Source organism: Ensifer sp. LC384, assembly GCF_001695865.1.
Lineage (GTDB): Bacteria > Pseudomonadota > Alphaproteobacteria > Rhizobiales > Rhizobiaceae > Ensifer.
In genome coordinates this window covers 1-57,671 of the sequence record NZ_MBST01000020.1, presented here as the reverse complement: position 1 = coordinate 57,671, position 57,671 = coordinate 1, and the positions used below count along the sequence as shown (strand labels likewise).

49 protein-coding genes and 4 pseudogenes (1 of these 53 running past the window's edge) are annotated in these 57,671 nt (G+C 60.8%); 8 read left to right on the top strand and 45 right to left on the bottom strand.

All coding sequences use genetic code 11. From position 1 onward, the window contains the following. From BC363_RS16605 to BC363_RS16590, 4 genes are all read left to right on the top strand, one after another. A protein-coding gene (locus BC363_RS16605) for a proline/glycine betaine ABC transporter permease (protein ID WP_065784686.1) crosses the window boundary here: on the top strand, positions 1-102 show its final stretch. The gene continues 747 nt to the left of window position 1, outside the view; 102 of the gene's 849 nt are visible here — the last part of the coding sequence; the start codon falls outside the window, past its left edge; the stop codon is at positions 100-102. Then, positions 99-959 carry an ABC transporter permease subunit gene (locus BC363_RS16600; protein WP_065784685.1) on the top strand — a complete coding sequence of 287 codons (861 nt, stop codon included), beginning with the start codon at positions 99-101 and terminating at the stop codon, positions 957-959. The genes BC363_RS16605 and BC363_RS16600 overlap by 4 nt, the downstream gene beginning before the upstream one ends. 12 nt (positions 960-971) lie before the next feature. Then, positions 972-1,970: a 4-hydroxyproline epimerase gene (locus BC363_RS16595; protein WP_065784684.1), complete on the top strand. Its 999-nt coding sequence runs from the start codon at positions 972-974 to the stop codon at positions 1,968-1,970. Positions 1,971-2,103: 133 nt separating this feature from the next. After that, positions 2,104-3,102 (top strand): GlxA family transcriptional regulator, encoded by a 999-nt coding sequence (locus BC363_RS16590; protein ID WP_065784683.1) that lies wholly within the window; start codon positions 2,104-2,106, stop codon positions 3,100-3,102. Positions 3,103-3,270: 168 nt separating this feature from the next. On the opposite strand, the gene BC363_RS16585 is transcribed toward BC363_RS16590, so the two are convergent. The 11 genes and pseudogenes from BC363_RS16585 to BC363_RS16535 all read right to left on the bottom strand — a co-directional run bounded on the left by BC363_RS16585 (position 3,271) and on the right by BC363_RS16535 (position 14,314). Then, on the bottom strand, positions 3,271-3,735 hold the full coding sequence (locus tag BC363_RS16585; protein WP_280137949.1) for a thioesterase family protein: 465 nt from the start codon (positions 3,733-3,735) through the stop codon (positions 3,271-3,273). Positions 3,736-3,797: 62 nt separating this feature from the next. Next, the gene (locus tag BC363_RS16580; RefSeq protein ID WP_065784681.1) at positions 3,798-4,118 is read right to left on the bottom strand and encodes a 2Fe-2S iron-sulfur cluster-binding protein; all 321 of its coding nucleotides are present in this window, start codon (positions 4,116-4,118) and stop codon (positions 3,798-3,800) included. A gap of 12 nt (positions 4,119-4,130) precedes the next feature. Then, the gene (locus tag BC363_RS16575; RefSeq protein WP_065784680.1) at positions 4,131-5,363 is read right to left on the bottom strand and encodes an FAD-dependent oxidoreductase; all 1,233 of its coding nucleotides are present in this window, start codon (positions 5,361-5,363) and stop codon (positions 4,131-4,133) included. Between the two features lie 19 nt (positions 5,364-5,382). Beyond that, entirely contained in the window at positions 5,383-6,318 is a 936-nt protein-coding gene (locus BC363_RS16570) for a 3-hydroxyacyl-CoA dehydrogenase NAD-binding domain-containing protein (RefSeq protein WP_065784679.1), read from the bottom strand. Next, a pseudogene (locus tag BC363_RS36360) lies at positions 6,318-7,072 on the bottom strand (SDR family oxidoreductase). The gene BC363_RS16570 and the pseudogene BC363_RS36360 overlap by 1 nt, the downstream one beginning before the upstream one ends. Next, positions 7,065-8,486: an aminobutyraldehyde dehydrogenase gene (locus BC363_RS16560; RefSeq protein ID WP_065784678.1), complete on the bottom strand. Its 1,422-nt coding sequence runs from the start codon at positions 8,484-8,486 to the stop codon at positions 7,065-7,067. The pseudogene BC363_RS36360 and the gene BC363_RS16560 overlap by 8 nt, the downstream one beginning before the upstream one ends. 2 nt (positions 8,487-8,488) lie before the next feature. Then, complete coding sequence (locus BC363_RS16555) at positions 8,489-9,418, bottom strand: 3-keto-5-aminohexanoate cleavage protein (RefSeq protein WP_065784677.1); 930 nt, start codon at positions 9,416-9,418, stop codon at positions 8,489-8,491. 2 nt (positions 9,419-9,420) lie between these two features. After that, positions 9,421-10,332, bottom strand: a complete 912-nt coding sequence (locus BC363_RS16550; protein ID WP_244519890.1) for an SDR family oxidoreductase — start codon at positions 10,330-10,332, stop codon at positions 9,421-9,423. 20 nt (positions 10,333-10,352) lie between these two features. Further along, positions 10,353-11,492 (bottom strand): ring-hydroxylating oxygenase subunit alpha, encoded by a 1,140-nt coding sequence (locus BC363_RS16545; protein ID WP_065784676.1) that lies wholly within the window; start codon positions 11,490-11,492, stop codon positions 10,353-10,355. A gap of 488 nt (positions 11,493-11,980) precedes the next feature. Then, positions 11,981-13,114, bottom strand: a complete 1,134-nt coding sequence (locus BC363_RS16540; protein ID WP_065784675.1) for an aminotransferase class V-fold PLP-dependent enzyme — start codon at positions 13,112-13,114, stop codon at positions 11,981-11,983. 177 nt (positions 13,115-13,291) lie between these two features. Further along, positions 13,292-14,314: a GlxA family transcriptional regulator gene (locus BC363_RS16535; protein ID WP_065784737.1), complete on the bottom strand. Its 1,023-nt coding sequence runs from the start codon at positions 14,312-14,314 to the stop codon at positions 13,292-13,294. Between the two features lie 98 nt (positions 14,315-14,412). Here BC363_RS16535 and BC363_RS16530 point away from each other — a divergent pair, with 98 nt between their 5' ends. The 4 genes from BC363_RS16530 to BC363_RS16515 are packed head-to-tail and all read left to right on the top strand — an operon-like array spanning position 14,413 to position 19,619. Then, positions 14,413-15,375, top strand: a complete 963-nt coding sequence (locus BC363_RS16530) for an ABC transporter substrate-binding protein (RefSeq protein ID WP_065784674.1) — start codon at positions 14,413-14,415, stop codon at positions 15,373-15,375. 11 nt (positions 15,376-15,386) lie between these two features. Then, positions 15,387-16,448 (top strand): betaine/proline/choline family ABC transporter ATP-binding protein, encoded by a 1,062-nt coding sequence (locus BC363_RS16525; RefSeq protein WP_065784673.1) that lies wholly within the window; start codon positions 15,387-15,389, stop codon positions 16,446-16,448. Then, the gene (locus BC363_RS16520; protein WP_244519889.1) at positions 16,420-18,555 is read left to right on the top strand and encodes an ABC transporter permease subunit; all 2,136 of its coding nucleotides are present in this window, start codon (positions 16,420-16,422) and stop codon (positions 18,553-18,555) included. The genes BC363_RS16525 and BC363_RS16520 overlap by 29 nt, the downstream gene beginning before the upstream one ends. Before the next feature lie 41 nt (positions 18,556-18,596). Further along, positions 18,597-19,619, top strand: a complete 1,023-nt coding sequence (locus BC363_RS16515; protein WP_065784671.1) for a GlxA family transcriptional regulator — start codon at positions 18,597-18,599, stop codon at positions 19,617-19,619. A 436-nt stretch (positions 19,620-20,055) separates the two neighbouring features. Here BC363_RS16515 and fghA read toward each other — a convergent pair whose 3' ends face one another. The 34 genes and pseudogenes from fghA to BC363_RS33525 form a co-directional block, all read right to left on the bottom strand. Further along, positions 20,056-20,892, bottom strand: coding sequence for an S-formylglutathione hydrolase (gene fghA / locus BC363_RS16510; protein ID WP_065784670.1), 837 nt, complete (start codon positions 20,890-20,892; stop codon positions 20,056-20,058). Positions 20,893-21,065: 173 nt separating this feature from the next. After that, positions 21,066-22,193: an S-(hydroxymethyl)glutathione dehydrogenase/class III alcohol dehydrogenase gene (locus BC363_RS16505; protein WP_065793310.1), complete on the bottom strand. Its 1,128-nt coding sequence runs from the start codon at positions 22,191-22,193 to the stop codon at positions 21,066-21,068. A 65-nt stretch (positions 22,194-22,258) separates the two neighbouring features. Next, positions 22,259-22,906, bottom strand: coding sequence for a glutathione S-transferase (locus BC363_RS16500; RefSeq protein WP_065785465.1), 648 nt, complete (start codon positions 22,904-22,906; stop codon positions 22,259-22,261). A 12-nt stretch (positions 22,907-22,918) separates the two neighbouring features. After that, positions 22,919-24,685, bottom strand: coding sequence for a Rieske 2Fe-2S domain-containing protein (locus BC363_RS16495; RefSeq protein WP_065785466.1), 1,767 nt, complete (start codon positions 24,683-24,685; stop codon positions 22,919-22,921). A gap of 42 nt (positions 24,686-24,727) precedes the next feature. Then, positions 24,728-25,630 (bottom strand): aromatic ring-hydroxylating dioxygenase subunit alpha, encoded by a 903-nt coding sequence (locus BC363_RS16490; RefSeq protein ID WP_065785493.1) that lies wholly within the window; start codon positions 25,628-25,630, stop codon positions 24,728-24,730. 38 nt (positions 25,631-25,668) lie between these two features. Then, positions 25,669-26,532: an aromatic ring-hydroxylating dioxygenase subunit alpha gene (locus BC363_RS16485; RefSeq protein ID WP_065785467.1), complete on the bottom strand. Its 864-nt coding sequence runs from the start codon at positions 26,530-26,532 to the stop codon at positions 25,669-25,671. 406 nt (positions 26,533-26,938) lie between these two features. After that, positions 26,939-27,871, bottom strand: coding sequence for an ABC transporter permease (locus BC363_RS16480; RefSeq protein ID WP_065785468.1), 933 nt, complete (start codon positions 27,869-27,871; stop codon positions 26,939-26,941). Next, entirely contained in the window at positions 27,864-28,823 is a 960-nt protein-coding gene (locus tag BC363_RS16475; RefSeq protein WP_244519888.1) for an ABC transporter permease, read from the bottom strand. The genes BC363_RS16480 and BC363_RS16475 overlap by 8 nt, the downstream gene beginning before the upstream one ends. Positions 28,824-28,911: 88 nt before the next feature. Further along, positions 28,912-30,462, bottom strand: a complete 1,551-nt coding sequence (locus BC363_RS16470; protein WP_065785470.1) for an ABC transporter ATP-binding protein — start codon at positions 30,460-30,462, stop codon at positions 28,912-28,914. A gap of 32 nt (positions 30,463-30,494) precedes the next feature. Continuing rightward, positions 30,495-31,514 carry a BMP family protein gene (locus BC363_RS16465; RefSeq protein WP_065785471.1) on the bottom strand — a complete coding sequence of 340 codons (1,020 nt, stop codon included), beginning with the start codon at positions 31,512-31,514 and terminating at the stop codon, positions 30,495-30,497. Positions 31,515-31,773: 259 nt separating this feature from the next. Next, positions 31,774-32,670, bottom strand: coding sequence for an aromatic ring-hydroxylating dioxygenase subunit alpha (locus BC363_RS16460; protein WP_065785472.1), 897 nt, complete (start codon positions 32,668-32,670; stop codon positions 31,774-31,776). 175 nt (positions 32,671-32,845) lie between these two features. Then, a complete protein-coding gene (locus BC363_RS16455) occupies positions 32,846-33,637 on the bottom strand; it encodes an AraC family transcriptional regulator (RefSeq protein WP_065785473.1) in 792 nt (263 codons plus the stop codon). Between the two features lie 139 nt (positions 33,638-33,776). After that, positions 33,777-35,045 carry a serine hydroxymethyltransferase gene (glyA, locus tag BC363_RS16450; protein WP_065785474.1) on the bottom strand — a complete coding sequence of 423 codons (1,269 nt, stop codon included), beginning with the start codon at positions 35,043-35,045 and terminating at the stop codon, positions 33,777-33,779. 75 nt (positions 35,046-35,120) lie between these two features. Next, positions 35,121-36,095 (bottom strand): D-glycerate dehydrogenase, encoded by a 975-nt coding sequence (locus tag BC363_RS16445; protein WP_065785475.1) that lies wholly within the window; start codon positions 36,093-36,095, stop codon positions 35,121-35,123. Continuing rightward, positions 36,092-37,297 (bottom strand): aminotransferase class V-fold PLP-dependent enzyme, encoded by a 1,206-nt coding sequence (locus BC363_RS16440; protein ID WP_065785476.1) that lies wholly within the window; start codon positions 37,295-37,297, stop codon positions 36,092-36,094. The genes BC363_RS16445 and BC363_RS16440 overlap by 4 nt, the downstream gene beginning before the upstream one ends. A 97-nt stretch (positions 37,298-37,394) precedes the next feature. Then, complete coding sequence (gene purU, locus BC363_RS16435) at positions 37,395-38,255, bottom strand: formyltetrahydrofolate deformylase (RefSeq protein WP_065785477.1); 861 nt, start codon at positions 38,253-38,255, stop codon at positions 37,395-37,397. Next, positions 38,252-39,145 (bottom strand): methylenetetrahydrofolate reductase, encoded by an 894-nt coding sequence (locus tag BC363_RS16430; protein WP_065785478.1) that lies wholly within the window; start codon positions 39,143-39,145, stop codon positions 38,252-38,254. The genes purU and BC363_RS16430 overlap by 4 nt, the downstream gene beginning before the upstream one ends. A 119-nt stretch (positions 39,146-39,264) precedes the next feature. Next, positions 39,265-40,521 carry an aminomethyltransferase family protein gene (locus tag BC363_RS16425; protein ID WP_065785479.1) on the bottom strand — a complete coding sequence of 419 codons (1,257 nt, stop codon included), beginning with the start codon at positions 40,519-40,521 and terminating at the stop codon, positions 39,265-39,267. A gap of 291 nt (positions 40,522-40,812) precedes the next feature. Next, positions 40,813-41,703, bottom strand: a complete 891-nt coding sequence (locus tag BC363_RS16420; protein WP_065785480.1) for a LysR family transcriptional regulator — start codon at positions 41,701-41,703, stop codon at positions 40,813-40,815. A gap of 596 nt (positions 41,704-42,299) precedes the next feature. After that, positions 42,300-42,477 (bottom strand): annotated as a pseudogene (locus tag BC363_RS35975) (DNA polymerase-like protein); the annotation flags it as partial. Between the two features lie 83 nt (positions 42,478-42,560). After that, complete coding sequence (gene argE / locus BC363_RS16410) at positions 42,561-43,733, bottom strand: acetylornithine deacetylase (protein WP_065785482.1); 1,173 nt, start codon at positions 43,731-43,733, stop codon at positions 42,561-42,563. A 40-nt stretch (positions 43,734-43,773) separates the two neighbouring features. Next, on the bottom strand, positions 43,774-44,451 hold the full coding sequence (locus BC363_RS16405) for a DUF1028 domain-containing protein (protein WP_065785483.1): 678 nt from the start codon (positions 44,449-44,451) through the stop codon (positions 43,774-43,776). 11 nt (positions 44,452-44,462) lie between these two features. Continuing rightward, positions 44,463-44,885 (bottom strand): RidA family protein, encoded by a 423-nt coding sequence (locus BC363_RS16400; protein ID WP_065785484.1) that lies wholly within the window; start codon positions 44,883-44,885, stop codon positions 44,463-44,465. Positions 44,886-45,002: 117 nt separating this feature from the next. After that, positions 45,003-45,242: pseudogene (locus BC363_RS16395) on the bottom strand (GMC oxidoreductase); the annotation flags it as partial. A gap of 32 nt (positions 45,243-45,274) precedes the next feature. Beyond that, positions 45,275-46,846, bottom strand: a pseudogene (locus tag BC363_RS16390) (amidohydrolase); the annotation flags it as partial. A 55-nt stretch (positions 46,847-46,901) separates the two neighbouring features. Next, the gene (locus BC363_RS16385; protein ID WP_065785487.1) at positions 46,902-47,918 is read right to left on the bottom strand and encodes an extracellular solute-binding protein; all 1,017 of its coding nucleotides are present in this window, start codon (positions 47,916-47,918) and stop codon (positions 46,902-46,904) included. A gap of 29 nt (positions 47,919-47,947) precedes the next feature. Continuing rightward, positions 47,948-48,751 carry an ABC transporter permease gene (locus BC363_RS16380; protein WP_065785488.1) on the bottom strand — a complete coding sequence of 268 codons (804 nt, stop codon included), beginning with the start codon at positions 48,749-48,751 and terminating at the stop codon, positions 47,948-47,950. Beyond that, entirely contained in the window at positions 48,748-49,677 is a 930-nt protein-coding gene (locus tag BC363_RS16375) for an ABC transporter permease (RefSeq protein ID WP_202618574.1), read from the bottom strand. Before BC363_RS16375 ends, BC363_RS16380 begins: the two co-directional genes overlap by 4 nt. Beyond that, positions 49,674-50,747 carry an ABC transporter ATP-binding protein gene (locus tag BC363_RS16370; protein WP_065785489.1) on the bottom strand — a complete coding sequence of 358 codons (1,074 nt, stop codon included), beginning with the start codon at positions 50,745-50,747 and terminating at the stop codon, positions 49,674-49,676. The genes BC363_RS16375 and BC363_RS16370 overlap by 4 nt, the downstream gene beginning before the upstream one ends. A gap of 10 nt (positions 50,748-50,757) precedes the next feature. After that, positions 50,758-52,839, bottom strand: coding sequence for an FAD-dependent oxidoreductase (locus tag BC363_RS16365; protein WP_065785490.1), 2,082 nt, complete (start codon positions 52,837-52,839; stop codon positions 50,758-50,760). 317 nt (positions 52,840-53,156) lie between these two features. Continuing rightward, positions 53,157-54,638, bottom strand: a complete 1,482-nt coding sequence (locus BC363_RS16360) for an aldehyde dehydrogenase (RefSeq protein ID WP_065785491.1) — start codon at positions 54,636-54,638, stop codon at positions 53,157-53,159. Continuing rightward, positions 54,635-55,594: a LysR family transcriptional regulator gene (locus BC363_RS16355; RefSeq protein ID WP_065785495.1), complete on the bottom strand. Its 960-nt coding sequence runs from the start codon at positions 55,592-55,594 to the stop codon at positions 54,635-54,637. The genes BC363_RS16360 and BC363_RS16355 overlap by 4 nt, the downstream gene beginning before the upstream one ends. Before the next feature lie 151 nt (positions 55,595-55,745). Continuing rightward, entirely contained in the window at positions 55,746-57,002 is a 1,257-nt protein-coding gene (locus BC363_RS16350) for an NAD(P)/FAD-dependent oxidoreductase (RefSeq protein WP_065785492.1), read from the bottom strand. A 510-nt stretch (positions 57,003-57,512) separates the two neighbouring features. After that, on the bottom strand, positions 57,513-57,671 hold a 159-nt coding region (locus tag BC363_RS33525; RefSeq protein ID WP_141690345.1), incomplete at its 5' end, for a 4Fe-4S dicluster domain-containing protein.

Sequence of the window (57,671 nt, the reverse complement as noted above, 5' to 3'; positions counted from 1 at the left end):
GCAACTTCCATCAATGCGGCAATCGCGATCGTCATCCTCACCATGGTGCTCGACAGATTGACACAAAGTGCTGCCCATCGCGCAAAGGCAGGTGCAAGATGAATGCCGACCTCATTCGTTTTTCGCCGGGTGCCTATCTCGCCCCGGCGGTGGATTGGCTGAACGCGAACTTCCACCCGTTCTTTGACGCGGTCACCAAGCTGATCGAGGCGGTACTGGGCGGCATCGAAGCCGTCTTGCTGTACCCGTCGCCCTATGTGGTGATCCTGGTGGCGGTGCTGCTGGCCGCATTCTTCATCAATTTCAAGGTTGCCGTGATCGCGGCAGTCGGCCTTGCATTTTGCTTCCTCGCGGGCCTCTGGACCGCGTCGATGCAGACGCTCGCGCTCGTGACCGTCGCCGTCTTCATTTCCGTGTCGGTCGCATTCCCCCTCGGGATTTTGGCATCGCGCTACAAGAGCCTCGAGGCCGGCCTTCGGCCCGTGCTCGACATCATGCAAACCGTACCGCCATGGGTCTATCTGATCCCGGCCGTGATGATTTTCAGCCTGGGCCGCGTTCCAGCAATTATCGCAACGATCGTCTACGGCATACCGCCCATGCTGCGTCTGACGACGCTCGCCTTCAACCAGGTCCCGAAGGATCTTCTGGAACTTGGCCAGGCGACGGGCGCACCACCCCGCGCGATTCTCCTCAAGATCGAAATTCCGTCTGCCACGCCCACGCTTCTTGTCGGCCTCAACCAGTGCATTCTGCTCTCGCTCGCGATGGTGGTGCTCGCCGGTCTGGTCGGCGCCGGCGGACTGGGTGCCGAAGTCACACGAGGGCTGACGCGCATGGAAATGGGGCTCGGTCTTCGGGCCGGACTGGCAATCGTCGCCATCGCAATCCTCCTCGACCGTTTGTCCAAGGGTGCCCTGCAGGGCCGCGGCCGCGGTCCGACAAGGGCGACACACTAGGGATATCAGACCATGCGCCGCAGCTTCTTCTGCATCGATTCTCACACCTGCGGAAACCCCGTTCGGCTCGTGGCGGCCGGTGCCCCATTGCTCCCCCATCTACCGATCGCCGAGCGTCGCGAAATCTTCGTTCGCGACCATGACTGGGTTCGCCAGTCGTTGATGTTCGAACCACGTGGGCACGACATCATGTCTGGCGCGATCATCTACCCCGCGTACCGAGAAGATTGTGATTTCGCGGTCATTTTCATCGAGGTAAGCGGCTGCCTGCCGATGTGTGGAGCGGGCACGATGGGGCTTGTTACCGCAGCGCTCGAAGAGGGCCTTGTGACACCGCGCACGCCGGGGAAGGTGTCGATCGAGACGCCCGCTGGCAGGGTCGACGTGGATTACTCAAAACCCGGTGAGTTCGTCGAATCCGTCCGCATGTTCAACGTCGCGAGCTATCTGCATGAAGCCGACGTCAGCGTAGATGTTCCAGGCCTCGGTCCGCTTGTCGTCGACGTATCCTACGGCGGCAACTACTATGCCGTCGTCGAACCGCAGAAGAACTGGCCTGGACTTGACGGTATGTCGGCAAGCGATATCGTGGAGGTCAGCCGAAGTCTTCGCGACGCCCTTGCACCTGTCTGCGACCCGATCCACCCGGAGGACGATCGGATAAGCGGCGTGCGTCACGCGCTGTGGTGCGACGGACCGACTTCCAAAGAGGCCGATGGCCGCGGCGCCGTGTTCTATGGCGACAAGGCGATCGACCGGTCGCCGGGCGGTACCGGGACATCCGCACGGATGGCTCAGCTCCACGCAAAGGGGCGTCTGAAAATCGGCGAGACGTTCCGCCAGGAAAGCCTGATCGGCACGGTTTTCGAAGGGCGCGTCGAGGCCGAACAGAACGTCGGTGACTTCAGGGGCATCAGGCCAAGCGTGGGTGGGTGGGCCCGGATCATCGGTCACAACACCATCTTCGTGGATGATCGAGATCCCCTGGCACACGGATTTCAGATAAAATAGCCGGTCGGCTTCGGGCCTCGGATCATGACTGATCGAGCATCGCAAGACCTAAGACCTGAGCCACGATTTCATACGTTTCGACCTCGGCAAGTGGCGCGCGAGCCAACCAGTTCGCTAGTTAGGAAACTCCTCGATGACGACGAACCTGAAACCCATAACCCCTGCCGCGACGGTCCGCCTCAAGATCGGCTTCGTGCTCGCACGTTCATTCACACTCTCGGCCTTCGCCCTCTTCATCGATACGCTTAGGCTGGCAAGCGACGAGCTCGATAAATCGGGCCGCGTGCGTGCCGATTGGCAGGTCCTCGGCAACACACGCCACCTGATCGCATCCAGCTGCGGGGTTCAGGTGGCGCCAACGTCCGGCCTCGTCGATCCCGGGCAGTTCGACTACATCGTCATAGTCGGCGGCCTTCTCAAGAACGAGCACCCGATCGATGATGAGACGGTCGCCTTCCTGAAAAAGGCAGCCGCCAAGAAAGTGCCTTTGATCGGCCTGTGCACCGGGACCTTCATCCTGGCGGAGGCGGGGCTCATGGCGGGGCACGTCGTCTGTGTCAGCTGGCTCCACTATCAGGCATTCCGCGAGCGCTTCCCGGATCTGAAGGTGCGCTCGGATCGCCTCTTCAACCTCGACCGCACCCGTGGGTCCTGCGCCGGCGGCAGCAGTGCGGCCGACATGGCAGCCCATATCGTTCGCCTCCATATCAGCAGGGAGGCGGAACGCAATGCGCTCGAGGTCCTGCAGATCGACAGGGCCCGTTCGCATCTTCATGTCCAGCCAAGAAAACCGCTCGCGATCGAGAGCAACGACCCCCGCCTGAACGCTGCCCTTATCATCATGGAGCAGAATACCGAGAACACGATCTCGATCCCTGAACTAGCGGCCTCCGTCGGCCTGTCACGGCGTCAGCTCGAGCGCCTGTTCATGGAAAAGGCGAAGATGTCGCCGGCGCACGTCTACAGAAAATTCCGGCTGGAACGCGCCAAGCGCCTTCTCACCCAGACCGATGCTTCACTCATTGAAATCGCCCTCGACGTCGGCTTCGAAAGCGCTGGGCATTTCTCCAGGATGTTCGCCAAGACCTTCGGCCAGTCGCCGCGCGAGTTGCGAGCGACGCTGTCGAAGTGAGCCTTCACGCTGCTTGCGGGTTGCGCGGAAACGGGCTTTTGGTAAGGGGACCCCACCGACATTCCTCCGTGGTCAATCCAGGAAAAAGGTCCGCAAGCAATGATAGCCGGTTCGGTGGCTGTGGGCCCACTCTGTTTCATTGAAGCTCGCTAAAGGGGTGCGGATAAATCATCGCAGTCTTGTATGTCGCAAAGGCTGGCGAAGGACACTGCCTACCCGTTCCGCTACTGGCAGTTCGTTCTGATTAGCGAAAATGGATGCCACTTTAGTGAGCATGTCACCGCTTGCCGCACAGCTTTTGGAATGGGCGACATGCAATGCCAGATGCTCCGCTGTCGCTAGCAGTTTCCCTCCGGATTCAAAGAGGCGACGAAATAGATGTAGGCGCTTTTCATCGTATCCGAGAATTTCGGTCTCGGTCCAGAGACTGCCTCCGACATGTGTCTCTGCCAAATGCCTCAGATGAGTCTCCATTGTATAATAAGACCCTTCGGCAGCTTTTTCGAAGACCACCCCGAGCTTCGCATAAAGGGCATCCGAGCTATCGCTGAAGATGTGAAGGTATCTGTGCTCCGTCATGTGCCCGTTGTAGTCGAGCCACTCGGGAAGGACGGAACCCTCCCAAAGATACATAGCCGCTGGGGTCATTACGTTCGATTCCATTTGATCGTGCGCTAATCTGCGACAACGCGAGCTTACGACTGTCGTTCTGGGATTCTTACGCTCAGTCCGTCGATTGCCTCCGACAGCCTGATTTGACACGACAAGCGCGAGCTCTCGCGAACGTCGTGTGCGAAATCGAGCATATCCTTTTCGATATTGTTGGGCGGCCCGACCCGCTCTCTCCATTCCTCGTCCACGTAGACATGGCAGGTGGCGCAGGCACACGCGCCACCACATTCCGCCTCTATGCCGGGGACAGAATTCCGAACCGCATTCTCCATCAGTGTCGTTCCGGTGGCCGCATCTAATTCGAATGGCGTTCCGTCGAAGGTGGATATGGACAACTTCACCATTGTACGGTCCCCCTATAGCAATGACTTGAGATCGACCGTCGTATCGGCGACCACGACCGGTGCCGGTGACTTGCCCGCTTCGATCATCCGCTTGGCGGCCATGTAGACCCTCGGGTCGTTCATGGCGTCGACGGCCAGAAGCTCGTCACCGCGGTAGTACCAATAGGAGACTGCATTGCCGGCTCCATGGCGGGTCGCCACCCTGTCGTATCCCGTGGAGAGGCCAGCGATCTGCAGTTTGACGTCAAACTGGTCTGACCAGAACCAGGGCTTCGCCAGGTATCCGGCGGAATCCCCGAGCATCGCCTTGGCTGCTGCTTCTCCCTGATCGATTGCATTGCCTACGCTTTCCAGGCGGATTCGGCCTGCCCTCCACGGAAATGAAGCGCAATCCCCCGCCGCGAAGACGTGCGGGTCCGAGGTCCGGCAGTTCGCGTCCACCACGATGCCATTGTCGACGTCGATGCCTGCATCGCGCGCAAGCTCGACATTGGGATGAACTCCGATCCCGACAATGACGAAGTCAACCCGGAGAACAGAGCCATCGGAGAGTTCGGCCGCCCGAACATGACCGTCTTCGCCGGTAAGGCGCCTGATCCCCGTTCCCTCGAGCACGGTGACATCGTGAGACCCATGCAGCTCTCTGAAGAACCGTGAAGTCTCAGGGCTAGCGACGCGCTGCAGGATGCGGTCTGAAGCCTCGATGAGAGTGACCTGGAGTCCAAGCTTGGACGAAACGGCAGCCGCTTCCAGGCCGATGTAGCCGCCGCCGATGATCAGGACACGCTGCCCCTCGCGGAAACAGTGCGCCATCGAGTTGATGTCGGCGAGATTTCGGACGTAGAAGACGTCGCCCAAGTCCCCGCCGATCTCGGCAGGCAGCAACCTCGGGCGTGCACCTGTCGCCAGAAGCAGACGGTCGTAGGCGACTTCTGATCCGTCCGCCATCGCCACCTTTTGCGTGGACCTGTCTATGGCCTCGACCGTCGATGACAGCCTCAACTCGATGCCCTTTTCCTCGTAAAAGCTCAGGGGCCTGAAATAGAGTCTCTCCTCGGTCGTTTCGCCGAGGAGGAACCCCTTCGAGAGCGGCGGCCTTTGGTAAGGCGGATGGTTTTCGTCGCCGATCAAGGTGATCGACCCCATATGTCCGAGCGCGCGGAGTTTGGCACATGCGGAAAATCCCGCCTGACCTGCACCGATCACCACAATCCGGGAGGTCTGATCAACCCGACCGTCTTCCATGTTGCCGTCCTTCTAATGTTTAGTTGGCTCGGAGCGGAGCCATTGCCTTCTGGATGCTGGCGATGAGAGCGTCGCGCTGCTCGGAGAGATCGGCTGGCGACTGCCCGTTGGCCTCCTGCTTGACGCCAGAGACGAGAGTCTCCGCCAACGTGGGGTCTAGGTGCAGCACGCCAAGGTCATCCCACCAGCGATTGAAGCTATCGGTGTAGCGTTCGCAGAAGGCCGCAAGACCGCCCTCGCCGGCACCGAGGTGGAAGAGCATCGTCGGCCCCATTGCGGCCCAGCGCAGACCCGGACCGGCCCACATAGCCTTGTCGACGTCCTCGACGGAGGCCACGCCCGTTTTGACGAGATGAATGGCCTCGCGCCAGACGGCAGCCTGCAGTCGATTGGCGACGTGGCCCGGGACTTCGTGGTTGACGCGGATCGTCACCTTGCCGACCGCTGCGTAGAAGCCTTCCGCGGCTTCCACAACGCCATCGGCGGTCTGTTCATTGCCCATGACCTCGACGAGCGGAATCAGGTGGGGCGGATTGAACGGATGGCCAAGGACGAAGCGCGACGGATCACGCCAACCGCCCTGCATTTCGGAAAGCGTCAGGCCCGAGGCCGACGTGGCGACGACAGCGTCGGCCTCGAGATGTTTTTCGATTTCACCGTAGAGAGCATGCTTGATAGCGAGCCGCTCCGGAACGTTCTCCTGCACGAAAGTCGCGCCTTCAACCGCTTCGACGGCAGATTTGCAGAAGCGAACTCGGTCGGGACTACCTCCCTTGACCAGACCAATCTGCTCAAGGGTTGGCCACGCGCGCTCGACGTAATCACGAACGCTCTTTTCCGTGTTCGGGGAGATATCGTGAACCGCGACGTCCCGGCCGGAGGCGAGAAACAAGGCGGTCCAGCTGGCACCAATTACCCCAGCGCCGAGCACGGCAGTATTTTTGAATTCAGTCATCAGAGTAACCCAGGTTGGAGTGGAGAGGCGGCTGTCAGTCCACCGTCGATGGTGACCAATTGGCCGGTTACGAATAACGCCTGATCGGAGACGAGCCAGGCTACGGTGTTTGCGATATCGGACGGCGTTCCAAACCTGCGAGCGGGATGGCGGGCAATCGCGTCCGCTTTCGCTTTCTCGGGGTCCTCAGCCAAAGCAAAGCCGCTTTCGGCCATGGCAGTCATGATCCAGCCCGGACAAACAGCATTGCAGCGTACAGCCGGGCCGTGATCGACGGCGATCGAGCGGGTGAGACTGTGAACGAAGCCTTTCGAGGCGTTGTAGATCGCCATGGACGGATCGGCCACGTGTCCGGAAATCGAGCCGAGGTTTACGATAGACCCGCCGGATTTCTCCATTATTGGCAACACGGCGCGGGACATATTGAAGACGCCCCGGCAGTTGATGTCGATAACGTTCGACCAGGTTCGTCGGTCGTGTCGCGCACGGTCTTTTCGACCTGCACCCCGGCATTGTTTACCAGGATGGATACGGGTCCGTATTTGCTGGCAGTTTCGACGGCCCTGTTTGCATCGCCGCTCCAGGAGACGTCGGCGCGAACCCAAACGACGTCATCGTCCAACCCTTCCGGTCTCGCGCTGCGCCCGCACGCGACCACCAAGGCACCGTCCTCCCGCAGTCGACGGACGATGGCCGCGCCAATTCCGCGCCCGCCGCCAGTAACAATCGCAACCTTCTGGAAATCGTTATCCATGGGACACCATCACGTGACGGACCGAGGTATAGGCGTCGAGCGCGTGGATCGACATGTCCGATCCCGTTCCCGATCCTTTCATGGCCGCCCAAGGCATCTCGGGGGTCGCCACGCCGTGGGTATTGACCCAGGTGAAGCCGTATCGAAGACGGCTGGACACATCCATCGCCCGGCCGACGTTCCGAGTCCACACGGACGACGCTAGTCCGTATCGTCCGGCGTTAGCGATTGAGACCGCCTCCTCCGCGTCTGAGAAACGGGAGATCGTCACCACCGGCCCGAAGATTTCGGAGCAGGCAACCTCGGCGTTGTGATCGACGTTTGCGATTACGGTCGGCTGATAGAAGAAGCCCTTCCCCTCGCCTCGTTTGCCACCTGTCACGATGTCGCAACTGGAGCGAGCCCGCTCGACGAAGCCTTCAACGCGTTCCAACTGCATGGCGGAGACGACCGGCCCCATCTGCGTGCCTTCGGCCTTCTGGGGTCCAATCTTGATCTCGGAGACTTCCGTCGCGGCCGCTGCCACCAGTTTGTCGTAAATGCCGTCCTGGACGAACAACCTGCATGGCTGGGCGCAGTCCTGGCCCGCGTTGAAGAAGCTGCCGTATCGGATGACCTGGACAACGGCATCGATATCAGCGTCGTCAAAGACGATTACCGGTGCTTTGCCTCCGAGTTCGAGATGAACGTGCCTGATCTGATGCGAGGCGGCCCTCATCGCCGCCATGCCCGTCGCAGGCGAACCTGTAACGGCGATTGCTTCGACTTGCGGCGCATTGATTAGCCTGTCGCCGATCGTCGCCCCACGACCATGGACGATGTTGAAGACGCCCTTCGGGAGGACGTCGGCGAGTAGCTCGCCTAGCTTGAGCGTCGAAAGAGGCGTGATTTCCGAAGGTTTGAGGACGGTGGTGCACCCGGCGGCAACGGCGGCTGCGAGTTTCCACGACAGCATCATCAACGGATAGTTCCAAGGGGTGATCGCCGCCACCGGACCGACGGCTTCGCGTCGGATCATGCTAGTGTGTCCGGCGACGTACTCACCAGCGGCAGGTCCTGTCATCGTACGGGCACCGCCGGCGAAGAAGCGGAAGGTGTCGATCGTCAGCGGCATCTCATCGTCGTGTGCTGATGGCAAGGGCTTGCCGACGTCGAGACTTTCAAGCTCCGCCAACTCGGTGCTGTTGGACTCGATGACGTCTGCGATCTTCAGCAGGAGGTTTGCGCGTTCCTTCGGCGTCGTCCGCGAAAACTTGTCAAAGGCCTTGGCTGCGGCGTCGACGGCCGTGTCGACCTGCTCTGGGCTGGCCTCCTGGACGCTTGCAATCTCCCCGGCCGTGGCCGGGTCGACAATCGACAGTGCTTCGCCACTGCCTCGAACGAGTTCGCCGTTTATGAGGAGTTTGGTTTGCATGGTCAGAACGCCACCTGATCGCCACCCTTGAGTCCCAGTCGCTGACGCGCCTCTTCCGGCGTCGCGACCGTTCTTCCAAGGTTCTCGACGATGGACCTGATCTTGCGCACCTGTTCGGCGCTGGATTTCGCCTTCTGGCCAGGTCCGATGTAGAGGCTGTCCTCCATGCCGACCCGCAGGTTCCCACCGAGGAGGGCAGCCTGCGTCGTAAACGGAATCTGATGCCTGCCCGCGGCCAGCACCGACCACTCGTAGTCGTCACCAAAGAGCTTGTTGGCGATCGTGTGCATGTGCACGAGGTTGTCGAGATCAGGACCGACGCCGCCGAGAATGCCGAAAACCATCTGGACGAAGAACGGAGGTTTTATCCAACCCTGATCGATGATCCAGGCGAGATTGTAGAGGTGACCGAGATCGTAGCACTCGAACTCGAACTTGGTGCCGTGGCCCTCGCCCAGTTCCTTGATCGTGTATTCGATGTCCGCAAAGGTGTTCCGGAAGATGAAGTCCCTGGTGGATTCGAGGAAGGTGGGTTCCCACGAATGCTTCCAGTCCTTGTACTTCTGCATCATCGGGAAAATGCCGAAGTTCATCGAACCGACGTTGAGCGATGCCATTTCCGGGCTCGTCCGGGTGGCGGCGCGCAGGCGTTCTTCGCGAGTCATGCCGAGCCCGCCGCCGGTGGAAACGTTGAGCACCGCGTTAGAAGCCTGCTTGATGCGCGGCAGGAACTCCATGAAGAGGTCCGGATTTGGATCGGGCTTTCCGTTTTCGGGATTGCGCGCGTGGAGGTGTATGATCGCCGCGCCCGCTTCCGCTGCCTCGATACTCGCCTCAGCGATTTGAGACGGCGTGATCGGCAGGTACTCAGACATGGTCGGGGTGTGGATACCGCCCGTCGGCGCGCAGGTGATGATTACTGACTTAGACATATTTAGAGCCTCATTTGCTGAACTTGCGCCGACAGACCACCGTCGAGCACCCACAGTTGTCCGCTGGCGTATCTGGCCTCGTCGCTCGCCAGCCAGTTCACCAGGTTTGCGATATCTTCCGGCGTGCCGTAGTTCCGGATCGGGTGAACGTTGCGGACGGCTTCCTTGAGGGTGTCGATCGTGCCACCCTTCCCGCCCGAGCCTGCCCCGGCGAAAAAGCTCTGGAGCATCGGTGTGTCGATGTAGCCGGGGCAGATCGCATTGACGCGTATGCCTTCCGGGCCGTGATCGCAGGCCATCGCACGTGTCAGCGCGTGAACCGCGCCCTTCGTCGCGCAGTAGGCGGCTAGACCTGGATCGGCAATGAAACCGTCGTAGCTGCCGAAGTTGATTACGGACGCGGTAACGCCGCCCTTCGTGGCATTCCTGAGAAGCGGCAGCGCGTGCTTCGAAGCCAGGAACGTTCCGGTCACGTTGACAGCGAAGCTTCGATTCCACTCCTCCAACGTTGTATGCTCGATCGTCTTCTCGATCTCGATGCCAGCCGCGTTGACGAGGACGTCGAGCTTGCCTGCCTCGTTCATGACCGTAGCCATGACCGAGACCGCGTTCTCTTCCGACGTGACGTCGAGCTTTATGAACTTGGCGCCATCATCAGCGACCGAAGTCATGCTGCCGGCGTCCGACAGGTCAGCCGCATAAACGACCGCCCCTTCCTTGATGAATCTATCGCAGATCGCGCGGCCGATACCGCCACGTCCCCCGGTGACGAGCGCCACCTTTCCTTCTAGTTTTCCTGTCATCGACGGCTTCTTTTCTTCTGGCGTAGAGCGCATCGGTGGGCAGCGTGAGTTCTCGCTTTCCACCGATAGGTTTTGGACAACCTCCCGCTGGCCAATTGGCTGCTCGGCCATTGGGAGGCGAAGCCGGGTGCTTACGGAGCACTCTTCGCGTACGCTTCGAGAACGAGCCCGTGGAAATGATGCACGGCATGCTCGGACTGGCCGGAGCCGTCAGGGTCGTTGACGATGCGGCCCTGGCTGAAGGCCGGCGTGTTCATGCCCTTCTGGACGCTCTCCACGATCTTGATGTCTTCGACCTGCAGAACCTCGTCGAGGTACTTGATCGTCTGGAGTTCCATCTCGTTCGGGTTGGTGTCCTCCAGGAAGAAGTCGTAGGTCTCCAGCGTCCGGTCGGGGCCGGCCGGGATGATGTTCAGAATGATCATCGAGGAGCGACCCGGATATCGCATGATGCAGGTGTTCGGCCACAGCCACCACACGGCGTGCGTCGTCACCGTGGCGTTCGAGACGTCGTAGGCGCTGTTCGCGTTCTTGCCGGCATCGGCCATATGGCTGGAGTAGATGCCCTGCGTCGTCACCTTGTAGGTGTCCATATCGACCAAGGTGCAGAAGTCCTTGTGGGCCGTCGGGCAATGATAGCACTCGAGGAAGTTGTCGACGACGTTCTTCCAGTTCGACTTGATGTCATAGGTAAGGCGCTTGGCGAACGTCAGTTTATCGATGTCGGGGGCCCAGTGCCTGATCTCCGTTTCGAGGTCACCCGTCTGCGAACGAAGCGAAGCAGCGTTGGGGTCGAGATTGACGTAGATAAAGCCGCAGAATTCCTCCACCTGAACCTGGTCGAGGCAGATTTCCTTAGTATCAAAATCCTCAAGCGTTTCGGTATGAGGCGCACGGACGAGCTGTCCATCGAGCTTGTATGTCCAAGCGTGATAGGGACACATAATTCGGCTCGTGTTGCCCTCGCCGCTCAACAGCTTATGGGCACGGTGTTTGCAGACGTTGTAAAACGCTCGCAGCACGCCTTCACGGTCGCGTACGACCGCGATTGGCTGCCCGGCAATTTCGACGGTGACGTAAGACCCCGGAGTACGAACTTTCTGGACATGACAGACCCACTGCCACGTCTTGGCGATGATCTCCTTGAGATCGACGGCGTGCCAACGCGGATCAACATAGGCGTCCTTGTGCAACGAAAGGGAACGGGACGCGTTCGGCGAATAGCCCTTTTGGATGGCGGCAAATTCTTCCTTTGATGGCAGGACGGTCATGGCTGCTCCTCTCTCGTTTCCCGCATTCGCTTGGTGCGGAATGTCTGTTTTGATGCCCAAGCTTCGCGCTGACCTCCTCCACCGTCTGTGCGCGAACCGCCATGAATTTGATATTTTTCGCCGCCGTGTTCGGCGAACTAGGATCGTTGCCGCAATCTATCGAAACGGCATACGGGCCGCGGGATCGGACGTGATCTTCATCGTGCGGTGTGGCTGAAGCAGCTAAGTGCGGCGGCTAATGAGAGAAAGCAGGGCGATATGGCCGATGCCTTGTCGTAGGGTGAATACAAGTCATCCAGCTCCGGATCGGTGCTATGCCGATGCCGGACGCGGCTCGAAATTAGGCCAATAGAAATTTCGGCTCTTGGCGTGTGAAGTCCGCCGTGGATTCAAACCACGATTTGGTCGAGGTAGTAGTTATGTCCGGCATCGGAAATGCACGGAAGTCTAAAATGGTCAAATAACAGCCGCACGCTAGACATCTCTCGTCACGAACCGGACATCACGGCGATGATCTGCTCAATTTCATCGGAGGTATTGTAGTAGTGTGGCGACACCCGAACTGCTTCATTGCGAACGCTAGCGTAGATTCCGTTGGCCGTTAGCGTCGAGTGCAACTCCGAGGTGGGCACCCCAGGCTTTTTGAGGATGTTGATGCCTGATCGGAATTTGTCGTCGAACTGATAGACCGGCTGAAGGCCCTTGCTCAGGGCTTGCTCGCGAAGCAAATCGCTCAACGACAAAATCCTCTCCTCAATCCAGTCGATCCCCAGTTCATCGATCTGGGCAAGTCTCTCAGCCAGACCAAGGATGCCCGACCCATTGGCCGTACCCGGCTCAAACCGACGCGCATCCGGCAGAAAGTCGAGTTTTCGGTTGAAGGCAAAGGGATCGTTCACGCTGAGCCAGCCGACAATCCGTGGTGTTATCGAGTTCAAAGCCCGGTCGGAGAAGCTGGCGAAGCCGATCCCGCGAGGTCCCATCATCCATTTATGAGCGCTGGCAACGAGAACATCAACACCGGACGCTCCTACATCAAGTTTTATGGCCCCGGTGGACTGAGTGCCATCCACCACGAGGAGAGCACCGGCTGCGGTACAGATTTCCCCAAAAGCAGCAACGTCAACGCGGAAACCGCTATAGAACTGGACGTGGCTTACAGCGACAACTCGGGTACGGCTATCGGTAACCGCACGGACTTGGCTGGGCTCAATCCTACCTCCCGTCGAAGTTACCTGCCGAACCTCGACGCCCATGTCGGTCAATTGAACCCAGCACAGATAGTTGGACGGGAACTCATCGGCGCAAACTACGATGTTATCACCCGGTAGCCAATCGACGCCCAGGGCAACGAGAGACAGACCGTGCGCCGTATTCTGAACGTAAGCGATGCTCTGCGGAGTTGATCCAACAAGTTTTGCCGCAAGAGCGCGACCTTTGTCGAAATACGGCAGAGAAGCAGCACGGTACTCCCTAAGGTTTTCTGAGAAAATCTTGTTGTATTGCTCGCTCGCCAACTGAACCCGAATGGGTATTGGGGCAACAGAAGCGTTATCAACATAGATTTTGTCGTGAATGTACGGGATATCGCTCCGCAGCTGCTGAATTTTTTCGTTATTCATTGGGAGTCCTCACCTGCTCATTCACCAGCGCAACACTAAGCGGCTGACAGGGAGCAAACAAGCATCCCGCCATCTAAGTTCGCCGAGTCGACGATCAGTCTTCGCAAATAACCCTCGATGACCGGGCCGAAAACGGTACCAGATAACCTGGCTTGATCCCGCCGGCCGCCCCAGTCATCAGACCGCCCCCGACTGCTTTCTGTGCATCGGCCATGCTCGGAACTCAAACGGTATTCGCCCGTCGATTCTGTCGGTTCGCGGGGATAGCCCGAATCGCTCCCGGTAGGCTCTACTGAAGTGCACCTGGCTGGCGAACCCCGAGGCGATGGCAATTTCCGACATCGGCATGTCGGTCTGCGTTACGAGTCCGCGAGCGCGGTCCAGACGGATGTCGCGGTAATAGATCGCAGGGGACTTGCCGACATATTTCAAGAAAAGTCGGTTGAGCTGACGATGGGAAATCCGGACCCGGTCGGCAATGTCGGGTATGGCGAGCGCGTCCTCGAGGTGCTGCTCCATGACAACAATTGCCTGCCTGATCGAGGCTGGAACGTGGCTTCCCAGGGGCTCGACGTTGGCGGGGTTCTGCGGGGTTCCCGCTGGCCTCAACAGGGGATGGAAAATGTACCGGGCTGCGGCGTTGGCCAGCGCGTCACCCGAGATAGCCTGGATGACGTGAAGCGCGATGTCAGCCGACGCGATCCCGCCCGAACATGTGAACTGTTTTTCGTCACGGACAAAGATGTCTTCCGAAACCTCGATGTCTTCATGCAGTTCCTTGAGCGCGTCGATATGCTCATAATGGACGGTCGCGCGCTTGCCGCTGAGAAGACCGGCATCGGCGAGAATGAAGGCCCCTGTGTCGAGACCGCCCATGATGCTTCCTGCCCTCGCCCACTTTCGTAATGTGGCCAGCAGTTGCGGTGTGGCAGCTGCTTCCGGTGTCCAGCTCGCGGACATAACGACGATGTCGAACTGATCGTTCTGGATATCGCTCAGGCGCTGAGTGTCGACGGCGAAGCCGTTGCTTGCCATGCATGGCCCACCCTTTACAGACACCAGTTGCCATCGAAACCGGGTATCCCCCTCGAGATAGTTCGCCGCGCGAAAAGGGTCGATGAAGGCAGCCGTAGCCGCGACGTTAAAGTTCGGCGTGACGAGGACCAGTATCTGGACGGTAGAGTTGTATTTCTCTGACATGGCCGAAAATGTAAAACCAGTGTCGTGAAATGTTAAAACACGCCCCCGCTTTATGCAACAATTTTGGAAGGGAACAAATACAAACTGGGAGATCAATAATGAACAAGGTTTCAAAACTTGTCTCGACGTGCGCTGTCCTGACGCTGCTTTCCGGAGCCGCTTATGCCGCCGAACTGGGCGCTGTCGACGAGCCGATCAAGCTTGCCATCAACGAATGGACAGGCCAGCAGATCACCACCCGCATCGCCGGGCAAATGCTGCAAGCTGCCGGATACAAGGTCGAATACGTAACCGCGGGCTACCAGAATATGTGGCAGGCCGTTTCCGAGGGCCAGATTGACGCGGCCCTCGAAGTTTGGGGTTCCAACGTCACCGAGCAATACAAACAGCTCAACAAAGAGGGTAAGGTCGAGGACCTCGGTGAACTGGGTCTCGTGGCGCGCGAAGGTTTCGCTTATCCAGCCCATGTTGCAGAGCTGTGTCCCGGCCTCCCCAAGTGGGAAGCTCTGAAGGACTGCGCCAACGTCTTCGCGACTGCCGAGACGCTTCCTGAAGGTCGTCTTGTCGACTACCCGGGTGAATGGGGCACGCCAGGAGCGGACCGTATCAAAGCCCTCGGCCTCCCCTTCAAGGCAATCCCCGCGGGTTCAGAGGGAGCGCTCGCCGCCGAGTTCAAGGCGTCTGTCGAACGCAAGACGCCGCTGGTTGCCGTATTCTGGCAGCCGCACTGGGCGATCGCGGCATACGATCTCAAGTTCGTCGACCTTCCCGAAGGCAAGCAAGAATGTTTCGATGATCCGGCTTACGGCCCGAACAAGGACGCGACCGGTGACTGCGACTTTATCCCGACGCGTGTCTTCAAGGCGGCATGGCCGGGTCTCAAGGAAAAGTGGCCGGCCGCATATGAAATCCTGAAGGGATTGAAGCTGTCCACGGAGGAGCAGCAGCCTCTCATGGGTGCGGTCGACGTTGATGGAAAATCAGCCGAAGACGTCACGAAAACCTGGATCGAAGCGAATTCGGCGGCCTGGAAGCCCGTCGTTGAGGCGGCGACCAAGTGAGGTCAGGGCCGATGTTGCAACAACTCCCGCCTCCGGCGATTTCATGCAAAGGTGTTTGGCAGGTCTACGGTGCAAACCCAGAGCAAGGACTTAAACAAGCTCTGTCGAATGCTGGCGGAAACGCCGACGAGGCGGCCCGACTGCTTCGCCAACGCGGGCTGGTTCCAGCGGTACAAGACGTCACCTTCGATGTCCTCGAGGGCGAAGTCTTCGTTATCATGGGCCTTTCGGGTTCGGGGAAATCCACCCTCATCAGGACGATCTCCCGCCTCGTACAAGGCACGGCTGGATCGATTCTGATCAGTGGAGAGGACATCCTCACCGCGAGCAAGCAGCGGCTGATCGAGTTGCGCCGAAACAAGCTGGGCATGGTGTTCCAGCATTTCGGGCTCTTTCCCCACATGACCGTCTGCGAAAACGTCGGGTTCCCGCTGAAAATGCAGGGGGCGGACAAAACCTCACGTCGGAAACGCGCCCTCGAAGTGCTGGAACTTGTAGGGCTTTCCGGCCGAGAGGACGCCTATCCCCGTGAGTTGTCAGGCGGACAACGGCAGCGCGTCGGAATCGCCCGCGCTCTGGCCGTCAATCCAGACCTCTGGTTCCTCGACGAGCCCTATTCGGCCCTCGATCCGCTGATCCGTCGCCAGCTCCAGGATGAATTTCTGAGGATTCAGGCGGGCCTGCAGAAGACCTCCGTGTTCATCACCCATGATATCACGGAGGCGCTTAAACTAGCCGACCGGATCGCGATCATGCGCGATGGCAAGATCGTACAGATCGGGACCCCGGACGAGATCATCGTCAATCCAGTCGATGACTATGTGCGCGAGTTTAGTCGGGACGTCCCCAAGGGCAGGTATTCACATGTCAGCTCGATGATGAGCCTGCCGGATCGCCTCCCGAATATGCCGGACGATCCCAAGATCGGCGCGGAGATGACAGTCGATGACGCCTTGGCCTCGTGCATGGCTCTCTACCAGCCTGTTCCCGTCTGGGGAGCCGACGGGAAGATGGCGGGGATAGTCCATCCGAGCCAATTGGCGAGTGCGCTCCAATCCGAGCGACCTGCGTGAAACCGACTGCATTATGAACGGTCCGCCCCAGCGGACCGTCCTGAACAATAAATCGGGAACCGGAGAAATCTCCATGAAACGCCCCACCCCAGCGGTTTGGGCGGCGCTGACTGCTGTCCTTGTCGGAGCTGCCTGCATCACGTTGTCGCCCTATTTCCACTGGGTCACTTCCTGGCCGGCAGGGGCGACCCTTCCCGTCACGTCATGGATCGGAACCGGCCTTACGGCCGCATTCGAATTGCTCAAGCCTCTCGCACGCACGATTTCGACACTGCTTTCGTATCCGATGATGTTTGCAAACACGGTGCTGGTGAACTCGCCGTACTCCCTCACCATCGGGATTCTTACTGCACTTGGTTGGTACCTCGGGGGCATCCGCCTGACGCTTCTGGTCGTTTCCGGTCTGGGCTTCGTCCTCTTCAGCGGCTACTGGATCGCCAGCATGAACACCTTGGCGCTCGTGTTCGTCTCGGTGCCCTTCGCCCTCCTGGTCGGATTCGCCGTTGGCCTGCTAGCGAACGAATTCAAATCGATTAACCGCGTCGTCGAAACCACGCTCGACGTCATGCAGACAGTACCGACGTTCGCATATCTCACGCCGCTCCTGCTCCTTTTCGGCTTCGGCCCGGTAGTCGGCCTCATAGCCTCGATTATCTATGCCGCCCCTCCGATGGCCCGGAACGTTATGCTTGGTCTTCAGAGGGTCGAACCGGAGATCAAGGAAGCGGCGATCATGAACGGCGCGACGCGGGTCCAGCAGCTATTCTTGATCGAAGTACCTTCGGCCGCCAGGCAGATCATGGTCGGCGTCAACCAGACCATCATGGCGGCTCTGTCCATGGTCATCATCGCAGCGGTGATCGGCGGATTCAACGACATCGGTTGGGAAGTCCTGCTGACCATGCGCAAGGCGGCTTTCGGGCAGAGCTTGGTTGCGGGCCTCGTCATCGTCATTTTCGCGATCTTGGCGGACCGAATGAGCGGCGCGTTGGCGCAATCGGAGGTGCGGTACTCGTGGAGAATCGCGCTCGCCGTGGTCCTGGTTTCGGTTGCCTTGGCGACGGTGGAGCGCAGCCTCCTACCTGGGCCCGACTCCTATTCCGCCTTCAAAGGTCTTGCCGCCGCGGCCGACAGTTATCTCAACGCTTTCACGGCTGCCAACGGCCTCGTGTTGGACGCGGTCAAGAACGGCGCAATGTTCTTTGTCCTGCTGCCCTTGAAGATCGGTCTCGACCAGGCAGTGCTCCCGTTCACCTGGGGCTTCATGTGGACGAAATGGATGAGTGCCACCGTCTATGCAGTCTTCGGCGTTATCGCAGTCGTAATGGCACTTCGTGGCCGGGCGGTCCTCGGCCTGTCGCTTCTCATCGCTTCTGGCGTCATGATTGTCGGCATCGCGAACCTACCATGGCCGTTCATGCTGGTTTCTCTCGGCGCGCTGGGCTGGGTTGCCGGCGGACCCAAACTCGCTGCGTTCGCCGTCACCATGATAATGGCGATCCTGTTGATGGGATTGTGGGAGCCCGCGCTCCTGTCATTGTACCTGTGCACGGCGGCGGTATCGGTGTGCGTGGTGCTTGGCGGTCTGATTGGGCTGGTGTCATCCGTCAGTCCGGCGACCTGGAGCGTCGTACGGCCGGTCTGCGACTTCTTCCAGACCATTCCGCTCTTTGTCTTCCTTATTCCCGTCCTGATGTTCTTTCAGATCGGTGAGTTCTCGGCGTTCCTGGCGATATGCGCCTACGCGATCGTGCCAATGGTTCGCTACACGTATCATGGCCTGACATCGACCCCGGAAGAACTCCTCGAGGCGGCAGTCGCGTCCGGCGCGAGCGACTGGCAGGTAATGCGGGAGGTGCGTATTCCCTACTCGCTGCCCACCATTCTCCTCGGGCTGAACCAGACGGTTCTGTATGCCTTTTCGATGCTTGTGATCGCCGCACTGATCGGAACGACCGACCTCGGCCAGCAGATATATCTCGCTCTAGGCCAGGGCGATGTCGGCCTCGGCGTGGCGGCCGGAGCGGCGATGGCAATTCTGGCTCTAGTTGCGGATCGTTTGGTTCAAGCCTTTGCCATGAAGCAACGCCAGGCGCTTGGGCTTTAGAGATTAGTTTCAAACCAGCTATCTTCGACTTGGAGGCACCGATGACAACGACATCGGACACGAGAAAATTGTTCCTTTTTTACCTTGCGCCGGAATTCACTCTGCTCGCCTTTACCTCTGCTCTCGAAACTTTGAGGTTGGCGAACCAAGTGATCGGGGACGAGGTCTATGAATGGCGCATTGTCACAAGCGACGGCAAGGCTGTCCGGGCAAGCTGTGGTCTCTCGATAACCCCGGACCTTGCCCTGGTCGAGGCACGAAAGCTAAGGGCGAGCGGCGTAAAGCTCGGCATGGCGATCGTCTGCGCAGGTCGGAATGTCCAGAAACATCTCGACAGGTCGCTCGACCAATGGCTTCGCGAATGCCGCTCGCAACGAATCCCGTTAGGGGCAATCTGCACTGGTCCCCATTTGCTCGCGAAAGCTGGGTTGCTTGTAGATAAGCGCTGCACGATCCATTGGGAAAACTATCCGTCTTTCGCGGAAGCCTTCTCCGACGCCCAGGCGCGGCCACAGTTGTATGAAGTCGACGACGGCATCTACACATGCGCCGGCGGCACTTCTTCACTCGACATGATGTTGCACATCGTTTCCGAACATCACGGCTCTGAGGCAGCGCGGAAAATCTGCCAACAGGCTATCGTCGGAACTGTCAGGCATCGGTCGGAACGCCAGCGGCTTCCGTTTTCGCTCTCTCAAGATATTAAGCACCGCACGCTTCAGGCCGCAATTGAACTGATGGCAGAGAACGTAGCACAAACGCTTCCGCTAGCGTTCCTCGCAAAAAAGGTCGGCATTTCGCGTCGGCAACTGGAACGCCAGTTCCAGACAAGCACCGGCTGCAGTCCAAGTCGCTTCTACGTGAAGCTGCGGGTTGAACGCGCCAGAGCACTGTTGGAACAAACAGCGATGCCTGTTGTAGAAGTCGCTATCGCCTGCGGTTTCACTTCGGGTTCCCACTTTGCGAAGGTGTACCGCACAAGTGAGGGCGAGTCGCCCATACAAACCAGAAAGCCCCAACGCTCGAAAGACCGAATGGCGTCTAGCGCCGTGATGTCAGGATAGGTGGCATATCACCGCGACGCGCTCGGAGACATATGTACGTCTGTCTTACTTACGCGCTGACTATGTGGGCTCAAGCGGATATCTCGGCGTGAGCTATAGGTCTGGTGTGCAGTGTTTTCGAGCTGTTCGTCGAGCCGAGGAGCCGACGAAAAACGCCATCGAGTCTGTCGGGGGGACGCAATCCCAGATGATCGGTCAGTTCCCAACGATACATTATGCGATTTTTCGAGCTCGGAACGGGAACATCGGTCAGGAGATCGCGACGACGAGGCTATATCGGCTTTCACTGCATCCCAAAAGCGCTCAAGGGGGCGAAACTCGCCATCTGATCGCGGCGCCATGGAACGCTTGCCGCGGGAGTTAAGGTGATTGCTAAATTGCGGACTTTCGCGCAGCCACTACAGCTCGGCACGGAACTTAGCATGGCGCCGGGTGGCTATCCGGTAAGCCGCTCCGCGTGCCACCGCAGATGATCCTCCATGAATGTCGAGATGAAATAATAGGAGTGATCATACCCAGCTTGATGGCGCATTGTGAGCGCCATGTTCGCTTTTCTGCAGACCTCCTCGAGGCACCAGGGCCGAAGTCCGTCCGTCAGGAATGGGTCATTCTTTCCCTGATCGACCAGTAACTCCTTGAACCGATGGCCATCCTCGATAAGAGAAACGGCATCGTAACCGCGCCAAGTTGCCTCGTCGGCTCCTAGGTATTTCCGCAGGGCTGGTTTTGACCACTCGGCTTCGGTAGGGCGAACGATCGGCGCAAGGGCTGAGCAGCTCCTGAACCAGTCGGGCTGCCGCAACGCCATGACCAGCGCCCCGTGGCCGCCCATCGAGTGACCGAATATCCCCTGACGCTCCATATCGGCGTTAAAATTTGCGCCGACAACTGCCGGAAGCTCGTCCGTCAAGTAGCTGTACATCCGATAGTGCTTGGCGAAAGGGGGTTGTGTTGCGTCGAGGTAAAAGCCAGCACCACAACCAAATTGCCAATTGTCCGGCTCGTCTGGCACATTCTCTCCACGCGGGCTGGTGTCCGGGCAGACTATGATCAGTCCCAGTTTGGCTGCGAGCCGCCGGTACTCCCCCTTCTCGACAACATTTGCCGGGGTGCATGTCAGCCCCGATAGATACCAGAGAACCGGCCGCGGTGAATGCTCGGCCTGCGGGGGAACAAATACGGCGAAGGTCATTTCGCAGGCACAGGTGGTTGAGGCATGTGAATACACGCCCTGGACACCTCCATGGGATCTCGCGGTAGAAACGATCTTCATGCTGTTGTCCTTCTCTCAGCGGATCAGGGAAGTCGCGGCGGCGCAATCGGTGTTTGGAGAAGCAATTGCGCCGCCACTGGCGCCGGTGGCTGGAGGAACCGTATCCCGGCGCGTCCGAGACATGCTGGTAGCGATTGGACCTCCTATCGCGCCCCGAGGCCTCGTCCTCGTGTCTAGTATAGAACGACCGTGCGGATGCTTTCTCCTTGGCGCATCAGCTCGAAGCCCCTGTTGATGTCTTCGAGCGCCATGGTGTGGGTGATCATCGGGTCGATCTCGATCTTGCCCTCCATGTACCAGTCGACGATAGCAGGCACGTCGGTGCGACCGCGGGCGCCGCCGAAGGCGGTGCCCATCCAGCTGCGGCCGGTGACGAGCTGGAACGGCCGGGTGGAGATTTCCTGGCCGGCGCCGGCAACGCCGATGACCACCGACTTGCCCCAGCCGCGATGCGAGGCCTCGAGCGCCTGACGCATCACCTTGGTGTTGCCGGTGCAGTCGAAGGTGTAGTCGGCGCCGCCGATCTGGTCGGCCCCGCGCTTCGTCATGTTGACGAGGTAGGGCACGATGTCGTCGCCGATCTCCTTGGGGTTGACGAAGTGGGTCATGCCGAAGCGTGTCCCCCATTCCTTCTTGTCGTTGTTGAGGTCGACGCCGATGATCATGTCGGCACCGGCAAGCCTGAGCCCCTGGATGACGTTGAGGCCGATGCCGCCGAGGCCGAAGACGATCGCGGTTGCACCCATCTCGACCTTGGCGGTGTTGATCACCGCGCCGATGCCGGTGGTGACGCCGCAGCCGATGTAGCAGATCTTGTCGAAGGGCGCGTCGGGGTTGACCTTGGCGACGGCGATCTCCGGCAGCACGGTGTAGTTGGCGAAGGTGGAGCAGCCCATGTAGTGATGGATCTTGTCCTTGCCGATCGAAAAGCGTGAGGTGCCGTCCGGCATCAGGCCCTGGCCCTGGGTCGAGCGGATCGCCGTGCACAGATTGGTCTTGCGCGACAGGCATGACGGGCAGGCGCGGCATTCCGGTGTGTAGAGCGGGATGACATGATCGCCCTTCCTGACCGAGGTGACGCCGGGGCCGATATCGACGACGACGCCGGCACCCTCATGGCCGAGGATCGCCGGGAACAGACCTTCGGGGTCGGCGCCCGACAGCGTGAAATCGTCGGTGTGGCAGATGCCGGTGGCCTTGACCTCGATCAGCACCTCGCCGGCCCGCGGGCCTTCGAGCTGAACCGTCATGACCTCGAGCGGCTTGCCTGCCTGAACGGCAACGGCGGCGCGTACATCCATCTATTTTCTCCCTGCAATTTGTTTCGTTGGCAGAACGCGAGTTGGACCGTCTCCAATCCCAATGCCTATGCCGCCTTAGCGGGGCCGGCGGGAAACACGCCCGACATGACAATGAACCCCTTGAGCCGCTTGACCCGTTCGCACCAGCGACGGATCGCCGGATAGTCCTGCCTGGAAATGCCCCCCTCCTCCGAAAGCATGATGTAGGGGAAGCACGCGATGTCGGCGATCGTTGGTTGGCTTGTGGAACAGATCCATTCGCGCCCTTGCCGCTCACCGAACCAAAGATGTTCATCGAGGATCCGGAACAGCCGATGGGCGCCGGCGCGCGCAGCGTTGATGTCGAAGTCGTAGAACAAGGCATCGTGCAGACGGGCAGCCGAGGCGGTGCCCGTAATGCCATCCGCAAATGCAAGCCATTGGGTGATCTCGCCCAGGAGTTCAGGATTGTCGCGCGGGTACCAGGTTCCGGCAGTGTCGTATTTGGCGGCGAGGTAGACGAGGATCGCCTGAGCGTCGCGCAGCACCAAACCGTCATCATCGATGACGGGCAGTTGACCGAGCGGATTGAGTTTCAGGAACCAGCCGGCCTTGTGTTCGCGGCCCGGATAGAAGTCGACGGGAACGGTGCTGTATTCGACCCCCAGGATGCTCATCAGCAGCCGGAGCTTGTAGCAATTGCCCGATAATTCATAATCGTAAAGCTTGATCATGTTTTGATTTCCTTACACGTCGAGGACGAGACGGGCTGACTTGCTGCGGGAAACGCAGGTCATGATCTTCGTGCCGGATTCTCGCTCGGATGGGCTGAGATAGACGTCCTGGTGATCCGGTTCGCCTTCAATGACGGTCGCAAGACAGGTCCCGCAGGCGCCCTGCTCGCAAGATGACGGCAAATCGACACCCGCTTCGCGCATCGCTTCGAGGATGGACTGCCCGGCCGGCACCTTGATGGTCAAACACGACCGGGCCAGAGCAACTTCGAAGCTCGAACTGTCGTCGATCACGTTGGTGTTCTTGAAGTACTCGAAATGCACCGCAGTCTCGGGCCAACCAACCTCGGCCGCCAGGGCGCGCGTCACTTCCAGCATCGGTCCGGGGCCACAAACATAAAGCTGCGTGTCCGGGCGATAGGGCGACAGAAGTCGGCGCAATTCGCTGGCAGTGTCGTCAGGTGATAGCCCGAGATGGGGCTTCACGGCATCACCGAGCGCCTGCCTGCTCTCGACGAATGCGAGTTGCTGTTCGTTCTGAGCAAAGTAGTGCAGTTCGTAGGCGAGGCTCTGGTTGTTCAGCGCCTTTGCCATCGCCAGCAACGGCGTCACGCCAATGCCGCCGGCAACGAAGATGGTCTTCAGGGCGTCGCGTCGCAGCGGAAAATTGTTCCTTGGCTCGGAGATCGCCAGCACATCTCCTTCACGGACGCTGTCGTGAAGGCACTGGGATCCACCCCTCGATGCCGGATCGAGCTTCACTCCGATGGTGAAGCAGTCCGTTTCACCAGGTCCATTGGTAATCGAATATTGACGGATAAGACCGTTCGGAAGATGTACATCGATATGAGCACCGGGCTGGAACGTCGGCAGAAGACCTTTGATGGGTCGGAGTTCGAAGGCCATGATGGCATCGGCAGTCTGCCACTTTCGCGCAACTTGAACACGGATCGCCGCTTTGCGTCCACGGCTGTCCAGCTCAGGCAGACTGGCAAGCTCTTCGGAGACCCGCTCGAAGATCGGTTCGATCGGCGCAGGTATCGGCAGTGAGGCGGCTTCCTTCTCAATGTGTATACGCAATGCCGAGAGCGCCTCGTTGTGATGACGCAACACCGTCATCGCGTGGACAGTATCCGGCCTGCCATTAAGAACGCCTCGGATTATCGAACGGCCGGAATCCACCGGCTGAACGAAAAAGACACCAAGCGTTTCAGCCATGCCGTGGCGGCTCCTCAGAGCCACGACCGCTTCCGTCACTACCGCCAGTTCAACGCTGGCGTCCGTCCCATCGATCTCATCATTCGGTTGGAAGCGATAGGATCGCAACGTCTTAACAACCAGTTCTGCCGATGCATTGACAGGTATGGCGCGCAGCACGAGCAGGTCGTCTCCACTAAGCCCCTCGAACACGGGAAGATCGCCGTACGGCCCTTCGGACGACCACACCAAACCGTAGCGTTCGACAGCGGGGAACGACCGGTTGGTAATGGTCCGGGCAGGTGCGTCGGCGGGGTGGGCCGGAATATAGGTGCATCCGGCCGTGCGGTTCGAATAGCGCCAGCCGTGATATTGACATTTCAGCTCTCGGCCGTCGTTGATGCCAATCGATAGCCTGACACCGCGATGCAGACAGCGGTTTTCCCAGATATTGACGTATCCATCGTCTGCGCGCCACACAGCAAACTCCCGGCCAAGCAGTTGGCCGTGGAAGACATGGCGTAGCCGCAGGTCATCGGTTGCTGCGATCGGATGCCACCGGGTCCTCGCTTCTTCAAGCATCGTCGTCTCCAATTCATCGTCAGTGTTTCGTGTTGGCTGGGTTCAAATCGGAGCCGGAATGACCCCGTATTTGACACCCTTCCGGTTCAGCCAGCGGCGATAGGCGATGGCGGATTTATCTGCTCGGATCGGGGTCTCGGCTCTCGGATCGAGCGGCAGACGTTTGGGAAACTGGTTTTCCAGAATCGGCTTGTCCTGGCCGAAAATCGTCTGCTGAAACCGCTTGATCACCTTGTCTTCATTGTCCTCGTCGAGGATGCAAAGCATCATGTGCGCACGGACAGTCTCCTGGCTGAGAGGCTGCATGAACACGGCGATGACATCGTACCGGGCGCCGTCGACCGGGCTCGATTTATAGAGTACGGAGCAATAGGGGTGAGGCACGCGGTAGATGTACTCGACCTCGGCGCCGGTTTGGGAAGCGCTCGACGCCAAAGGCTGAAAGAAACGGCAGCGGGTTGCCAGGATTTCGTCCCTCTCGACCGAGATGTCGACATCGTATTCCTTGACCTCGGTGTGCGGTTCAACGCCCAGGATGTCGGTGTGGACATAGGGAAAATGACCCATGTCGAGGAAATTCTCGATCGCGCGCGGCGCTGACACATTGACCCCGAAGGTCGCTGCATTCAGGCGACGCCGATCGGTTTCGTCATACTCCGGGATGGGGAAGAGCTCGTCGGGAGGGCAACCGAGGGAGGCCCAGAGATAACCATAGGCGACCTTTGCCGGCAGCGAATTGCACACGGATGCCGCGTCGATTTTGTCGCCGGCGGCAAACTCGGCGCAAGACCGCCAAACGGCAACCGTACCGTCTGGCCCGACGGCGAGACTGAGCCGCTCCTCCAGAAGAACGGTATCGACAACCGTATCGACGGGGAGCTCCGCCAGCGCGCCCAGCGGGTGCCATAGGTTCAGGACGACGGAATCCGAACATCTAGTTGTCATCGCCATAAGAAATTCCCTTCAAGGTGGACCGTCGCCGATCAGACAGGGTACGTGATCGCGCCATAGGTGACCGAGCGATCACGAAGCCACCGCCGATAGTGGACGGAGACGGCATCGGCTCTGATCGGGGTTTCCGCCCTTGGATCGAGCGGCAGGCGTCGTGGGCGCTGGTTTTCGAGGATCGGTTTGTCCTGCGCGAATATCAGTTGCATGAAACTGCGCACTGCCGCCGCCTCCAAGCCCTGCTTGAGGTAGCAGAGATAGGAGTGAACGACGCAGTTCTCCTCATCGACCGGCTGGATGAACAGCACGATCAGATCCTTTCGGTCGGGATCAAGAGGATTGCTCTTGTAGAGTGCGACCGTATAGGGCCGGAAGACCTTGTAGACATAGTCGACCAGCATCGCCGTCTGTGCCGTAGGAGAGGCAAGCGGCTGGTGGAACTTGCAATCGGTTGCCAGCACTTCGTCTCCCGCGGTAATCGTCACATTGTAGGGCAGCACTTCGGTGTGCGGCTCATCGCCCAGCCAGCCGGTGTGCACGAAGGGAAAGTGCCCCATATCGAGAAAATTCTCGACGGCTCGTAGGCCCGATGCCTTGACGGCGAAGGAGCCGCCGCTCAATAGGTGGCGGTCGGCCTCGTTCGTCTCCGGCAGGTACAGGATGTCTCGTTCCGGCCTACCGAGGCACGCCCAGATGAATCCGTATCGAGCGTCCGAACAGACTTCTTCACCTGTCCCCGAAAGGACCACTCTCTGGCTGTAGCGGCCATCGAGTGTGACCTGAAGATCATGTCCCATCAGCTTGGTGGCGAAGGCCGAATTCGACGACAGGGCAGCCCGCTCCGCGACAACGTGCCAGTCGTTGAGAAGCGTACGATCGGCGCAGCGAAACTCTCCCATTGGCCACCTCCGGTGCGGTCATGCATCACTGCGGAAAAACCGTAGCGATGCCTGTTAACTGCCCGCAGAGTTTCATTTTCGGGACCGCGACGGAATGTCTTCCGTTGCCCCGCGCATACCTTCAATTAACGTTTTTCGAGATACGGGTCGGCAACGTCCCCGTCGGCAATCCCACACATCAACAGGGCAGTCATTCCTGCCCTATGTTTGCCGCTCGCCGCAAGGAACCGTCCGGCGGTCGGATTAGAGCTGCATTTAATCAATAGCTTAATTTGGCCCTGTTGCCTTCTTGGCCGGTCCCTTTTCGCCTCATCGCCTAGGCAGGATGACGCGCCGAGCCCAGCCGTGAGAATTCACACGGCTGGGCGCTGAAGCAAAAGTCGGATGTCGTCAGTTCATCTATCCCTCATTCCCGGCGATAGGGAATTCCAAGTGCGACCGGCTGATGCGTTCGCGACCTCAGGCCAGCCAGAAGCACGAGTGAGGCCACATATGGCAACACCAGGAAGACGTGATGCGGAATTGAAACCCCGACGACCTGGGCGTGAATTCCGATGGCTTCGAGCAATGCGAATATGAAGATCGCTCCAACCACACGGAAAGGCATCCAGTTGCCGGCGATAATGGCAACAACGACGAGCCAACCGCGACCGGCGATAAGGTCCGGCACAAACCGGTCGGAATAGCCCAGCATCAGGAATGCGCCACCGAAGCCCGACATCAGGCTGCCGAACATGATTGCCAGGCATTGGCGGCGACCAACGTTCAGCCCTTTGACGTCGAGTGCTTTCGGATTTTCCCCGACGCAGCGAATTTCGAGCCCATACCGGGTGCGGTAGAGAAAAAACCAGACCGCGATCGGAAGCAGGAAGCTGACATAGGTCAGAAGGCGCTGGGAAAACAGCACCGTTCCAAGGATCGGAATATCCGACAGATACGGTATCTCGACAGCTTCAAAACCCGCGAATTTGGGCGGATCGCGACCGATGATGTAGGTCTGGAACCAGAACAGGGTGAGACCCGAGGCAAGCAAGTTGAGGGCAAGGCCGGCGATGAATTGCTCTGATTTGAGAACGATCGTAACGAACGAGAGGATCAGGCTCAATGCCGCGCAAGCCAGTACCGCGACGAGCAGGGCAAGCCACGGCGAGCCCGTCGTTGACGCGATTACATAGGCGACGACCGCGCCAAGCAACATCGTCCCCTCGACGGAAATGTTCCAGATACCGGAACGTTGGGTGACGAGTTCGCCCATGGCAGAGAACAACAGCGGCGTGGCGATCCGAACCATTGCGGCCAGAATACTGATGAACAGTGGACCCTGAAAAAGCTCAAGCATGCACTTCACTCCTGACAGTAACCTGGATCCTGGTGGCCACGGCTGCACACAGGAAGAAGAGCAGGACGAGCCCTTCCATGGCCGAGACCAGCCCGGCCGGGGTTCCACTCTGCAATCGCATGTAAATGGCTCCGCTTTTCAGCGCACCGAAGAAGAGGGCCGCAAGCATGGCGCCGCTTGGCCGCAACCCTCCGACCATCGCAACGACGATGCCGGAACTGCCGATACCGAGCAGTGTTTCGGCGCGAAGACGATGGGACGTGCCGAAAAGTTCGCCAGCGCCAGCGAGACCCGCAAGGGCGCCGGATACCAGCATCACGACCAGCAGGAGGCGGCTGATATCAGTTCCGCGGAACCGAAGCGCAGTCGGGTTGGAGCCGAAAGCGCGGATTTCGTAGCCGAGCGGCGTTCGCTCCAGCAAGACGGCCGATAACGCCGTGGCACCGAGCGCAAGCAAGAAACCGACATGCAGCTTGGCGGAGCCTTGGCCGAACAGCGTCGGCCACTCCAACATTGTATTGACCGGGGGAGACTGATGATAGGCGACGGTCACGCCGGACTCCATCCACGGTCCACCATCAAGCAGATAGGCGAGCAGGAAGATCACGATGTAGTTCAACATGACTGTCGAGATGATCTCGCTGGTGCCAAAACGGGTCTTGAGAATTCCGGCCAGGAGACCAAGGACGCCGCCGCCTGCCAGGCCCGCAAGGACAAGGATCGCGAAAGCCATCCAGTAAGGCAGCGGGCCGATCCACAGGCTGGCCCAATAGGCGCACATGGCGCCGGCCAGAACCTGCCCTTCCTGTCCGATATTCCAGATCTTCGCCCTGAAAGCGATCACCGTTCCAAGACCCACAAGCAGCAGGGGAGTCGCCTTGGCCAGCGAGCCAAGCAGCGCCTTCTGGCTGCCGAAGGCCCCGATAACGAGCGACGAGAAGGCCTTTGCCACGTCACCTCCGGACAAATGGAGTAAGGCGGCGGCGGAAAAAAGAGCACACAGCATTGCCGCCGAATAGCAGGCAACGTTCCAGCCCAGGCTATTGCCTGAGCGCCTTTGAACTAAGATCATTGAGGTGTCCATCAAGGTTGCTGGCGTCACCCGCCATCATCATTCCAAGCTCGAGGAGTGTTGTTTCCTCGGGCCGCACAATGCCCACGATCCTGCCTTTGAAGATAACGGCTATGCGGTCACACAGACGCAGAAGGTCGTCGAGCTCCTCGGAGGCCAGAAGGATGGCAAAGCCATCGGCGCGCTTTTCGAGGATCTTCTCGTAGACAAATTCGGATGCCGCCACATCGAGCCCACGCGTCGGCTGATTGGCAAGTAGCAGGCTCCCGGCGTGAAGGAATTCGCGCGCAAGAATGACGCGCTGGGCATTGCCGCCGGACAGGCGCTCGACGGGCAGGTCCGCGGATGCAGCGACGATCCTGAACTCCTCGATCTTGCGCTCGGCCAAAGCATTGAGCTTGCGGCGGTCGAGAAACGGTCCGCGCCGGTACTCCGGCTTGCGCTGCCATCCAAGCACCAGGTTCTCGGCCGTTCCGAACTCCGGAATCAACCCCTCGCGAAAGCGATCGTCAGGCACGAGTCCAACGCCCCTGTCGAGCATTTCGCGCGAGGTCGGCACCGCGACAGCATCTCCGTCGAGAAGAAAACCTCCCGAGCTCAACGTCCTCACGCCCATCAAGACTTCGAACAACTCCTTCTGGCCGTTGCCTGCAACACCTGCCAGGCCGAGGATCTCGTTGCTGGCGATGCTGAAGGTGACATCACGAAGCACGTCCTCGCCCCACTCGCCGAGCGCACAGGCGCGATCGACGACAAGGACATCACGACCCGGTTCGATAGACCTGTCGCTGACATGCTTGGTGACCTTGTGGCCAACCATGAGTGCAGTAATGGCTTCTGCCGTCGTGCCGGATGTCTGGACGGTGGCGACGACCTTGCCTTTGCGCAGGATTGTGACCCGATCGGACTGCATCACCTCACGCAGTTTATGGCTGATCAGTATGATGGACAGGCCCTGGCGCCGCATTCCGTCGAGAATTGCGAATAGCTGATCGGACTGTTGTGGGGTCAAAACGGCCGTCGGCTCGTCGAGGATCAGCAGTTCCGCCCCGAAATACAATGCCTTGAGGATTTCGACCCATTGCTGTTCGCCCACCGAGAGCTCCCAGATTTCCCGATCGAGATCGATCTGGATGCCGCAACGGCGACAGAGATCCTCGACCTTTCGTCGCGCCGCTGATTTTGACAGGAACATCCCGACTTCGGGGCTTCCCACGATAATGTTCTCAAGGACGGTGAAATTGGTAACGAGGACGAAGTGCTGGTGCACCATGCCAATGCCAAGCCGAAGCGCATCGGCCGGCGAGTTCAGCTCGGCAATCTCACCCTTGAAACGAATGACACCACTATCTGCGCGATAGTATCCGTACAGGCAGGCCGACAGCGTCGACTTGCCCGCACCATTCTCACCGAAGAGACAGTGAATTTCGCCCTTGCGAACGTCGAGGTCGACGTTGTCGTTTGCGGTAACGGCTCCAAACCGCTTGGTCAGGTTCTGTACGCTGAGAAGGTTTTCCATTGAGTGACACCAGCCCTGTTCTGTCGTCGGTCCTACTTCACCTCCGCCGTGTTGAGGGGAACGACAAACTCGCCGGACATGATCTTCTGTCTCGTCGCCGCAAGCTCTTCCTTGACGGTCGCCGGTAGCTTTGCATCAAAGTCGTGATAGGGCGCGATATCGACGCCGCCCTGCCCCATGGAGAACCATTTCGGCTCGGTGTTTCCGTTGTACTGGCCTCCCGGCTTGTGCTTGAGCCATTCGGAAACGATCCATTTGATATCCGGCTGCCAGTTGATGATCGCACTGGAGGCGATCGCGTCTGGCGCAAGCTTACTTTGGTCGATGATGTTGGCAAAGCACATGATCTTGTGCTCCTGACAGGGCTTGAAGTTGTCCGTGAGCATGAACACGACATCCGCACCTGAGGCGATCTGCACGTTTGCGTGTTCTGCCGCCAGCGCGTTGTCGGACCACGATCCGATGAACGACACGCGGTGCTTCACGTCAGGCCTGACGGCTCTCGCGCCGTCGAGGAACGCATTGATCTGGTCGTTGACATCGTCTGCGGCAAACGTCCCGACCAATCCGATGACGCCCGATCTGGTCGTGCGACCGGCCAGCATGCCGAGCAGGTAGGAGGGTTCGTGAAGTCGCTTGTAGAGCCAATATTGGTTGGTTCCGAGCGGCAGGTTGCCCGACCCGGTTACGACGAACATGATGTCGGGGAATTCGGCGCTAAGCTTCTTTACCTGGTCAGAGTATCGGCCGTGGGCCCAGATAATGTCGTATTCTCCGCCTTCGGCGTAGAAGCGCATGGCGTTCTCGGCATCATCGTTCCACAGCGGGTCCGTGTAATCCCACGATATGTCGAGCCCGTCGGGGCGTGCCTGCTTCACCTGTTCCAACGAATCCAGCAACGTGCGGGTCCAGCCGACATCGGTCCGGCTTTCGAGAATGAGCGCGATCCTGAGTGCACTGGGTTGAGCTGCGAAAGACTGATCGAGCGCGGATACCAGCAACGCTCCCATCGAACCCAGGATCGCGGTGCGCCGTGTGATATTGATAGGCATATGAAAATTCCTCCCTGTTTCAACCTTGGACCTTGTTCGGTCGCTCGCAGGCGATGCGCCTTTCCGCACTTGGTTGCGGGCATCGATGCGAAACTGTCCGGGCCAACGGCTTCCCCTTTTGGTTTTTTGTCGCCGTCGACGTTGGTTCTTTCACATTGCTGTACCAGGCTTTCATGAAACAGCCTGGGCAACAATGACTGCTATTTTGGCCCCGCATATCTCCAGTTAAGCTTGCCCAGATTGTTGTTGGCACCCGTCATCAGCGGCTGCCCGCGACGACGCCGTAGCGAAGACCTCTTTCGCGAAGCCAGCGGCGATAAGCTGCGGAGGCGGCGTCTGCGCGGATCGGAACCTCCGAGCGCGAGTCGAGCGGCAAGCGCTTGGGCACCTGATTTTCCAGTATGGGCTTGTCTTGCCCAAGGATGGTCTGGTGAAAACTGCGCATGGCCGCCAAATCCGTGACTTCATCAATCAGACAGATAACGATATGCACGAGCACCCGGTCCTCATCGACGGGTTGCCCGAAAAGCGCGATAACGTCGCGCCTGTCCGGACGTGTTGATCCGGTCTTGTAAAGGACAGCGCAAAACGGATGGGGTATTCGGTACACGTACTCGGTGTCAGCACCGGTATCCGATCCGGCATTGGCTTGTGGTTGGTAGAACTCGCAATCGGTGACCAGGATTTCTGGCGGGTCTGAGTAGACGGCGACCTTGTAGGGTTTGACCTCAGTGTGGGGTTCTTCCCCCAGGATCCCTGTGTGAACGAATGGAAAATGTCCCATATCCAGAAAGTTCTCGACCGCGCGCGGCGCCGATACGCCAACCCGGGTCACGCCCTGAACGATGCGGCTGCGATCCGGCTCGTCAAATTCCGGTATTTCGAACAGATCGCGCGTTGGGCTGCCCAAGGTGGTCCAGAGATAGCCGAACCGCTGAATGGTCGGAAGCTCGGCGGCGAGCGTCTGGGCATCGATCGGCTCTATGCCGTCTTGCGGCTCGCGCCAGACCCCCAGCCGGTCGCCCTGCCGGCCGATCAGCAACCTTTCGCCGAGAAGAACGGTTGCGAACATACCGCTCGATGGGAGCTCCTCGAGCGAGGCAATGACGTGCCATTCGTCGCGTGCAATCGGGTCGATGTGAGAGAGGTTTTCCATATCGCAGTCCCATGGATGTTTGCTGTGCGCACCGTGCGCCCGCACCTGGAGATGGAGGCGCCTTGGAAAGGTGTATGAAGCCGAGGAGGACGACCATGCCTGCGCTTGGCGTTTCAATATCGCCAATTCGCCTGTCTTAGTTGTGGAGTGTCGGGCATTGAAAACGCTGGAAAACTCAGCCGTTCAGCATTTTCTCGCGCAGCTCGGTCGGGGAGCAATCAAAGGCGAGCTTGATCTGACGCGAAAAGTGGTAGGGATTTTTGTAGCCGACCTGGTAGGCAATCTCGCTCACGGACAAGCCGCTGCGCTGCAGAAGATGCGCGCCATAGTCCAGCCGACACCGCCAGAGATACCGCGCCGGCGTCATGCCCAAGTGTTTCTTGAAGGCAGACACAAGATACTGCGGGCTGACGCGAACCTGTTGTGCAACGCGCTCAATAGAGACGTCTGCAGCGAAGTTTTCATCGAGAAAGCGACGGGCCTGAAGAATCGTCTGCGGGATCGGCCTTTCCTCGGCGACGACTTCCGCCTCATAGATATAGGCGTTGAGGAGGGTGTTCGTCAGAGCCTCGCGAAGGCCGCCGCGACCATCGCGATCCCCGATGCCGAGATCGACACCCAGTTGCATCAGCGTCTGAACCTGCGCCGAGGCGGTGATGAAGGGCGCATACTTGTGGCGCTCCTTGAAAAGCCAAGCAGCATTCTGCGGTCGTCCATCACACCAGCTTATATGTGTCAGAGCGTCGGGATTGATCGTTGTCAGATAGCGGTCATGTGTCAGCGACAGGGCACATTGGCCCGCTTCCAACTGCACGGTGGTCTCATCCGCCTCGATCTTGAGTGACCCGAGATGCACGATGATGAAGGCAATATAGTCCCCCCGAATAGGGCCATATTCCCCTCCACTTTCGTAGGAGATCTCCCCGAATGTGTTTTCCCGACTAAGATCTATGGGCGGCAGTCGCATCGAAGCCTTTCAAAGCACCTGACGGCAGTGTTCGCCAAACATTGGCCCGGCGAGCACCATTGATACTCGTGGTTAACGCCCGCTCGATCAAGCATCGAACGTCGACGACTTTCAATTCCCGATCGAACCACGCCTGGTTTCAATGCGCCGCTGAGTAGATGGGAAAGGCCGCGCAGAGATCGTGGACCGATTTCCTCGCGCGTTGTTCCTGTTCGGCGCACTGATCGGTGTCAAGAGTGTCAAGGACGTCGGCGATCAACGTGCCAACTTCGTTGAACTCCGCTTCGCGGAAGCCCCGGCTGGTGGCAGCCGGCGTTCCCAGTCGGATGCCGGAGGTTATCGCCGGGGGCGCGGGATCGAATGGAATGCCGTTCTTGTTGCAGGTCAGACCGGCACGCCCCAGGGCCTCCTCTGCATCCTTGCCGGAGACCCCCTTGCTGCGCAGGTCGACCAGGATCAGATGTGTATCGGTTCCCCCCGAAACGATATCGTAGCCGCGTTCGGTCAACGCCGAAGCTAGTGCCCGGGCGTTGGCCACCATCTGGCGCGCGTATTGCCTGAAGTTGTCTTCAAGCGCTTCGCCAAGTGCCACCGCCTTTGCAGCGATGACGTGCATCAGCGGACCGCCCTGCAGCCCCGGGAACACCGCCGAATTCACCTTTTTCGCGACGTCCTGATTGTTGGTGAGGATCATGCCGCCGCGGGGTCCGCGGAGGGTCTTGTGCGTCGTCGTGGTGACGATATCGGCGATTTCAACCGGGTTCGGATGCACACCTCCAGCGACCAGACCGGCAAAATGCGCCATATCGACCATCATCGCCGCCCCGACCGCATCGGCGATTGCCCGAATTCGTTTGAAGTCGATCAGGCGTGGATAGGCCGATCCGCCCGCGATGATCAACTTCGGCCGTGTCGCGATGGCCTTGTCCTCAAGTTCGTCATAGTCGATCAGGCAATCGCTCTCGCGAACGCCATATTGGACGGCGTTGAACCATTTGCCCGACATGGTCGGCCGCGCGCCGTGGGTTAGATGGCCACCAGCGGCAAGCGACAGGCCCATGAATGTATCGCCCGGCTTCAACAGCGCCAGCATGACCGCGCCATTGGCTTGCGCGCCGGAATGCGGCTGCACGTTGACGAACGATGCGTCAAACAGCATCCCCGCCCGTTCGATCGCAGCGGCTTCGACGAGATCGACATACTGGCAGCCGCCGTAGTAGCGGTGCCCCGGATAGCCCTCGGCGTACTTGTTGGTCATGACGGAGCCTTGCGCAGCAAGCACGGCCGGCGACACGATATTCTCCGAAGCGATCAGCTCGATCTCGGAGCGTTGCCGCCCCATTTCGCGCGCGATCGCGCCGGCAATGACGGAATCATGCTTGAGTTGTCTTTCGAATAAACCCGACATCGGTTTTCTCCTGAGGCGACGACACGGCGACCGTATCGTCTGCCTGCCAATTGAACTGCAATGGGAAGTATAGGATCAGCTGACCGCATCCGGCGGAGCGCGGCCGCTGAAAAAAGCCTTCAGATTCTCAATGACGCGCATCCCCATGGCGATGCGGGTCTCCTTCGTCGCGCTCCCCAGATGTGGCAACAAAACCACGTCCTGCCGCTCGGCCAGACGACCAGGCACACGCGGCTCGCCTTCGAAGACGTCGAGGCCCGCGCCCGCGATCCTTCGGTTCTCCAGCGCGCGGACCAGGGCGTGCTCGTCCACGACATCGCCCCTGGCCGTGTTGATAAGGAAAGCCGACCATTTCATACATGCGAGCCGACGATCGTCGATCAGGTGGTAGTTTTCCCCGCCTCCAGGACAATGGAGCGATACGAAATCGGCGGTCCCCAGCACGTCCTCGACGGTCGGCAACTGGCGTGCGGGCACGTCGAGACCCGCAATTGGATTGCTGTCAAAGAAGACGACGTCCATGCCGAAACCAAAGTGGCAGCGCCGTGCCATTGCCTGCCCTATACGCCCCATACCGATGATGCCGATGGTCTTGCCGGTGACGTGCGTTCCGCAAAGATGCGTGGGACGCCAACCGGTCCACTTGCCGGACCGCAGTTCCCGCTCCCCCTCTCCGGCACGCCTGGCGCACATCAACAGGAGGGTCATCGCCAGATCGGCGGTCGCATCCGTCAGCACGCCCGGTGTATTCGTGACGACCAGCCCGGCGGCCTTTGCTGCCGCGACATCGATATGATTGAAGCCGACGCCGAAATTGCCGAGTATCCTTGCGCGAACGCCTCCCTCGAACAGGTCGGCGCCGATCCTGTCGGTTACCGTCGGCAGCACCGCATCGGCGCCTTCGAGGGCTGCGCGCAACTCACGTCCGTCGAAAGGCTGGTCGGTGCGGTTGAGCGATACGTCGAATTCTGCATTCAGCCGGTCTTCGACCTCCGTCGGCCACCGACGCGTTACAACGACTTTCGGTTTCATGATCCTGGCCCTCCTCATGCAGCGCAATCCTTTTGGCCCTGGTCAATCAGCCGGATCTCGGAACGGTACCACTCCTGTGCGGCGGCAACGCCCGAGCCCGCTTCGATCTTTGCGCCCGCATCACGCAAGGACATCTCGGCAGCCGCGAGCGCCGAAAGACACATGACCTCGTTCAAGTCGCCGAGATGGCCGATCCTGAATACCCGGCCGGCCACCTTGCTGAGACCGGCACCGAATGACGTGCGATATTTTGTGTAGCCGTTTGCGATGACCTGTCGGGCATCGACATCGTCGGGAACGACGATCGCCGAGACCGTATCCGACCACCACTTCTTTTCCGTGGCGCAAAGCCGCAGGCCCCAGGCATGGACAGCGCGGCGAACACCTTCTGCAAGCCGGTGGTGCCGGGCAATGACCCTGTCCAGCCCTTCCGCAAAAATCAGGTCGAGCGAGACCCTCATGCCAAGCAGAAGCTGTGTCGGCGGGGTGTAAGGAAAATAGCCGGTTACGGACGGTGCCTTCATGTCCTCGAAGCTGAAATAGCAGCGTTCGATCGTTGAGTACTCGTGCGCGGCCAACGCCTTTGCACTGACGGCGAGAATGCCGAGACCGGCCGGAAGCATCAACCCTTTCTGCGAGCTGGTAACGGCGAGGTCGACACCCCATTCGTCCATTCGAAAATCAATGGATGCAATCGAACTCACACCATCGACGAACAGCAACGCTTCATGGCCGGTGTCGTCAAGGGCGGCACGAACGGCCGCGACGTCAGAGGTTACGCCGGTTGCCGTCTCGTTGTGGGTTACGAAAACTGCCTTGATCAGCCGGTTCTTGTCGTCGCTCAATCGCCGCTGATATTCCTCGACCGGCACGCCCTCGCCCCATGCAACGTCGATGCACTCGACATCGAGCCCAAGGCGCTGAGCCATGTCGACCCAAAGATGGGAGAACTGACCGAAGCGCGACATCAGTACACGATCTCCACGGTTCAGGGTGTTCGAGATCGCCGCTTCCCACGCACCGGTTCCTGAACCCGGGAACAGGAAGATGGAGGCGTCGGCGGTCCGGAATATCCGCTTGAGATCGGCGACCAGCGGAAGAACCAGGTCGGGAAAATCCGGTGCCCGCATATCCTGCATCGGCACGTTCATGGCCCGGCGCACGGCATCCGGAATATTTGTCGGTCCGGGCACGAAAAGATGTGATGTTCCATTTCGCATTACGTGGTCCTCCCTTGATTTGACGCACGGTGGCCTGTGGTCGCAACGCGCGACGCTCTGTTCAATTAAATTGCAAAGCCGGCATCCGGCCGCGGCCCTAAGCGAAGACGACTGTCTTGCGCCCGTTGAGCATCACGCGTGCCTCCAGATGCCGCTTGACGGCACGCGCCAGAACACGGCTTTCGATATCTCGGCCGGCCGCAACGAAATCCTCGACACTCATGGCATGTGAGACGCGCTCGGTTTCCTGCTCAATGATCGGTCCCTCATCGAGGTCGGCGGTGACATAGTGTGCCGTCGCGCCGATCAGCTTGACGCCGTGCTCGTGGGCCTGATGGTAGGGTCGCGCCCCCTTGAAGCTGGGCAGGAATGAATGGTGGATGTTGATGACCTTGCCGAACAACCGACCGGCGAGATCGTCGGAAAAGATCTGCATATAGCGTGCCAGCACGACCAGGTCGGCTCCGCTATTTTGAACGATCGCGAAGATGCGGTCCTCTTGCTGCTTTCTGTTTTCCCTTGTGATTGGCAGAAAATGGTAGGGAATACCCGCCCAAGCGGCCGTTTCACGACTCTCGTCATGATTGGAAATCACCGCCACAACCTCAGTGTCGAGCCAGCCGACACGGATCTGGTAAAGCAGATGCAGAAATGCGTGGTCGAACCTGGAGACCATGATTATCGTCTTTGGTCGCTGGCGACAGTCGAGCAGCCGGCCCTGCATTTCAAATTGCTCGAGGATCGGCGCCAATCTGGTTTCGATCAGCTCTGCCGACGTCTCGCCCGAGGCGGTAAACGCAAGCCGCATGAAGAAACGGTTGGTTTCGCAGTCCCAATACTGATTGCTCTCAACGATGTTGGCGCCGAGATCGAGAAGTTGCGAGGTCACCGTAGCCACGATCCCTGCTCGGTCGTCACAGGTCAAAGTGAGGACGAAGGGTCGCATTTGGCGGGTCATCGTGCGCCAGCCCCCATCTGGCGGGCCTCCCGATAGTCATCAAGCCAGGTAAGGGTCTTTTCCCACCCGCCAAACGGAAAGAAATGAAGGTGCAGCGGCGTAGGCGGGATGGGGTAGGCCGATGCAATAGCGTCGAGCACGTCGCCCGGATTACGGTCTGCGATGATGTTGAGAAGCCCGCTCGCCGAGCGCCTGAGAGTGGCCAGTGAGGGCCCCACGCCGCACATGGCGGCAAAGCGGATCAGTTTCGTCAAACTGGTGACGCCGGCGAGCCCCACATGAACAGGAACCTCCGGGTAGTCGCGGTGCAGTTGCTTTGCCCAGGCGCCGATCATCCCGCCGTCGAAGGCAAACTGCGACACGATCCGAGGCTCTAGCGACCGACGCGCGCAGATCTCAAGCTTGCGCTTAAGCGCATCCTTCAGCCGATCCGCCGGAATGTTCGGATGCCCCTCCGGATAGCCTGCGACAAAGGCCGTCCGTATCGCACTATCGGCCAACACCGGATGAGCAAGCAGTTCGGCGGATTCACCGAGCGGACCGGGGAAAAGTGCCGGATTGCCACCAAGGAACAGTACCTCGTCGATGCCATTGCGACTATGCGCATGAACCAGAGCGACAAAGTCCCTTTCCGTTTTGAAATTGCGGGCGGCCAGGTGCGGCACAGCGACATAGCCCATTTCCGTAATGCGGGCCGCCGCCTCGACCTGCAGGGCCTCCGGCTTTCCAGCAAGGTGCGTCAGAAACACCCTTGAGCCCAAGGGAAGCGTATCGGCTTGCGGCGCGAAGCTGCGGACCTGCTCCGGGGCGAGTTCGATCGATATCGTCGCCTCGCCCCCGCTTGAGGGATCAATCCTTGTCTCAGTGCAAGCCTCACTTGAATTGGTCATCGCCTTCCCCGGATTTCAAACAGGCAGATCCGTTGGGCGCAGCGAAGACGGCGACCATGATCTGCGGACTACCATTGGAGGGAGCGCCCGACCGCTTCAGCAGTCGGGCATCTGGATACTCAGTTGCCGGCGGAACGGCGCAAGGAGAGGAATGGCAGGGCAACGACCCGGGCGGCAACGTCGATCGCCGTTACGCCATCGTCCCAGCGTAGGCTCACCTGCGTCCCCACCTCCCCGAATGCCTGTCGCAGGTGGCCAAAACCGATCAGCTTGCGGAGCGTGGGCGACCAGGCAACGCTGCTGGCGTGACCGATCTCGACCGAGCCATCAAAGACGGGCACCGGATACCATCGCACACGCCGAAGGTTGCCGGGTTCCGCGGTTTCCAGCCCAGTGCCGGAGAGTTGCTTCCAATCGATTTCCAGTCCCACGAGCTGACGGTGTTCGCCGTCGTTCGACATGCGCTCCAACGCAGCCCGGCCAAGAAAATCCGGCTTTTTGAAATCGACCAGCCGGCCGAGACCGAGGTCAAATGGCGAGGCACGGAACCTGCCTGCCGCCTGAATGCCGGCACCCCCATGGTCAGGCCCGGCGCTGGTGTAGTCGTAGCCGACGATCAGCAGGCCCGCCTCGAGCCGTGCAACGTCGAGTGCCCAGGCGCCCGCCGGACGAATGCCAAAGGATCGACCTGCGTCCTCGACCGCGTCCCAGATGCACGGTGCGTCGTCTGCCTTAACCCAGAGCTCGTAACCGTGTTCGCCGGTGAAGCCTTGACGCAGGATTTCGACGTGCTTTCCCGCAATGCTCACGACTGCCAGTCGCGAGAAGGGTAGTTCTTGAAAGCCCGACTGTGTGGCCGCCTCGAGGACTTCGCGCGAGCGGGGACCCTGAAGGGTGAGAATTCCATAGGTGTCGGTGATATCGGTCACCTGGACGTCGAGGCCCTCGGCATGCCGCTTCCACCAGGCAAAGCCCGGGTCGGCCGAGATGCGGAACGTGTTCTCGTCCATTCGGAAGATGAGGCCGTCGCCAACGACATGGCCGTTTTCGTCACACCAGGGCGCGTAGTAGATCTGCCCGACCTGGAGCTTCTTGATGTCGCGCGGGATCAGTTTGTCCATCATCGCTTCGGCGTCAGGACCTGAGATCACATATTTCGACAGGGGCGACATGTCGCCCATCGCGACCGCGGTACGAATTGCCGCAAGCTCCTCGACCATATCGGAATAGGCATCGACGACCATGTTCCGATCCCAGCGCATCCAAAGCGCATTCTGGTTCAGGGGAGCCGTCCGTTCGACGAAAGGCGTTCCGCGAAATGCAACACGTGCTCCCTGGGCCGCCGTCAGCCCAGTCGTGAATTTGATGTCATCCATTGATACGCCCTCTCCTTCGTCGCCGCTCATTCGAAGATGAACTCCGTAAGTGCACTGGCGGCTGCCTATCTGAACTGGAGGAAAGCTTTTCATGGAGGGACGAAAGCAGGAATGCCTGTCGTTGCGAACGACATACCCACAGTTCACGCGCTCGGCATCGTTGTGAGATGTTTGCGAGAAGAAGCGTCTTGACGAGGGTTGCGTCGGCGCGACAACGGCCGGGACTGGTTGCCGTCTGCGCAGGAATTCAGCCGAGCGCGGCGATAAGCTAGGACCGCCGAGCAGAGCCGCTCATCTGGCCGGCCGCGCCAGCGAGCGGGCAATGTCGATGATGTCGTTTCTGAACGCGGTCGGGTCTTCCTTGCTCCAGGCGACACCAAGCCCGATCTTGAGATCGACACCGCGCACGGGCCTGAGCTCGAAGTTGCTGTTCGGGAGGTCCTTCGTCCATTCCGGCGCAAAGCCGATGCCGAGGCCGGCTGAAACCAGTGACACCAGCGAGAAGGTGTCGTCGCAGCTGTAGGCGATGTTGCCGGTGAGACCATGGGTCTCGAACATCTCGGAGAAATAGCGCTCCGAGTAGGAAAGATTCTGACGGGAAAAGGCGATGATCTTCTCCGAGCGAAGATCATCGATATCGATCTCGCTTCGGAGCGCCAGCGAGTTCGTCTTTTCGACCGCCAGCAGATAGCGCTCATACGCGATCGAGAAGAAGCGCAAGGAGCCGATGTTTTCGACCGGGCGGATGAAGCCGAGATTGATCTGGCCGTTCTCGATGGAGCGGATGATGTCGCTGGTCGAGCCGCTCCGCACATGCAGGGCAACATCGGGAAACTTCCGGCCGATGCGAGAAAGAAACGCCGGCAACACCCCTGTGGTTGCCGGATAAACGGTTCCGATCTTGATCGTTCGCGCCGCCTTGCCGGCCACCGACCGCGCCATCTCGGCAGACAGTCCGACATCGCCAATGATCCGGATCGCGCGATCGTAGAAAACCTCCCCTGCCCGCGTCAGCTCGACCCGGCGCGTCGACCGCTCAAGCAGCCGCACCCCCAGCTCCTTCTCCAGCGCCTGGATATGGGAACTCAACGCCGGCTGGGCAATGCACATCCGCGCGGCTGCCCGATGGAAGTACAGCTCCTCGGCCACCGCAACGAAGTAGGACAGCTGACGCAGTTCCATGGCGACGCTCCGATGTTCGGAAGAGCAAGTGTCAGGGCGCAGGGCGGAATACGCCCTGCGAACAACGCGGAATCGTTGAAGGAGATATCGATGCAGTGTATCTATATAGTGTCTGGGCGTTTATCAATACCATGTATCGAAATAAATACGAGGTCGCCGTGAATCCTGCTCAAGCCCGTGCTGCGCGTGCCATTCTAAAACTCGGCGTACGGGAGGTCGCGGAACTGGCTAAAGTCACCGCGAATACAGTCAGCCGGGTTGAGCAGGACGAGGCTGGCCCAAGGGGCCCTCAGCCTGTCACAGTTGAAGCGATCAAACGCGTCTACGAAGCTCGAGGGGTCATCTTCTTCGAGAGCGGTCCTGGGCCTGACGGCGGTCCTGGAGTGCGATTGGCAAACCGCTGACATGGCTCGGTCAGCCGGGTCCTTGGACCAATGGTGCCATTCCAGTCGATCCATTATGCGATGCTAGAAGCACAAAATGAGAACATTTTCTCTACTTGGGCTGTTTGTTTTGAGGCGTAGCAATCTGTTTGCGCCGTAGATGCCGAGGGCCCGCGGAGAAGCATCCCAATCGTGCCCGCCCCGAGCACGACCTTTCGCCCAGGCGACAAAATTGGCAATGCCGATATCGTCCTCGACGGTAAAAAACATCACACCCTTGGCCAAGCCAGGGCGTTAGCGGAACGAAGACGAGACCGGGGATTTCCCACCACGTGCCATCGCGTGCTGGTATCGCCTCGGCACCGGTTACGATGCGCCGGCGATTGAGCCCGCGGAAACGACGGCGTGTGGCTGCGTCACGGCCCCCTTTGCCCGAAACTGAAAACAATCACGCCAAACTGTGCATGACACTCGTTAGACGTTCCAGAGGCCCGTTCTCAGTTCATCGATCAACCGCGCCAGCATTCTGTCGCACCGTCCGAGCTGATCAACGCTGACGAATTCGTCGGGCTTGTGCCCCTGATCCATGAAACCAGGACCGCAGATCGCGGTGGAGATGCCGAACGCCTGATTGAAGAGCCCACCCTCAGTGCCGAAGGCAACCTTGAGCGTGGGTCCGTCATCGCCGAGAAGCAGCCGCAAGAGACGCACCGCCGGCGCGTCGGCGCCAGAGTTGAGGCCGGGATAACCGGACACGGGCTCGATCTCGATACAGGCCATCGGAAACCGGTTGCGATAGGGCGCGGCGATGGTCTGGGCATCGGATTGGATGGCGGCGAGGATGTCGCGCGGATCGTCCTCGGCGATGTTGCGGATTTCGAAATCGATCTCGCAGCGGTTGGGCACGATGTTGAGCGCCGTGCCGCCGCGCACCATGCCGGCATGGATGGTGGAATAGGGAATGTCGTAGTCAGCGTCTGTGGCCCCCTGGAAGGCCAGTCCCTCCTGACGGGTCTTTAGGGCGGTGATGAAGGCGGCGCCAAGATGCAGCGCGTTCAGCGCATTGGGGGCCAGCGCCGAATGCCCTTCCAGCCCGTAACAGCAAGCGCGCAGCGCCAGCTTGCCCTTGTGGCCGGTGGCGATCCGCATGCCCGTGGGCTCGCCGACGATACAAAGCGCCGGCCGCGCCGACCGCGCCGCAAGTTCGTCGATCATGCCGCGCACGCCGATGCAGCCGATTTCCTCGTCATAGGAGAGAGCCAGATGCAGCGGGCGCTTCAGAAGCTTGTCGGAGGCAACGAGGACGGCGCGCACCGCCGCTGCGACGAACCCTTTCATATCGGCCGTACCGCGCCCGTAGAACCGTCCGTCCCGCTCGGACAGCGTGAAAGGGTCGCCACTCCAGTCCTGCCCCTCGACGGGCACGACGTCCGTATGACCCGAGAGCACCACGCCGCCCGGCCCGTCGGGCCCGATGGTCGCCCAGAGATTGGCCCGGCTGCCGTCCGGGTGGGTGAAACGCTCTATGCGGGCGCCGGCCGGCCGAAGCAAGCTTTCGACATAGTCCAGCAGGGCGAGGTTCGAGGCGCGCGAGACCGTCGGCTCGGCGACGAGCCGAGCGAGGATGTCCGGTGTCGACGGGATCATGCGCCAGTCCGCCGTGCGAGGTTCGGCATCGTCCCGCTCCTCAAAGATCGCCCGGCACGCCGTAGCTCGGCGCTTGCGTGGGGTCGAGCGCGCGCGTGACGTAAGCGTCCATCTCCGAGCGCCAGCGCGCCCAGAGCGTGGCGCATTCCTCGATGGGGTCGCCTTCGGTCCAATCGATGCGCAGATCCGCGACGTTCCACGAGACCTTATCCACCATGACAAGTCCCATGGAGTGGACGGGGCCTTCCTCACCGCCGGCCGCAACTGCGGCCCGCATGGCGGCAATCAGCCGGTCGCCGAGATGCTTGCCCTTCGTGGCTTCGAAGGCTTCGACCATTTTTTGCGGGATGCCCGTCGTCGTCAGCATGTTGCCGGCGGCCACGACATTGTCACCCTGCCCGACCGCATGGGAGCCGAGGGTCTTGGCGCCCGAATAGGCCGCCGTCCGACCCGCGGCGTCGACGAGGGCGAGCTGGCGGTATTCGATATGCGGAGCTTCCGCGACGAGACGTGCGAGCGCGGCTTCGGCGGAAAGGCCGCTCGCCATCAGTTCGAGGCCCTGCGGGCCAAGGCGGGGATCGGTGACGTTCTGCGTCGAGACGGCGCCGACGCCTGCGCGCACATGGGCGCAGCGCGCCGCAACGCTCGGCGAGGAGGAGGAGACGGCGATGCCGAACATGCCGGTGTCGGCACAGCGGCCGGAAACGGAAAAGGTCATGACGCCCTCCGTCAAGCTTGGTCGGGGATGACGGCGGTCGCCTCGATCTCGACCAGCCATTCCGGCCGGGCGAGCGCCGAGACGACGAGGCCCGTCGAAACCGGAAACACGCCCTTCAGATACTTGCCCATCTCCTGATAGACGTCCTCGCGGTAGCGGATGTCAATGAGGTAGACGACGACGCGGCAGATGTGGCTGAGGTCCGAACCCGCCTCTTCCAGAAGCATCTTGATGTTTTCCATGGCCTTACGAGCCTGCGCGGCCGCATCGCCGATATGCAGGCTCTCGCGCGTGTCGAGATCCTGCGAGATCTGCCCGCGCACGAAAACCGTCGCGCCGCGCGCCACCACGGCCTGGCAGAGATCGTTGTTCAGCTTCTGCTCGGGATAGGTGTCCTTGGTGTTGAAGGGGCGGATGCGGGTATGCACGGGCATGTCTGTCTCCTGGTGCGCAAGGTGGGGTCGGACGCGGATACTAGCGGGCCGCCGACCGGCGGTTAAAGTCGTTTTTGCCGAGCCCGTGCTTTGGAAAAAGCTACGCGCCGGCCGGGGTCAAAGACCAGCGCGCGCCGCCGGTCGCAGCATCGCGCGGGCGCATTTCTCGCCAATCATCATCGACGGCGCATTTGTGTTGCCGGCGATCAGTGTCGGCATGACCGGGGCGTCTGTGACGCGCAGGCCCTCAATCGCGAGCACCTTCATCGAGACGGGATCGACGACGACCATGGCGTCGCGGCCCATCCTTGCCGTCACGACCTGCCGTCATGGGTGATTCTGCCGCCACAGACTGTCAGTGCCACGCGGGCGGCGTCCTCGGCCTCGGCAAGGCCCTCCAGCGCGCCGTCGATCAGCACCAGGTCGGCGTCAAAGCCGGGTTTTAGCTGGCCGCGGCTGTCTTCGGCGAAGTCTGCATAGGCACCGCCGGCGGTGTAGGCGAGCAGGCATTCGTCGAGGCTGATGCGCTGGTCGGGTATGTCGGTGGCCCAGGGTTTCCGTGTCTGGGCGCAATGGATCGCGTAGAGCGGCGAGAGGGGCGACACCGGCCAGTCCGTGCCGAAGGCAAGCGGCACACCGCGGTCGCGGATCATCCGCCAGGGGAAGGCGGTTGGCCAGCGGTCGCGGCCCATGATCGTGGTCGTGGGTTCGAGCGGCAGGCCGGCAGAGCCCGGCGGATGCACCGGCTGCATGGAGGCAACGATGCCGAGCGGCTTCAGTCGGTCGAGGTCTTCGGGCGCGATCGTGTCGATATGCTCGATGCGGTGGCGGGCGTCGCGAGCGCCATTCGCCGTGCGGGCGGCCTCGTAGCCGTCGATGGTCGCGCGCACCGCACCGTCGCCGACGGCATGGGTCGCGACCTGGAGGCCACGGCGGTCGGCTTCGATGCACATGGCGTTGAAGATGTCGGGTGCGATCAACGGCTCGGAGCAGAAGCCGGGTCGGTCGGGATAGTCGCTCACAGTCAGTGCCGTCCAGGTGTCGTAGACGCCATCCATGAACAGCTTGATACGGCCGAAACGCAGCCAGCCCGGTACGTCGGGACCGAAGTCGTCGATCTGCGCGATGCCCTGGGGGCCGTGGCGCTGCTCCAGCCGGAGCGGCAGGCTCACGCGGACCGGCATCTCGCCGGCGAGCGCCAGATCACGCAGGAGGCCCGCCTGATAGGCATTGCCGTCCATGTTGACGGCGCTGGCAATGCCGTTTTGGGCGCAATAGTCGCCGGCTCTGCGGATCAGCCGCTTGTCGTGAGTGCGATCTTCCTCCGAGACCTTGCCGCCTTCGTAGTGGAGGCCGTCGCGCCCCTTGAGACGGGAAAGCATCTGCACGCGGTTCATAGCGGCAAATTCGCGCAGCTCGCCATTGGCAAACCCGTCGTCGCCCATGACCACCTCCGCGCCCGGTCCGACATCCGCCCCCTGGAGGATGCCGGCCAGCTCCAGCGCGCGGGTGTTGGCCCAGGCGCAATGCAGGTCCGTCGACAGGAGGCAGAGGGGGCGGTCGGCGATGATCGCGTCGAGAAGGTGGCGGTCGGGCCTGTGGTTTTCGCCGAAAATCACGTAGTTGACGGCATAGCCGAAGAGGATGTCGTCACCGGGGTTGGCGGCGGCGAAGCCGAGAAGGGCGTCGCGGGTCGCCTCGAAGCCGAAAGTTGGCCCGAGGTTGAGCATGGTAAGCGTCGCCCCGCCCATGAAGAGGTGCAGGTGGCTTTCGACGAAGCCCGGCAGCAATTCGCGTCCACCCGCATCGATCACGTGGGTGGTGGTGCCGGCATGAGCGCGGATGGTCTCATCCGTGCCGAGTGCCAGGATCCTCCCCTCGGCAACGGCGATGGCGGTCGTTCCCGCGGGCGCGAAAATCGCGCGCACGCGGGCGTTCACGATGATGAGATCGGCTGGCATCGGCGGCTCCCTACCAAATGAGAGGAAGCGGGGGCAAAGAGCCCCCGCGACGGTTTTACTGGAGGAGCTGGGTCCACACGCGGGTAACGAGATCCTGCGCGGCGGGCGAGCAGGTGCGCGAGAAGACGATTGGTACTTCCGGATAGAGCTCCGGCGCGTTTTCCTTTTTGTAGACGACCTTTTCCTGCACCAGTTTCATGGGCGACGAATGAGCATAGAAGTTCATTTGTTCGGTGGCGTTTTCCGGTTGGGAAATGAACTCGATGAACTTGATCGCATTGTCGCGGTTTGGCGCGCCCTTCGGGATCACCATGCTGTCGAGCCAGCCGACCATGCCCTCCTTGGTCATGGCGAGGGCGAAGGGCGATCCCTTGGTTCGAGCCTTCAGTTCCTCGCCGTCCCACCAGAAGTGAGCAGCGACTTCGCCCGAGGCGAGGCGGCTTGGAATGTTGTCGGACGAATAGACCGCCACCGACGGCTTCTGTGCCATCAGGAGGTCCAGCACCTTCTTCATCTCCGCCTGGTCTTCGGTGCAGAAGGGTATGCCGAGATAGAGCTGGGCCGCGCCAATCACCTCGTCGGGATAGGAGAGCATGGCGATCTTGCCCTTCAGCTCGCCGTCAGGCTCGAAGAAATGTTTGAAGCTGTCGGTCGGGCCTTTGTATTGCTCGGTGTTCACGACGAAGCCGGCGGTGCCGTAGGCGATCGGGATCGAGTACTCCTGCTTCTCGTCCCACCACTGATTGCGCCAGCGCGCTTCGATGTTCTCGTACGCCTTCAGCGTGTTGGCCCCGTAGTTCTCGACCAAACCCTCGTCGATCATGACGCGCAGGAAGTGCTGGGAGGGCGTGGCGATGTCATAGCCGGAGGAGCCGGCCTGCAGCTTGGTCAGGAGGTCTTCGTTCGAGGTGTAGCCGTCGACATTGACCTTGACGTCATACTCCTTGGCGAATTTCTCGATCACGACGGGTGAGATTGAATCAGCCCAGACATAGAGATTGAGCTGTCCCTCGGCCTGGGCAGCGGTGGCGAAGCAAAGCGCGAGGGTGGTGGCGGTCAGGTATTTGTTCATGTGCTGTTCCTCTCTTCGTTGTTTTTGGTTCAGGCATTGTCGCGGCTGCCTCGCGTCGCGACCAGAAGGGCCACGGTAGCAAGGACCAGCGAGGCAAGGATCAGGAGCGTGGCGATCGCATTCAGTTCCGGCGAGGTACCGCTGCGAATGAGCGAAAAGATGTAGACTGGCAGCGTCGTCGTGCCGCCCGTCGACAACAGGTTCGAGGTGATGAAGTCGTCCATCGAGATCAGGAAGGCGAGCATCGCTCCGGAAAAGACGCCAGGAAAGATGAGGGGCAGTGTCACGCGCCGGAACGTCGTCCAGCGGTCAGCATAGAGATCGGCGCTCGCCTCTTCGAAATCCAGCGACATGCCCTGCAGGCGCGCGCGGATCGGCAGGAAGGCGAAGGGCGTGCAGAAGGCGGAGTGGGCGATGGTCAGCCGGATCACGCCATTCTGCACGTCGATCAGCGAGAAGAGGATCAGCGTGGCGACGGCCAGCACGATTTCCGGCAGGAGCAGCGGCAGGTTTACGATGGTTTCCGAGAGCTTGCGGAAGCGGACGTTCTTGCCGCGGATGATGGCAAGCGCAGCACAAAGCGCGACAAGAGTACAGACGACGGTTGCGATGGCGGCCACCGTCAGCGAGGTTTTCAGCGCGTTTAACAGCGCCGTGTTTCTCAGCGCCGAGGAATACCACTGAAGCGAGAAATGCGTCCAGACGCCGGCGATGTTGTTGGCGTTGAAGGAGTAGATCACGACGACGGCCAGCGGTGCATAAAGGTAGATGAAGAACAGCACCGACAGCGGACCAAGGCCGGGATATCGTTTAACGTCGTGGCGAGTGCTCATAGCGCGACCTCCCGGCGGGCAGCGCGTAGCGCTGTAAAGATCAGAACGATCATGACGAGTGCCATCAGCGTCATGGCGATGGCTGCGCCGAAGGGCCAGTTGCGGCCACCTCCGAACTGGAGTTGGATCAGCGTTCCCATCATCATCTGCTTGCCGCCCCCCATCAGCGAGGGCTCCAGAACCGCGCCGAGCGAAGGCACGAAGACGAGGATGGCGCCGGCGACGATGCCGGGAGCCGTCAGCGGCAGGATCACCCGGCGCAGCGTCACCCAGCGGCTGCCGTAAAGGTCGTGCGAGGCTTCGATCAGCGTGCCGTCGAGCTTCTCGATGGAGGCAAAGACTGGCAGCACCATCAACGGCATGGCGGTGTAGACCATTGCCGTCAACGTCGCCCCGTCGTTGAACATGAAGCTCGTGCCAGCGGGAAAGCCGAGATATTCGAGCAGGCGCGGCAGCGTGCCGTCCTTGCCGAGGATGATCATCCAGGCATAGACCCGCAGGATCATCGAGGCCCAGAAGGGCAAAGTCACCAGATAGACCAGCGCCGCCTTACGGCCCGGCGGCTGACGCGAGATGAAATAGGCAACGGGCACCGCGAAGAGCAGACAGATCAGTGTCGTCGCGCCGGCCAGCAGGAAGGTGCGGACAATGATCAAGAGGTATTGCGGGGTGAATTCCAGCTCGCCCGTCCAGCCCTCGTTGAAGAGGATCTGGCGGTAGCCGGCGAGGTTGAAATCCCACGCGAAGCCGCCATGCGCGCCACGTGTCGCGACGGAAACGGCGGCGATGATGAAGATGGGCAGGATCAGCGCAAAACCCATCAGCAGCCGGGACGGCAGCAGGCCCCAGAAGGAAAGATCATGCCAGAAACGGACGCGAGGCACGCGGTCCGCTTCGGCGGCGACATGGAGGACGCTGTCGGTCATGCCGCAAGCACCCGCGCAGAACCCGCGACGAAGCCCACCGGAACGGTCGCGCCAAGCGGGATGGTGTCCCCCTCACGCGAGGCGTTGCGACGGGAGGCGCGCAGCTCGGTTCCCGCAACGTCCAGCGTGTAGTGGGTATAGCCACCCATGTAGTTCTTGTTGGTGATGCGGCCCTCGAAAACGACACCTTGCGCCTGGTCGCCGAGGTTGATCTTCTCCGGACGCACCGAAAGGGTCGCGCGACCCTTGGCGGCATGGCCGGTTGCGGGAACGGTGAGCGCAACGCCGAAGGGCGTGCGGATGGTCGCCTGTCCGGCCGCGGTTTCGACCACGTCCACATCAAGGAAATTCGTCTCGCCGACGAAATCGGCGACGAACCGGTTGACGGGCTCCTCGTAGATCTCCGTCGGGGTGCCGATCTGCTGCACCTCGCCGCCGCCGAGCACAGCGATGCGGTCCGACATATCGAGCGCCTCCTCCTGGTCATGGGTCACGAACACGAAGGTGATACCGGTGTCGCGTTGCAGAGTGCGCAACTCATCGCGCATTGCCTGCCGGAGTTTCAGGTCGAGCGCGGAAAGCGGCTCGTCGAGCAGCAGAACCTCCGGCTCGGGTGCCAAAGCGCGGGCGAGCGCGATGCGCTGACGCTGGCCGCCGGAAAGCTGGGCGGGTTTGCGCTTTGCCATCTGGCTCATGTGCACCCGTTCCAGCATCTCGCCGACACGATTGCGGATGCGCGCCCGGTCCCAGCCGAGGTTTTCGAGCCCGTAAGCGACGTTCTGCTCCAGCGTCATGTGCGGGAAGAGCGCATAGCTCTGGAAGACCGTGTTGACGCGGCGCTTGTGCGGCGGGATGGCAACCACCTCGCTGCCGTTCAGCAAGATGGAGCCGCTGTTCGGGCTTTCGAACCCGGCCAGCATCCGCAGCAGCGTGGTCTTGCCGCAACCAGAGGGGCCGAGCATCGTAAAGAACTCGTTGCTGCCGATGTTGAAGCTGACCGACTTCAGCGCCTGATAGGCTCCGAAATACTTCGAGACCGACTTTACTTCGATGGCTTTGGACTGGTTCATCCGCATTTCCTCACATCGGCTCGAGTTGGGTGACTTCGCGGCGGAACGGCAGGGCATCGCCGATATCCGGCGTATCCAGTTCCCGCGCATAGCGGTGGCCGGCATAGGTCGCCCAGGCGATCGGCGCGGGCGCGGCCGCATCGCCGATGATTTTGACGCTCTTGATGCCGGCATCGGCCCAGTCGTCCTGCCGGGCCAGAAGGTCGTTATAGAGCGCATCGTCGGACATGCGCGAGCCAACCAGGACGACCGCGTCGCAGCTGACCGCGCTGCGGCGGCCGGTATAGGTGCAGTTGGTCTCGACCTCGCCAGCGCGGATAGCGGTGACGCCGCGGTTGAGGCGAATATCGACGCCGAGATCGTCGAGGCGCACGTGGATCGCGCCCTGTTCCAGCGTGTTGCGCGTCCAATCCGAGACATAGGCCGAGGGCGTGACGAGGATGACCTTGGCGCCGGCCTTCGCCATCACCTCAGCCATCACGCCGCCCATGTAATAGTGGTCGTCATCATAGACCACGACGGTCTTGCCGGCGAGGTTTTCCGGGTGCTTGTTCGCCATGATGTCGTCCGGCGTCCAGAGCGTCATTGCCCCATCGATTGGCATCGGCACGACATGCTGGCGGGCAACGCCGTCGCGGCGCCAGTGTGAGCCGGTGGCGATCGCGACATGCTCGAAGCCGAAGGCGAGCACATCCTCGGCGGTCAGCCGGCTGTCGAAATAGGTCTCGACATTTGTGCGCTGGCTGATCTGGTACTGGCGGTAATCAACCACCCGGCCCCAGGCGGAAAGGCCGGGCAGAAGGCGTTCGCGCGCCACGCGGCCGCCCAGTGTCGTGGTGGCTTCGGCGAGCGTCACGTCATAGCCGCGCAGCGAGAGGGCACGGGTAGCCTCCAGTCCGGCCGGGCCGGCGCCGACGACGAGCACCGTCTGGCTCTCGCCTTTCGCGTTCATGCGTTCCGGGTGCCAGCCCTTGCGCCACTCCTCCATGAAGGTCGGGTTCTGTGTGCAGCGGCTGATCGACATGGTCATGTCGCCGGTGATGCACATATTGCAGCCGATGCACTCACGGATGTCCTCGATCCGGCCTTCCTCGATCTTCTTCGGCAGGAAGGGATCGGCGATGGACGGACGGGCGCAGCCGATCAGATCGAGAACGCCCTGACGCACCATGCGCGCCATCACGTCCGGCGAGGTGAAGCGGCCGACGCCGACCACCGGCTTCGACGAGAGCTCGCGAATGCCCTTGACGAGAAGCTCCTGCGCGCCCTCCTCCTTGAAGCGCGAGGGGCCGGAACAGTCTTCCCAGGCACCGTGCGCCAAGTCCCAGAGGTCAGGCAGGTCGGCGTTCATCTCGACGAATTCGCGCACCTCGGCATTGGAGAAGCCGAGCTCGCCAATCGTCTCGTCGAGGCTGATGCGCATGGTGATCGCCGTCGTATCGCCCACGGCCTCGCGGATACCGGCCACCACCTCGCGTGCAAAGCGCGAGCGGTTTTCGAGACTCCCGCCGTATTCGTCGGTGCGCTGGTTGGTGGCGCGCGACAGGAAATGCTGGAAAATGCCGAAGCCGTGCGCGCCGTAAAGACAGATGAGGTCGAAACCGGCCATCTTCGAGCGCTTCGCGGCGTTGACGAACCAGCGGCGCAGATTTTTGATGTCCGTGAGATCCAGCGCGCGGGCCTGCACCGGATCGTTGGTGAAGGTGCGGATCGGCAGGGCCGAGGGCGCGAGCGGCACTTCCTTCGTGTAGAAATTCGGACCGTTGATACCGGAATAGGCGAGCTGGATGCCTGCGAGCGCGCCATGCACTTTCATGGCGTCGGACATGCGGCGCAGGCCGGGAATGTCCTTGTCCTCCCAAAGCCGCAGCTCGATGAAGGGCGTAATCTCCGAGGTGTGGTGCATCTCGGTCTGCTCGGTGAAGATGACGCCCCAGCCGCCCTCGGACTTGATGCCGCGCATGGCCGCGGCTGCGGAGGGGTCGCGGTAACCGCCGCCGTTGCAATGCGGCACCTGGTAGAACCGGTTCTTCGCGACGTGGGGACCGATTGGGACGGGCTCGAACAGAATGTCGTATTTGCTGTCGCGCATAGGGGGCACTCTCAATGCTCCTGTAGAGGATTATATCGACTATTGGATTTGACGAACCGCAATCCGTAAATGACACGTTCTGGAAACATGGATTAGGTTCAGGCTAAGCAGCGACCGCCGTGTGGCGACATTGCAAATTCAATCTCCGCGCGAAAGTGCAGCTGCACCAGAGCATCTGGAGGATTTCCTGTTTATTTTCAGATGCTTATGGAGGGACCGACGCCAGTCACCGTTCGCGAGGAAATACGCATTCGGTAACCGGCGCCTTCGATGGTTGAAATCCCCGGCGGCGCGCCGCAGCCAGAGCGGGCGGATGCCTAGTATTTCACCCAAACAGTTTTCAGCGCGCAGTACTTGTCGAAGCTGTGAAGCGAGAGGTCGCGGCCGAAACCGGACTGCTTCATGCCGCCGAAGGGCGTCATGGTGGAGAGCGCATCGACGGTGTTGACCGAGACCGTGCCCGCATGGAGGCGGTCCGAAACGGAGAGCGCCCGTGACAGATCCCGTGTCCAGACGGAGGCGGCCAGGCCGTATTCGCTATCGTTGGCAACCCGCAGCGCCTCCTCGTCGTTATCGAAGGGCGTAATCGCGAGCACGGGGCCGAAAATCTCCTCCCGCGCGATGCGGGCATCCGGCGACACCTCGTTGAAGATGGTCGGCTGGATGTAGCAGTCCGAGCCGTCGCGGGTCTCGCGATTGCCGCCATATGCCAGCCGGCCTTCCGAGCGGCCGATGTCGATATAGCTTGCCACGCGGTCGGCATGGGTCTTCTCGACCATCGGCCCCATGCGGGTGACGGGGTCGAGCGGATCGCCGAGCGGCCAGGCGGCGGCGGCCTCGATCAGCTTCTGGGTGAATTCCTCCTGCACGGAGCGGTGCACCAGCAGGCGCGAATTGGCCGAGCAGACCTCGCCGGAATTGAACAGGATGCCGAAGGCCGCCATCTCGGCCGCCTTGTCGAGATCGGCATCGGCGAAGACGAGGTTCGGCGATTTGCCGCCGGTCTCCAGCCACACCTGCTTCATGTTGCTTTCGCCGGCGTAGGTCATAAAGAGCTTGCCGACCTTGGTCGAGCCGGTGAAGACCAGCGCGTCGACATCCGGATGGAGGCCAAGGGCACGGCCGGCGTCTTCGCCGAAGCCGGGCACCACGTTGAGCACGCCGTCCGGCAGGCCGGCCTCGGAAGCGAGTTCCGCCAGCATAAGGGCGGAAAGCGGCGACTGTTCGGCCGGCTTCAGCACGACAGAATTGCCGGTGGCGAGCGCGGGCGCGAGTTTCCAGGTTGCCATGTCCAGCGGAAAGTTCCACGGCACGACGGCGCCGATGACGCCGAGCGGCACGCGGCGGATCATGGCGAGATCCCCGCGGCCGGTGGGCGCGATCTCGTCATAGAGCTTGTCGATGGCCTCCGCATGCCATTCGAAGAAGTGCGCCGAGCCGGGCGCGTCGATGGTGGAGCTGTCGCTGATCGGCTTGCCGATATCGAGCGTGTCGAGCAGGGCGAGTTCCGGCACGTTTTCGCGAATGAGGGCGGCAAGCCTCAGGAGCACCGCCTTGCGCTCCGCCGGCGATTTGCCCGACCAGCGGCCGTCATTGAAGGCGCGGCGGGCCGAAGTGACGGCGGCGTCGATGTCTTCCGCGGTGCCGCGGGCGACGTCCGTCAGCACCTGCGCGTTGGCGGGGTTCACGGTTTCGAACCGCCCGCCCTTCGCCGCCTTGCGAAAACCGCCGTCGATATAGAGGCCGTTGCGGAATTTCATGCTCGCGGCGCGGGCGCGCCAGTCGGTGGTCGTGGTCATGAACTGCCTTTCTGTTCTCGGGGGACGTCGGCGGAAACCGGCAGGTCCATGACCATGTCGCCGATCTTTTCGCCGCAGAAATCGATGAAGCGCCGCACGGTGAGCGCCGGGCTCGCCCCGCCCATGGCGAGTATGCCCATGCGCATGGGACGGAGGTTCCCGGTGAGCGGTACGAAGGCCAGCTTGTTGCCGTCGGGCGCATAGGCGGAGACCGGCCTTATGTTGGCGATGGAATAGCCGAACCGGTTGGCGACCATGGCGCGCATCACGGACATGTCGCGCGTGCGCTCGACAATGTGCGGCGTCAGGCCCGCATCGCGGAAAAGTGAGAGGAAGTAGGCCGAGCTGTGCGGCAGGTCGAGCAGGATCATCGGGTGGGAGGCGAGATCCTCCACCGTCACTTCGCGGCGGCCCGCAAGCGGGTGATCCACGTGCAGCACGGCATAGGGCGGCAGCACGGCAAGCTGGTGGAACGTTATGTCGGCGGGAATGTCGAGGTCGTAGCTGAGCGCGATGTCGAAGCGCGCCATGCGTAACCCTTCGAGAATGCTGGCTTGGTCGCGCTCGTACTGGAAGAAATCAACGTCCGGATAGGCGTCGGAAAAGGCACGGCGCAGCGCCGGGATAACGGCCTGCGCGAAGGTGACGAGGCAGGCGACGTGCAGCGGTCCGCGCACCTGCCCGGTCAACTCATTGGAAAGCGCATTGAGCTTGGCCGCCTCGGAAAGGATTTGCCGCGCCTGGTCGACGAAGCTGCGGCCGGCCTGCGTCAGCGAAAGGCCGTGCGCATGCCGGCGCACGAAAAGGGTGATGCCGAATTCCTTTTCGAGTTGGGAGACCGCCGCCGAAACCGAGGGTGCGGACACATTCACCCGTTCGGCCGCCTCCGTGACGGAGCCGTATTCCCCGACAGCGACGAGATATTCCAATTGGCGAAGGGTGAAGCGCAGAACCATATCTGTATCCTTTTTTGTCCGCCAATTAAGGAACAGATTCGAACGCGCGAAAAGGGCATCGTCATCAGGGCTGTGGATGACATTGCCGCCGGGGCTCGGGTTTCGGATCATGGCATGCTCGCTTCCTCCGTGCGGGCGCCGGCGCAGCCTCTCAGGAGGCCGCGGCTGCAGTATCGGCCGTCTGCCCGCTCCGGTTCTCGGCGATGTAGCCCGCGAGGTAATCCGCATCGTGCCAGACGCCCCAGATGAAGGACGAGGCGCGGCGCGACAGCCAGGGAAGGCCGACGAAGAAGAGGCCTGGCACCCTGGAGACGCCGCGCTCGTGCACCGGCCGTCCCTTTTCGTCGAAGGCATCAAGCCGCGCCCAGCTGTAGTCGACCGTATAGCCCGTCGCCCAGATGATGGACGTGATACCAGCCCCCTTCAGGTTCAACGAAAGGATGGGATCGGTCATGCAAAGCGGATCGGGTTCCTTCCGGCGGGCTTCGGGATCTTCGGGCAGATCGAGATTATTTTTCGCGGCATAGTCGTCGGCGCGATCGAGCAGGGAGAGGTAGTTGGCATCGCCCAGCGCGATGTTCGTTGCGAGGTCTGGCGCAATGTGCAACACACCGTTTTCAAAGGTATCGGCCCGGCCGAGCAGTGCCATGCCGCATGCGCCGAGACGGCGGAAGTCGACGGTCTGCCCGCCATAGGCGCCGCTGACGGCGATGGTGACATGTTCCGTATTGGGGGCCGGCACCTTGAGGTCCCAGATCCCGAGTACGCCCAGCCACCAGCAGAAATCCTTGCCGCGATAGCGCCGCGGCGGCCGATCGTGCGGGCCGATGGAGAGATAGACGCGTTTGCCCGCGCGCAGCAACTCGTCGGCGATCTGTGTGCCGGAGGAGCCGGCGCCCACCACCAGCACCGAACCCTCGGGCAACTGACCCGGATTGCGGTAGGCGTTGGAATGAATTTGCAGAAGGCCCTCCTCCGCCGGCACGAGGGCCGGCATGGTGGGACGCTGGAAGGCGCCGGTGGCGGAAACCACGTTCTTCGCCTCGATCACGCCCGCCGTTGTCTCGACGCGGAAAGTGTCGCCCTCCTTGCGAACACTCTTGACCTCGACGCCGGTACGGATCGGCGCCTCGATCTTCTGCGCGTAGGCGACGAAGTAATCGGCGACCTGTTCCTTCGGGACGAAGGCGTCGTCGTCGACGCTGGGAAAGGTCATGCCGGGAAAGCGGTCGTGCCAGGCGGGGCCGTTGGCGACGAGGGAATCCCAGCGCGCGGTGCGCCAGCTCTCAGCGATGCGGTTCTTTTCGAGCACCAGATGGGGCATGCCGCGCTTGCCGAGATGTTCGCTCATCGCTACGCCTGCCTGACCGGCGCCGATGACGAGCGTATCCACTTTTTCCACTGACATGCCGCATCCTCTTTTGCTTCGACGGAGGGTCGGCCCCTGCGGCCGATCCTGCCGATTGGTGTAAAGGAGGGCGGAATTGCCCGACATAAGAGTTTGATTCAGCGCTGATTAGGCGGTCGCTAAATGCCGCGTGACGGGAGCTGCCCGACTACCAAAAACCGCGGGCCCAGCGTGAACTTCGGAAATGCGATCAAGAGAGCGATGGCGTGCCGTCACCCGTACCGTCGTAACCGCCGACAGCACCTTTCAGGTGATCCGCTCATTGGTCGTGTGTGGAATACAGCTCCGCTACAGGCGGCAATCACGTCAGACAGGCGATTACAATCCTCAGGCGCCGCAAATTCGAGGAGGTCGAGTTCGTCGATGACGATAAAACAGCGCGACGCGCTGCTCGTGCCGAGCCGAACGCTGCAGCCGTCTGTTCGATATCCCATTGCCGCGTCAGCTGACTGCCGGTCGGCCTGTGATGCCAAAGTGGCATGGCCTGCGCATAAGTAGGCAAGGGTGGGATTACATGTTCGGATAGACCGGGCCCTCACCGCCTTGTGGTGGCACCCAGTTGATGTTCTGGTTCGGGTCCTTGATGTCGCAGGTCTTGCAGTGCACGCAGTTCTGGGCGTTGATGACGAAGACCGGCTTGCCGTCCTTCTCCACCCACTCATAGACCCC

Excerpts from the sequence above, each read along its gene's own strand:
- BC363_RS16420 (WP_065785480.1), bottom strand. The coding sequence starts at position 41,703 with ATGGAACTGCGTCAGCTGTCCTACTTCGTTGCGGTGGCCGAGGAGCTG.
- BC363_RS16505 (WP_065793310.1), bottom strand. The coding sequence starts at position 22,193 with ATGGATGTACGCGCCGCCGTTGCCGTTCAGGCAGGCAAGCCGCTCGAG.
- BC363_RS16375 (WP_202618574.1), bottom strand. The coding sequence starts at position 49,677 with ATGACCGACAGCGTCCTCCATGTCGCCGCCGAAGCGGACCGCGTGCCT.
- BC363_RS16455 (WP_065785473.1), bottom strand. The coding sequence starts at position 33,637 with ATGCGACTGCCGCCCATAGATCTTAGTCGGGAAAACACATTCGGGGAG.
- BC363_RS16405 (WP_065785483.1), bottom strand. The coding sequence starts at position 44,451 with ATGACCTTTTCCGTTTCCGGCCGCTGTGCCGACACCGGCATGTTCGGC.
- BC363_RS16540 (WP_065784675.1), bottom strand. The coding sequence starts at position 13,114 with ATGAATAACGAAAAAATTCAGCAGCTGCGGAGCGATATCCCGTACATT.
- BC363_RS16535 (WP_065784737.1), bottom strand. The coding sequence starts at position 14,314 with ATGTCAGAGAAATACAACTCTACCGTCCAGATACTGGTCCTCGTCACG.
- BC363_RS16400 (WP_065785484.1), bottom strand. The coding sequence starts at position 44,885 with ATGCCCGTGCATACCCGCATCCGCCCCTTCAACACCAAGGACACCTAT.
- BC363_RS16355 (WP_065785495.1), bottom strand. The coding sequence starts at position 55,594 with ATGGTTCTGCGCTTCACCCTTCGCCAATTGGAATATCTCGTCGCTGTC.
- BC363_RS16425 (WP_065785479.1), bottom strand. The coding sequence starts at position 40,521 with ATGGATGACATCAAATTCACGACTGGGCTGACGGCGGCCCAGGGAGCA.
- BC363_RS16465 (WP_065785471.1), bottom strand. The coding sequence starts at position 31,514 with ATGCCTATCAATATCACACGGCGCACCGCGATCCTGGGTTCGATGGGA.
- BC363_RS16460 (WP_065785472.1), bottom strand. The coding sequence starts at position 32,670 with ATGGAAAACCTCTCTCACATCGACCCGATTGCACGCGACGAATGGCAC.
- BC363_RS16575 (WP_065784680.1), bottom strand. The coding sequence starts at position 5,363 with ATGGAAGACGGTCGGGTTGATCAGACCTCCCGGATTGTGGTGATCGGT.
- BC363_RS16560 (WP_065784678.1), bottom strand. The coding sequence starts at position 8,486 with ATGCAAACCAAACTCCTCATAAACGGCGAACTCGTTCGAGGCAGTGGC.
- argE (WP_065785482.1), bottom strand. The coding sequence starts at position 43,733 with ATGATCCCGTCGACACCGGACATCCTCGCTCGGCTCGTCGCCGAGCCG.
- BC363_RS16440 (WP_065785476.1), bottom strand. The coding sequence starts at position 37,297 with ATGCGAAATGGAACATCACATCTTTTCGTGCCCGGACCGACAAATATT.
- BC363_RS16385 (WP_065785487.1), bottom strand. The coding sequence starts at position 47,918 with ATGAACAAATACCTGACCGCCACCACCCTCGCGCTTTGCTTCGCCACC.
- BC363_RS16445 (WP_065785475.1), bottom strand. The coding sequence starts at position 36,095 with ATGAGGAGGGCCAGGATCATGAAACCGAAAGTCGTTGTAACGCGTCGG.
- BC363_RS16365 (WP_065785490.1), bottom strand. The coding sequence starts at position 52,839 with ATGCGCGACAGCAAATACGACATTCTGTTCGAGCCCGTCCCAATCGGT.
- BC363_RS16485 (WP_065785467.1), bottom strand. The coding sequence starts at position 26,532 with ATGGGAGAGTTTCGCTGCGCCGATCGTACGCTTCTCAACGACTGGCAC.
- BC363_RS16430 (WP_065785478.1), bottom strand. The coding sequence starts at position 39,145 with ATGACCAATTCAAGTGAGGCTTGCACTGAGACAAGGATTGATCCCTCA.
- BC363_RS16545 (WP_065784676.1), bottom strand. The coding sequence starts at position 11,492 with ATGACCGTCCTGCCATCAAAGGAAGAATTTGCCGCCATCCAAAAGGGC.
- BC363_RS16530 (WP_065784674.1), top strand. The coding sequence starts at position 14,413 with ATGAACAAGGTTTCAAAACTTGTCTCGACGTGCGCTGTCCTGACGCTG.
- BC363_RS16525 (WP_065784673.1), top strand. The coding sequence starts at position 15,387 with ATGTTGCAACAACTCCCGCCTCCGGCGATTTCATGCAAAGGTGTTTGG.
- BC363_RS16590 (WP_065784683.1), top strand. The coding sequence starts at position 2,104 with ATGACGACGAACCTGAAACCCATAACCCCTGCCGCGACGGTCCGCCTC.
- BC363_RS16595 (WP_065784684.1), top strand. The coding sequence starts at position 972 with ATGCGCCGCAGCTTCTTCTGCATCGATTCTCACACCTGCGGAAACCCC.
- BC363_RS16570 (WP_065784679.1), bottom strand. The coding sequence starts at position 6,318 with ATGACTGAATTCAAAAATACTGCCGTGCTCGGCGCTGGGGTAATTGGT.
- BC363_RS16550 (WP_244519890.1), bottom strand. The coding sequence starts at position 10,332 with ATGGCCGAGCAGCCAATTGGCCAGCGGGAGGTTGTCCAAAACCTATCG.
- purU (WP_065785477.1), bottom strand. The coding sequence starts at position 38,255 with ATGACCCGCCAAATGCGACCCTTCGTCCTCACTTTGACCTGTGACGAC.
- glyA (WP_065785474.1), bottom strand. The coding sequence starts at position 35,045 with ATGTCGGGTTTATTCGAAAGACAACTCAAGCATGATTCCGTCATTGCC.
- BC363_RS16370 (WP_065785489.1), bottom strand. The coding sequence starts at position 50,747 with ATGAACCAGTCCAAAGCCATCGAAGTAAAGTCGGTCTCGAAGTATTTC.
- fghA (WP_065784670.1), bottom strand. The coding sequence starts at position 20,892 with ATGAAGATCGTTTCTACCGCGAGATCCCATGGAGGTGTCCAGGGCGTG.
- BC363_RS16600 (WP_065784685.1), top strand. The coding sequence starts at position 99 with ATGAATGCCGACCTCATTCGTTTTTCGCCGGGTGCCTATCTCGCCCCG.
- BC363_RS16480 (WP_065785468.1), bottom strand. The coding sequence starts at position 27,871 with ATGCTTGAGCTTTTTCAGGGTCCACTGTTCATCAGTATTCTGGCCGCA.
- BC363_RS16555 (WP_065784677.1), bottom strand. The coding sequence starts at position 9,418 with ATGTCTAAGTCAGTAATCATCACCTGCGCGCCGACGGGCGGTATCCAC.
- BC363_RS16580 (WP_065784681.1), bottom strand. The coding sequence starts at position 4,118 with ATGGTGAAGTTGTCCATATCCACCTTCGACGGAACGCCATTCGAATTA.
- BC363_RS16380 (WP_065785488.1), bottom strand. The coding sequence starts at position 48,751 with ATGAGCACTCGCCACGACGTTAAACGATATCCCGGCCTTGGTCCGCTG.
- BC363_RS16490 (WP_065785493.1), bottom strand. The coding sequence starts at position 25,630 with ATGACAACTAGATGTTCGGATTCCGTCGTCCTGAACCTATGGCACCCG.
- BC363_RS16500 (WP_065785465.1), bottom strand. The coding sequence starts at position 22,906 with ATGATCAAGCTTTACGATTATGAATTATCGGGCAATTGCTACAAGCTC.
- BC363_RS16585 (WP_280137949.1), bottom strand. The coding sequence starts at position 3,735 with ATGTATCTTTGGGAGGGTTCCGTCCTTCCCGAGTGGCTCGACTACAAC.
- BC363_RS16360 (WP_065785491.1), bottom strand. The coding sequence starts at position 54,638 with ATGACCACGACCACCGACTGGCGCGCCCGCGCCGCGAGCATGAAATTC.
- BC363_RS16350 (WP_065785492.1), bottom strand. The coding sequence starts at position 57,002 with ATGTCAGTGGAAAAAGTGGATACGCTCGTCATCGGCGCCGGTCAGGCA.
- BC363_RS16470 (WP_065785470.1), bottom strand. The coding sequence starts at position 30,462 with ATGGAAAACCTTCTCAGCGTACAGAACCTGACCAAGCGGTTTGGAGCC.
- BC363_RS16495 (WP_065785466.1), bottom strand. The coding sequence starts at position 24,685 with ATGCTTGAAGAAGCGAGGACCCGGTGGCATCCGATCGCAGCAACCGAT.
- BC363_RS16515 (WP_065784671.1), top strand. The coding sequence starts at position 18,597 with ATGACAACGACATCGGACACGAGAAAATTGTTCCTTTTTTACCTTGCG.